Source organism: Kitasatospora sp. NPDC057692 (assembly GCF_042799475.1).
In the GTDB taxonomy this organism is placed as follows: Bacteria; Actinomycetota; Actinomycetes; order Streptomycetales; family Streptomycetaceae; genus Kitasatospora.
In genome coordinates this window covers 168,762-225,544 of sequence record NZ_JBHVIV010000001.1, presented here as the reverse complement: position 1 = coordinate 225,544, position 56,783 = coordinate 168,762, and the positions used below count along the sequence as shown (strand labels likewise).

The window sequence follows — 56,783 nt, the reverse complement described above, 5'->3', positions numbered from 1 at the left end:
CGCCGGTGCGGCCGCCGCCGGGCAGCGGGAGGCTCGGCATCTCGATCTCGTCGTTGCCGCCGTAGTAGCGGGCGATGGTCTCGCCGCCGAGGACGAAGGTCTCGGCGGGCCGCCCGGACCAGTAGGCGTGCTGCTTGCCGTCGTGGTACCAGGCGACCAGCAGCTCGCCGTCGGCGAGGCGGACGTGGGGGTGCTGGTGGCTCTCCAGCTTGTCGGGGATGCGCAGGGTGTGTTCGAGCACGATGCCCTGCGGTCCGGCCACGACGACCTGGTTGCCGCGCGTGAGGACCAGGTTCGGCCAGGCCTCCTGCAGCACCAGCCCCTTGGGGAGGCTGCGGCCGTTGCCGTAGCCGGGGGTGTCGTCGCCCTCGGCGCCGAGCTTGGCGAGCGCCTCCTCCAGGGCCGGCCAGGCGAGTTCGTCCAGGATGCCGCCCCGCAGGGCGCGGGCGAGCAGCCCGGCCACGTCGAGGTCGGCGATCCGCTGGGCGGCGGCCGGGTTCTCGTCGCGGATGCCGGTGCGGTGGGAGCTGAGCTCGCGCAGCAGCGCGTCCGCGCTCTCCAGGCCGCGGACGGCCTCCAGTTCGTCGACGCGGACGTCGGACCACTCGACGAACAGTTCGCGCAGCACCGGCCGGGCGGCCAGACCGGTGCCGTCCACGGCGTCCCAGACGGCGGGGACGGCGGCGCGCAGCGCGGGGCGGAAGCGGGGGTCCGCGGCGACGGCCGCCAGGGTGCGGCCGGTCGGGGAGGAGCCGGCGACCCAGTGCTGGAGGAGGAAGGTGTGACCGTCGTCCGGGTCGGCGACCGGGACGCCCTCCGCGAGCAGCAGGTCGAGGAGTTCGACCTGGGTGGCGCTGCGGCGCACCCCGGTGAAGAGGTCGACCGGGACGGCCTCGGCGCGCAGCCGCTCCAGCATGCGGGTGACCAGGGCGACGGTCCCGGTGCTCAGGCCCCGGTCGCGCCAGCCGCGGCCGATGTGGTTGGTCCAGCGCTGCAGCCAGGCGGCGGCCGGCTCGGGGGCCGGGGCGGCGGCCGCGTCCGCGCCCGCGGCGGACGGCTCGGTGAGCAGCCGGTCGGCGCCGCTCTCGGCGAGGAGGGCGAGCCAGGCGGCGTCCTGGACGTCGGCGTCGTTGTTGCCGGGCGGGTCGGGCATCAGCTCCAGCAGCCGGGCACGGGCGGTGTCGTCGCGCTGCCCGAGGGCGACGACCGCGCCGTGCCAGACCTTCCAGAAGGCGCCGGGGGCCCGGTTGACGGCGGGTGAGGCGAGCAGTTCGGCGAGCAGCTCGCGCTCGTGCTCCTCGCGGTCCAGGCCGGCGGCCTTGAGCAGGGCGCGGGCGTCCTCGGCGACCCCGGCGTAGGGGGCCATGCCGGCGGCGGAGCGCTCGGTGCACAGCTGGCGGAACCGCTGCCAGGCGGTCAGCGGGTCGAGCCGGACGCTCAGCTCCTTGACGTACTGGCGCAGCGCCTTGACGCTGAGCGCGCCGGCCAGGGCGAACTCCAGGAAGACGGCGCGCAGCCGCTCCTCGTCGACGGCGAGGTTGTGGGTGCGCTCGGCGTCGCGGGCCTTGCCGAAGAAGGTGCTGGCGTAGGTCTGGTTGCCCTGTTCGAGGAAGATCCGGCCGACCTGCTCGCAGTAGGTGGGCAGGAAGTGCGGGACGGCGCGGCCGAGCCGCAGGGCCAGCTCGTCGAACCCGTCCTTGGCGTGGCCGGGCTTGGACTTGGCCTGGCGGGCGAGCCGCTCCATCTCCTTGACCAGGGCGAGCGCGTGGTGGCCGTTGGCCGGGTCGTTGACGAGCGCCCAGGCGGGGAAGCCCAGCGCCTCCTGCCGGACCTGGCCGACCTCCACGGGCCCGCCGGCGGGGGTGAGTCCGAGGAAGTCGACGGCGGCGTCCTCGGCGGGGCCGAGCGAACCGGGCACCAGGCGCACGATCCGGCGCCCGTCGAGGACGGGGTGCGCGTAGGTGCGGGCGGTGAGGACGTCGGCGGCGCTGTCGGGGGTACCGACGCCGGTCAGGGTGCCGGGGGCGAGGATCGCCCCGGACTCCAGCAGCCGCTCGTGGCGGGCGTGGTCGCCGGGCGCACCGGGGGTGCGGTCGGGTCCGGTGGTGGTGCTCATGCGGCTTCCTCGCCTTCGATCGCGCGGCCGGCGTACAGTGCGGCGGCCATCCGCATCCCCTCGGACCAGGCGACCGGTCCGACCTCGGCCAGCGGCAGGACCTTGCCGTCCGGGCCGGTCCAGCTGAGCGCGCCGGTCTCGCACTCGTCGTACTCGTAGTAGTCGCCGACCCAGACCCGGGCCTCCAGGGCCAGGCCGTCCTCGACGACGGGCAGCACGGCGTGTCCGCCGCGGACCCGGTAGCCGAGCCGGGCGCAGCGGCCGAGCAGGTCGCGCAGCTGGCCGTAGTGCCCGCCGGCGTAGGTGGAGACCTCGGTGCCGGCGGTGGTGCCGGGCCGGTGCCAGACCTCCCGGTACAGCTGCTGGACCTGCTGGGAGACGCCGAGTTCGACGGCGAACTCGCGCAGCTCGTCGAGGTCCTCCAGCAGGACCGGGTGGGGTATGCGCAGTTCGCCGCCGGTGAGCCGGACGGTGTCCCCGTCGAGGTCGACCAGGCCGAGGCCGCGCTCGGCGTCGGCGCCGCGCAGGAAGCCGGCGACGGCGCCGTCCGGCCCGGTGACGACCAGGTCGCGCAGGACCTCCTGCCAGGCCTCGTCCGCCCAGACGGCGGTGACGACGGCGGCGGGCACGGGCAGCGAGCGGACCATCCACCGCTCGACGGTCTCCAGGCAGCCGCGCCGGTGCGCCTCCAGCCACTCGGTGAGCTGCTTGAGGCCGACGACCACCGGGTCGTCGTTCAGCTTCGGCGGGACGGCCTTCAGCAGGCGGCCGGCCGCGTTGCGGCAGACCACCCTGCCCTCCTCGTCGAAGGCGACTTGGTAGCCGCCCGTTCCCGTTTCCACCCACGCCACGGCCGCTCTCCTCCCAGCTGGTCAGTGATGGAAGGAACGTAACGGGACACACTGACAACGCGGCCCGCGGGGAGGGGTACTGGCCGGTAGGAACGCCGGGTGCCAGGACGGGGCCGGGTTCAAACCGCTCGAACGGGTGATCCAATACCGGTCGGGATCAGCCCTGGTCGACGGTCAGCCGCAGGATCCGGTCGTCGCCGGGACGCGGCTCGCCGCGGCCGTCGGTGTTGTCGGTGAGCAGCAGCAGGGTGCCGTCCCGGTCGGCCACCACGGCGCGCAGGCGGCCGTACGCTCCGGAGAGGAACTCCTGCGGCTCGGCGACGGGTTGGGCTCCGTCCAGCGGGATCCGCCAGAGCCTGGCGCCGCGCAGGGCGGCCATCCAGACGCTCCCGGCGGCGTAGGCGATGCCGCTCGGCGAGGCGTCCGCGGGGTGCCACCGGGCGACCGGGTCGGTGAACCCCGGGCGGCCGGCGGTGCCCTCGACGGTCGGCCAGCCGTAGTTGCCGCCGGGGGTGATCAGGTTCAGCTCGTCCCAGGTGTCCTGCCCCAACTCCGAGGCCCAGAGCCGCCCTTGCGGATCCCAGGCCAGGCCCTGGACGTTGCGGTGGCCGAGCGACCAGACCGGCGAGCCCGGGAACGGGTTGCCGGGGGCGGGGGTGCCGTCCGGGGCGAGCCGCAGGATCTTGCCGGCGAGCGAGTCGCGGTCCTGGGCGAGCGGGCGCTCGTCGGCGTCGCCGGTGCCCGCGTACAGGAAGCCGTCGGGGCCGAAGGCGAGCCGGCCGCCGTTGTGCCGGGAGCCGTGCGGGATGCCCGACAACAGGACGACGGGCTCGCCGAGTTGGGCGCCGGAGGGGCGGGACGGGTCGTAGTCGAGGCGCACGATCCGGTTGTCGGAGGCGGTGGAGAGGTAGGCGTAGACCCGGTGGTCGGCGGCGAAGCCGGGCGAGAGGGCGAGGCCGAGCAGGCCGCCCTCTCCCCCGGCGGTCACACCGGGGACCGTTCCGACCTCGGTCCGGCCGCCGCCCTGCGCCGCGACGCGCAGGATCCGGGCCTCGTCGCGCTCGGAGACCAGCAGGTCGCCGTCGGGCAGGACGGCCGGGCCCCAGGGGGAGGACAGGCCCTCGGCGAGGGTGCCCGACACGCCCACCGACACCGGGCCGCCGGGCGCCGGCGAGGGCGTCGCGGAGGGGGCCGGGCCCGGCGGCACGGTCGGCACCGTCGCGGCGGGAGGCGGGGGCGAGGCGGCCGGGGAGGGCGAGGCGGAAGCGGCGGGCGAGGCGGCCGCGGAGGCCTGCGCGGACGGCGGACCGGCGGACCCGGGGGCGGCGGCGGAGCAGCCGACGGTGGCGGCCGGGCCGAGGACGAGGGCGGCGAACAGGGCGGCGGAACGACGGGACATCGGTGACCTCTCCCGGGCGACGGCGGCGGGCGCGGCGGCCGCACGGACGTCCGGGGACGCCCACCCGGCGGACCACACCCAGCAGACCACACCGGGCGCGGCAGCGGCCGCAACCCGCCGCGCCCGCCGAGCCGCTCGGGGGACGCGGGCGGGACGTCGGCGGGACACCGCCGACAGGTCCGCGGGACACCGGCGACAGGTCGGCCGGCGGGCCGTCAGCCGGCCGGGGAGACCGCCGACCGGCTCCCCGCACGCGGGACGATCACCGGCGCGCCGTCCCCGGGGGCCGCCAGAACATCGCTGTCGACGTCGTACAGCGCCCGCACCAGCGGCGCGTCCACCACCTCCCGCGGCGGACCGCAGGCGATCACCTCGCCGCCGCGCATCGCCACCACGAGATCGGCGTAGCGGGCCGCCGCCGCCAGGTCGTGCAGCACCATCACCACGGTGCGCCCGCCCGCCGCGACCTCGCGCACCAGCTCCAGCACCTCGACGGCGTGGCCGAGGTCGAGGGCGCTGGTCGGCTCGTCGAGCAGCACCACCGGGGCGTCCTGGGCCAGCACCATGGCGAGCCAGCAGCGCTGCCGCTGCCCGCCGGAGAGCCGGTCGAGCCGTCGGTCGGCGAACTCCTCGACGCCGGTGGCCCGCAGCGCCTCGGCGGTGAGCCGCTCGTCGTCGGCGGACCACTGCCGGAACAGGCCCTGGTGCGGGTGGCGGCCGTAGCGGACCAGCCCGGCGACGGTGACCGCCTCCGGCGCCTGCGGGCTCTGCGGCAGCAGCGCCACCCGGTGGGCGGCCTGGCGGGGCCGCAGCTTCCAGACGTCCTCGCCGCCGACCAGCACCCGGCCGGAGTCCGGCCGGTGGAGGCGGGCGATCGAGCGCAGCAGGGTGGACTTGCCGCAGCCGTTGGGGCCGACGATCGCCACCACCTGCCCGCCGGGCACGGTGAGGTCCACGCCGCCCAGCACCGGGCGCCCGGGACCGTACCCGGCCGTCAGGCCCTCGACCGTCAACTCCATGGCGGCTTCCTTCGGTTGGGAGGGGGGGAACGAACCGGGCGGCGGGCGCCCGGTGAGGGGGGCGCCCGCCGCCGGCGGTCACTTGGCGCCGAGCGCCTTGCTGATGTCGCCGATCACCGCGTCGGCCGCGAGCGGGCCGCCGCGGGTCGACCAGACCGAGCCGTCGACGGTCACGGTGTGGTTGTTCTTCACCGCGTTCAGCTCCTGGTAGGCGGGCTTGGACTGGACGTCCTTCAGCGCGGCCTTGCCGTCGTCGGTGAGGGTGGAGAGGAACAGCCAGTCGCCGTCGATCTCGTTGATCTTCTCCAGGCTCAGCGCCGGGGTGTGGGCGTTGCCGTCCTTGTCCTGGGCCTGCGGGCGGGTCAGGCCCATGTCGAGGGCGACGCCGCTGGCGAACTGCTTCTTCTCCATCCAGCTGGGGCCGGTCGGGTTCCAGCGGACGATGGAGACGGCCTTGCCCTTGTTCTCGCCGAGCTCGCCGCCGGCCTTGGCGGCCTTGGCGTCGTAGTCGGCGATGACCTTGTTGGCCTGGTCGAGCTTGTTGACGGCGTTTCCGATGCCGCGGAAGGAGAGCTTCCAGTCGTCGGTCGGGGCCATCGTGACCACGGTGGCCGGGGTGATCTCGCGCAGCTGCTTGAGCACCTGCTGGTCCTGCATGTCGCCGGCCAGGATCAGGTCGGGCTTGGCGGCGATGACCTTGTCCATCACGGGCTGGAGCAGGTTGCCCACCACCGGGATGCCCTGCACCTTGTCCTTCAGGTACGCCGGCGGCTCGTTGAGGCCCTGTCCGTTGGTGATGCCGGCCGGCTTGAGGCCGAGGGCGAGCACCGCGTCGAGGTCCTCCTGGGTGAGGGTGACGATGCGCTTCGGGTCGGCGGGGATCTCGACGGCCGTGCCGGTGGCGTCCTTGACGGTCCGCTTGCCGCCGGCCGCGTCGGCCGCCGGGGCCCCCGCGGCGGAGGTGGCGGCGCCGGCGGACGGCGAACCCTGCTCCGAGGAGGAGCCCTTGTCGGAGGAGCCCGACGAGCCGCAGCCGACGAGCAGGAGCGCGGCCGCCCCGGTGGCGGCCAGCGCCTGGACCGCGCGGCGGCGGGCGGGGCTGAGCGGACTCTGGGGGGTCGACATGGAGGCCTCCGGGCAGGGGTGTTGCAGACGGGCGGTGCGGACGGTGGTGCGGTGGAACGGTGGTGCGGTGCCGTACACCTGGACGATCCGGACGGATCCGGCGCAGGGCCGGACACCTGTCCGACCGCGATGACCATTAGGTTAGCCTTACCTTATGACATTGTCGCAAGTGGGTACCGCCGAGGCGGCCGACGCGGATCCCCCCGTCCCCGCCCCGCCGGCGGCCGAACGGTCGCGCCGCACCTCCTGGGCCGCCGTCGGCGGCATCCTCGCCGCCCTGCTCGCGCTCACCGCCCTCTCGCTGTCCGTCGGCGCCGGCGAGGTCGGCCCCGGCCGGGTGCTCGACTACCTCCTCGACACCGACGGCGCCCGCGCCGACAGCCGGCTCGCCCTGGTCGTGGGCGACCTGCGCCTGCCCCGCACCCTGACCGCGCTGCTGGTCGGCGCCGCCCTCGGCGTGGCCGGCGCCCAACTCCAGTCCGTCACCCGCAATCCGCTCGCCGAGACCGGCCTGCTCGGGGTCAACGCCGGCGCCTCGCTCGGCGTCGTGCTCGGCGTCGCGGTGCTCGGCGTCCAGACCTCCTACGGCTACCTCGCCTTCGCCTTCGGCGGCGCCGTGCTCGCCAGCGGGCTGGTCCTGGCGATCGCCGGCAGCCGGGGCGGCGGCTCCCCGATGCGGCTCGTCCTCGGCGGCTCCGCGGTCGGCGCCACCTTCGGCGGCCTGACCGGCGTGCTGATCGTCAACTCCCCCGAGGCGTACGACCGCTACCGGGTCTGGGTGCTCGGCTCACTGGCCGGTGTGGAGGGCTGGACGACGCTGCGCCAGCTCGCCCCGGTGCTCGGCGCCGGCTTCGTGGTCGCTCTGCTCACCACCCGGCCGCTGTCCGCGCTCGCGCTCGGCGACGACCTCGCCCGCGGCCTCGGCCACCGCCCCGGCGCCACCCGCGCCGCCGTCGCCCTCGCCGTCACCCTGCTCACCGCCTCCGCCGTCGCGCTGGCCGGACCGATCTCCTTCCTCGGCCTGCTCGCCGGCTTCCTGGCCCGCGCCGCCGCCGGGCCCCGGGTCGGGCGGCTCACCCTGCTCGCCGGACTCGTCGGCGCGGCCGTGCTGACCGGCGCCGACGTGCTCGCCCGGGTGGTGGCCCGCCCGTTCGAGGCCCCGGTCTCGGTGATCGTCGCGCTGATCGGCGCGCCCACCCTGATCGCCATCGTCCGCTCCCGGCGGATGACCGCGCTCGGCATGACCGACACCGCGCCCGCCGAGTCCTCCGGCCGCCACGGCCACCCGGAGGAGAAGGCGCCCCGGCCCGACCTGGTGATCCGGCGCGGCGCGCTGTCCGTCCTGCTCCCCCGCCGCTCAGCGCTGGCCGCGCTCGGCCTCGCCGCCGCGCTGCTGGCCGCCGTGGTGGTCTCCGCGCACGCCGGCCAGAGCGAACTCGGCCTGGGCCGCACCTTCCAGGCCGTCTTCGGCTACGGCGAACGCCTCGACGTGCTGCTGGTCCAGAAGTTCCGGCTCGGCCGGATCGTCGCCGGCCTCGCCGCCGGTGCCGCCCTCGGCCTGGCCGGCTGCCTCACCCAGACGCTGGCCCGCAACCGGCTCGCCACCCCAGAACTGCTCGGCGTTAACGACGGCGCCACCGCCGCCGTGCTGATCTCGGTCACCGCCTCCGGCGCGTTCGGCGCCTGGTGGGCCGGGCCGATCGGCGCGCTGGTCGCCGTCGCCGTGGTCACCCTCGTCTCCGGCGGCCTCGGCGCGCGCGGCTACCGGGTGCTGGTGGTGGGCCTGGCCATGTCGGCGCTCGCCTCCGCCGTGATCCAGGTGGCGATGGCCCGGCGTTCGCTCAGCTCGGCGTCCTCGCTGTACGTCTGGACCTCCGGCAGCCTCAACGGGCGCGACTACGAGGTGGCCACGCCGGTGCTGATCGGCCTGGCCGTGCTGGTGCCGCTCGCCCTGGTGGTGGCCCGCCGGCTGGCCGTGCTGCGGTTCGACGACAACGTCGCGTCCTCGCTCGGCGTCGACCCCGGCCGGGTCCGGCTCGTCTGCCTGCTGCTCGCCGTGGCGCTGGCCGGACTCGCCGTCGGGATCTGCGGGCCGGTCGGCTTCGTCGCGCTGGCCGCGCCGGTGGTCGCCGGACGGCTGGCCGGACCGGCCCGCGTCCCGGTGCTCGGCTCGGCGCTGGTCGGCGCGGTGCTGATCGTGCTGGCCGACACCCTCGGCCGGGTGCTCATCGCCGGCGTCGAGATCCCGGTGGGCATCGTCACCACGGTGCTCGGCGGCCCCTTCCTGCTCTGGGTGTTGCTCGGCCGCAAGGGCAACACCGTCTGACCACCGAGGAGTTCACCCCGTGCACATCGAACTTCAGCCCTCCGACGAGGCGTTCTGGACCCGGGTGGCCGCCGAGGGCGCGCCGCTGGTCGACCCCGACCCCGAGGACCCGGCCTACCGGCAGGTGACCTTCGTGCTGCGCGACGAGCCGGGCGAGGAGCCGTACGACGGCGTGCTCGCGCTCGTCCACACCGTCACCGACAAGGACCGGCACGCCGGCGACCTCACCCCGCACCTGATGGAGCGCCGGGCCGGCGGCTGGTCGCGCACCTACCGGCTGCGCGCCGACCACCGGGCCTCCTACCAGCTGTACCCGGTGCGCGGCGCAGTCCCCGGCACCCGGCGGGCCGACTGGCTGCGGGTCCTGGACGGCGCCCGGCCCGACCCGCACTGCGCCGGCGAGCGGCTGCCCGCCCGGGACGGCCGCCACCCCTCCTCGGTGCTCGCGCTGCCCGAGGCGCCCGCCCAGCCGTACGCGGCGCGGCGCGCGGACGTGCCCCGCGGCCGCACCGTGCGCGCCGAGGTGGCCGGACGGCGGGTCGACGTACACCTGCCCGCCGGGCACCGCGCCGACGCCGGCCCCTACCCCGTGCTGGTCCTGCTGGACGGCGAGATGTGGGGCGAGGTGCTGTCCCTCGGCGACACCCTGGACAACCTGACGGCCGAGGGCCTCCTCCCGCCGACCGTCGCCCTGTTCGTGCACACCATGGGCCCCGGCCGGCCGGACGACCTCAGCTGCAATCCGGACTTCGTCGACCTGCTCGCCGACCGGATCCTGCCCTGGGCCGCCGCCGAGCACCGGGCCACCGCCGACCCGTCCCGCACCGTGATCGCCGGGCAGAGCGCGGGCGGCCTCACCGCCGCGTTCGCCGCCTTCCGCCGACCCGCGCGGTTCGGCAACGCGCTGTCGCAGTCCGGTTCGTTCTGGTGGCCGGACGGCACCGAGTTCGACGGCGGGAGCGAGTGGCTGACCCGCCGGTTCGCCGCCAGCGAGCGCGGCACCGCCCGGTTCTGGGTGGAGGTCGGCCTCCAGGAGTGGATGCTGCTCACCCAGAACCGCCACCTGCGCGACGTCCTGACCGCCCGTGGCTACGACCTCGCCTACCGCGAGTTCAACGGCGGCCACGACTACGCCTGCTGGCGCGGCGGGTTGGCCGACGGCCTGGTGCACCTGCTGGGCCGGCAGAGGTCGCAGGGGTCGTCGCAGGGGTCGCAGGGGCACTGACCGCGGGCCGGCGGCCGGGCAACCGCCGACCCGCGGCCCTCGGTCAGAGCACGACCTCCTTGAGGAGCCCGGTCGCGACGTCGAAGACGAAGCCGCGCACCTCGCCGGTGTGCGGGACGAACGGGCTGGTGCGGATCCGGGCGGCCGACTGGCGCACGTCCGCCTCCACGTCCGCGAAGGCCTCGGCGGCCCACGGCGGCTTGACGCCGGTCTCCTCCCGGATCGACTCGCGGAAGGCGTCGTCGCCGAAGGTGAGCATGCCGCAGTCGGTGTGGTGGACGAGGATGATCTCCCGTGTGCCGAGCAGCCGCTGGCTGATCGCCAGCGACCGGATGGCGTCCTCGGTCGCCACCCCGCCGGCGTTGCGGATCACGTGCGAGTCGCCCTCGGCGAGGCCGAGCGCGCCGTAGACGTTGAGCCGGGCGTCCATGCAGGCCAGGACGGCCGTGCGGCGGGCCGGCGGGAGCGGGAGCGGCCCGTCGAAGGCCGCGGCGTAGTCGGCGTTGTTGCGCAGGTAGTGGTCGGTGGCGGTGTCGGTCATGGCGGACGGCTGTCCCTTCGGGGGATCGGATCGTGGTCGGCCGGGGCGCGTGTGGGCACCCGGGCGCGCGGCGGCCGGTCCTGCTGGATGCGCGCGCCTCGACGGTGTTCCCCGGCGAGGTGGACGGCGGCCGTGGCGGCACTGCCCCGTGGGGCGGCGCGGCCGGTCGGGCCGGGCGATCGAACGAACGATCAGACGATGACCGGACAGCCGGTGGAGTGAATGCGGCCGAAGTCGATGTGACGACGGCGGACGAGCACGGTCATGCGGGCACCGTACTGCCCGCCGCGACCGCCCGCCCGGGAATCCGGCATTCTCCAACCCATCGGGTGAGCGCGTCGGCGGCCGGGCTACGGTCGCACGGGACGGACGGCGGCCGCTTCGGGAAATGCCGGACGGGCCCGACTTGGAATCAGTACAGTGTCACATGTGACCGACTCTCTTCTCCGCGGCGGCCACGGGTGATCCGCCCGTTCCGGCCCGAGGTCGACTACCCCGCGCTGGCCGAGCTGCTGTCCGACGACGGGGCCGCGCCCGTGACGGCGGCCGAACTCCGGGACCGGGACGCGGCACTGCCGGCCGCGGACGACCTCTCCACCGACCACCGGGGGCGGCTCACCGGGCACGGCCGGGTCCGCCTGGTCCAGCCCGGCCCCTCCGGCGACCTACTGGCCTACGCCACCGCCTGGCGGGCGCCCTGGACGCCGCCCGGCGATCTCGCCTCGCTCGTCGTCAGCGCGCCCGGACGCGCCCCGGCCTGGCTGCTGCCGCTCTACGACGGGCTGGAGCACTGGGCGCGCGGCGCCGGCGCCTCCCGGCTGCTCGGCGAACTCCCGGACGGGGACGAGGAGTCGGGCCACGCCCACGGGACGTCCCCGTCCGACCTGACCGGCCTGCTGCTCGGCCGGGGCTACCGGGTGGACGCCCACGTCCGGTCGGCGGTCGCCGCCGTGGGGCCGCACCTGCCCGCCCCGCAGGCGCCACCCGGGTTCCACCTGAGCTCCCTCGCCACCACCACCGCGCCCGAGCCCGAACGGCAGCTCCACCACCTCTACCGGGAGACCCTGCGCGACAACCCGGGATTCGCCGACACCCTCCCGGAGTTCGAGCAGTGGCGCGCCGAGACGCTGGGCGGCCCCGCCGGGCGGGCGGACTGGGTGTTCACCGCCGAGTGCACGGGCCGCATCGTCGGCGCCACCGTCGTGCACGCCACCCCCGACCCGCACGCCTGCCACGTCCACTACACCGGGGTGCTGCGCCCCTGGCGCGGCCGCGACCTGGCCCGGACCCTCAAACTGCACGCCGCCCGCCACCTCACCGGGCACGGAGTGCGGAAGGCTCACACCGAGGTCGAGACCGGCAACGTGCCGATGGTCGCCGTGAACGCCGCGCTCGGCTACCGGTGGGGCCCGGGCCACCGCCGGCTGGTCAGGGAGCTCTGAGCGGCGCCGCCCGCCGGGGACGACGGCGTGTTGGAGGCCCGGTTCGTGGGCGACCCTCGACTACCCTGCGCAACGAGTGATCAATTCCTGACACTCAGCGACGAAAGGGGTCACCATGACGGAGGACTTCGGTCAGCGACCGGGGCCGGAATCAGTGCGGCTGATCGACTTCGACGCGGCCAAGGCGGTGCCCGGGATCGTCCCGGGCACCTTCATCCTCGTCGTCAGCGGGGAGAAGCCCTACGAGAACATGACGGTCCGCCTGGTCCCGCTGGTCTACTTCAAACAACCGGAGTACTGGGGCATCGAGGTGACCGGCTCGCTGCCCTCCGGCATCCAGCTGCCCGTCACCGCCCCGTACACCGAGGCGCTGCCGCTGGACGGCATCCGGGGGACCAAGGGCGTCGAGGTGATCGGTGCCTACAAGCGGGAGAGGATCGATCTGCCGCGACCCGAGTGAGCCCGGCACGGGGAACCCGCTACGGGGGTACCCGGCACAACGGCCCGCCACCCCGGGCAGGGCGGCGGGCCGTCGGTCGTCCGGCACGGTCAGTCCATCGGCGGCGGGCCCGGGGGCTCCTTCGGGAGGCGGGCCGCGACCAGGGCGCCGAGCGCGACGGCGGCCGCCGTGGCCAGCAGGGCGACCCGGTAGGGGCCGGGGTCGGTGGCGTGGGTGCCGTCCTCGGAGAGGGCGCCGATGAGGGCCGCCGCTCCGGCGATGCCGAAGGCGCCGCCGAGGGTGCGGACGATGGTGAACAGACCCATCGCGCGGCCCATCGCGGGCGGCGGCACGTCCGCGAAGCCGGCGATCTGCACGGTCAGCACGGCGGTGCCCAGGATCAGGCCGACGCCGAACATCAGCACCCGCACGGCCCAGGCGTTCTCCCCGACACCGGGCACGGCCAGCGCGGCCAGCACCACGGCCGCCAGCAGCAGGGCGGGCAGCGCCAGCAGGCGCGGGCCGAGCCTGGGCAGCAGCCGGTCGACCACCTGCGAGGCGGCCATCAGGCCGATCGCCTCGGGGAAGACGCTCAGGCCCGCGTCCAGCGCCGAGGCGCCGAGCGCCGCCTGGTACAGCAGCGGGAAGGCGAACAGCGCGCCCATCAGGCCGGCGGCGGTGAGCAGGGCCAGCCAGCTCGCCGCGCCGAAGGTCCGGTCGGCGAGCAGCCGCAGGTCCACCAGCGGGTCCTCGGCGCGCAGTTGGTGGCGGACGGCGAGGCCGAGCAGCAGCACGCCGAGCGCGCCGGAGGCCGCCACCGCCGGGGAGCCCCAGCCGTGCGCGGGGCCGAAGCCGAGCGCGTAGGTGAGCAGGCCGAGGCCGGGGGTGGCGAGCAGGAAGCCGGTGGTGTCGAAGCGGCCGGCCGGCGGCTCGTCCTGGTCGCGCAGCCCGAACAGGCCGAGCAGCACGGCCGCGACCCCGATCGGCACGTTGACCAGGAACAGCCAGTGCCAGGAGAGGTGCTCGGTGAGGAAGCCGCCGAGCGGCGGGCCGAGCGCGGGCATCAGCGCGGTCGGCACGATCAGCACCTTGCCGAGGCCGGCCCGCTCGTGCGGCTCGAAGGCCCGGAACAGCAGGGTCATGCCGACCGGTGTGAGGAGGCCGCCCGCCACGCCCTGGACCGCGCGGGCGGCGGTGAGCGCGCCGAGGCCGGGCGCGGCCGCGCACAGCGCGCTGGCCAGGGTGAAGACGGCGAGCGAGCCGAGGAAGACCCGGCGCACGCCGAACCGGTCGCCGAGCCAGCCGGCCACCGGGAGACCGACGGCGAGGCCGACCAGGAAGGCGGTCTCCACGGCGTTGGCGGCGGAGACCGGGCGGCCGAAGTCCCCGGCGATGGTGAACAGGGCCGGGTTGACGATCGTCGAGTCCAGGCCGTTCATGCACATCGCGGCCGTGTAGACGAGCACCACGGCGAGGCGCCCGGCGAACAGCGGGCGCGCCGGGGCGGCGGGGTCGGGGCCGGGGCCGGGGCCGGGGCCGGGGCCGGGGCCGGTCGGGGTGCCGGGGCCGGGCTGGGTGTCCGCCTGGCTCATCGGGCCGGGTCGAGGTCGGTCCAGTGGGCGGTGATCCAGTCGAGGGCGGCGGCGCGCTCGCACGGCCCGTGGGCGACGGTCCAGCCGGCCGGGACGGCGGCGAAGGCCGGCCAGAGCGAGTGCTGGCCCTCGTCGTTGACGAGCGCGAGGAACTCGCCGTCGCCGTCGAAGGGGTTGGCGGGGGCGTCACTCATGGGTTGGGTTCTCCAGACGGGGCGGGGTGGGGCGGGGTGGAGTGGGCGGTCGGCGGTGGGGCTGACGGATGACAGCTGACAGAATCTGTCAGCTGTCATCCGTCAGCTGCTATCTGTCATCCGTCAGCTGTCAGGCGTGGGAGTCGAGGACGGACAGGTGCTCCGCGACGACGCCCGCGATGTGCGCGATCGGCTCGGGCAGCGTCATGTCCTTGTGCGAGCAGGCGACGTTCGTGTTGTCGATCCGCCCGGCCACGTACGGCGTCCACAGCTCCGGCACCAGGGTGTCGTCGATGGTGTCGACGGTGGCGCGGAAGAACAGCACGTCGCCCTCGAAGCGGCGGTGGTCGTAGCCGCGCACCAGGTGGTTGATGTGGAGGTAGATCCGGTTCAGCGCCTCGACGGTGGCGTCGTCCAGGCCGGCCAGCGGGCTGCCCTCGCGGCGCAGCAGTTCGGTGACGTGGGCGAGTTCGAGCGGTCGGCCGTCGAGGTCCTCCGGTCCGTAGCCGCCCATGGTGAGCAGCGCCTCCAGGGCCTCGGCCTGGTCCGGGACGGGCAGGTCGCGGAAGCCCTCGGCCGGGTAGGCGTCGAGCACCGCCAGCAGTTCGACGCCCTGGCCGAGCTCCTGCAGCCGGGCGGCCATCGCGTGGGCGATGATGCCGCCGGTGGACCAGCCGAGCAGCCGGTACGGGCCCGCGGGCTGGACCTCGCGCAGCCGGTCGACGTAGTGCGCGGCCAGCTCCTCCATCGTGGCGGGCAGCGGCTCGCCGGCGGTGGCGGCGCCGACGCCCTGCGCCTGGAGGCCGTAGATCGGCACGTCGGCCGGGAGGTTGCGGATCAGACCGGTGTAGCACCAGCTGAGCCCGCCGGCCGGGTGGACGGCGAACAGCGGGTTGCGCCGGCCGGGGGCGGTGGGCCGCAGCGGCAGCAGGACGTCCAGCGCGTCGGCGCCGGGGGTGTCGGCGGCGAGCGCGGCGTCCAGCGCGGCGACGGTGGGCGCCTGGAACAGCGTGCCGATGCCGACCTCCAGGCCGAGCACGGCGCGGATCCGCCCGGCGAGCCGGACGACCAGCAGGGAGTGGCCGCCGAGGGCGAAGAAGTCGTCCTCGACGCCGACCGCGGGCACGCCCAGGACCTCCGCGAACAGCTCGCAGAGCTGCTGCTCGCGGGGGTTGCGCGGGGGCCGCCCGGCACCGGTCTCGGGGGCGTCGGGGGCGGGCAGGGCGCGCCGGTCGAGCTTGCCGTTGGCGGTGAGCGGGAGTCGGTCCAGCAGCACGACGGCGGAGGGGACCATGTGGACGGGCAGGTCGGCGGCGGCGCGGGCGCGCAGTTCCTCGGCGCCCGCCTGCTCCGCGCCGGGGGCGAGGACCGCGTAGCCGACCAGGCGCTTGTCGCCGGGCGCGTCCTCGCGGACGATCACGGCGGCGTCGGCGACGGCCGGGTGGGCGGCCAGGACGGCCTCGATCTCGCCGAGTTCGATCCGGAAACCGCGGATCTTGACCTGCTGGTCGGCGCGGCCGAAGTACTCCAGGACGCCGTCGGCGCGGCGGCGGGCGAGGTCGCCGGAGCGGTACATCCGGGTGCCGCGCTCGCCGAAGAGCTCGGCGTACGGGTCGGCGACGAAGCGCTCGGAGCTGAGCGCGGGACGGCCGAGGTAGCCGCGGGCGAGGCCGGCGCCGGCGACGTACATCTCGCCGGTGACGCCGGGCGGGACCGGCCGCAGGTACGGGTCGAGGACGTAGACGCGCAGGTCGGGGATGTTGACGCCGATGGTGCTGCTGGTGCCGGCGGCGGCGCTCGCCCGGTCGAGGGCGATGTAGGAGACGTGCACGGTGGTCTCGGTGATGCCGTACATGTTGACCAGGGTCGGTGCGTCGTCGGCGTGCCGCTCGTACCAGTCGTCGAGGCGGCCGAGTTCGAGCGCCTCGCCGCCGAACACCACGTAGCGCAGGGCGAGTTCGCTGCCGGGGTGCTCCCGGTCGGCGGCGCTGAGCTGGTAGAAGGCGGAGGGCGTCTGGTTGAGGACGGTCACCCGCTCGCGGGCGAGCAGGCCGAGGAAGGCCGCCGGGTCGCGGCTGACCAGGTGCGGGACGACGACGAGCCGGCCGCCGTGCAGCAGGGCGCCCCACAGCTCCCAGACCGAGAAGTCGAAGGCGTAGGAGTGGAACAGCGTCCAGACGTCCTCGGCGCCGAAGCCGAACCAGTGGTCGGTGGCGGAGAACAGCCGGACCACGTTGTGGTGGGTGACCGGAACGCCCTTGGGGCGGCCGGTGGAGCCGGAGGTGTAGATGACGTAGGCGGTGTCCTCAGCGCGCAGCGGGCGGGTGCGCTCGTGCTGGGCCAGCGGGACCGCCGGGAATCCGTCAGACTCGCTGCCGTCGACCAGGAGTTGCGGCACCCGGTGGTCGGGCATCCGGGGTGCGGTGGCGCGGTCGGTGATCAGCGCGGCGGGGGCGGCGTCGGCGAGCATGTAGGCGAGCCGGTCGGCCGGGTACTCGGGGTCGAGCGGCAGGTAGGCGGCGCCGGACTTGGCGACCGCGAGCAGGCCGACGACCAGGTCCAGGGACCGTGGCAGGGCGAGTGCGACGATGGTGCCGGGGCCGATGCCGCGGGCGGCCAGCAGCCGGGCCAGCCGGTCGGCGCGGGAGCCGAGTTCGGCGTAGCTGAGCGAGTCGCCGTCGCACGTGGCGGCGACCGAGCCGGGGTCGGCGAGGGCGGCGGCCTCGAAGAGCTCGGGCAGGGTGGTGCCCGGGACGGAGCCGACGGGGGTGCCGTTCCACTCGACCAGGGCGCGGTGGTGCTCCTCCGTGCTGATCAGCGGGAGTCGGCCGACGGCGGTGTCGGGCGAGGTGGCGGCGGCGGTGAGCAGCCGGGCCAGGCGCTCGGCGAGGGCCTGGACGGTGGCCTCGTCGAAGAGGTCGGTGCGGTACTCCAGGAAGCCCGCGATGCCGCCCTCGCGCAGTTCGCCCGCGTTGAGGGTGAGGTCGAACTTGGCGGTGCCGGAGGGGATCGCGGCGATGGCGGCGGTGAGTCCGCCGCCGAGCTCGAACTCCCGGTCGGGGACGGACTGCCAGGCGAGCATGACCTGGAACAGCGGGTGCCGGGCGAGCGAGCGGGGCGGGTTCAGTTCCTCGACCAGGCGGTCGAAGGGCAGGTCGGCGTGGTCGTGGGCGCCGAGCACGGCGGTGCGGGCACGGCCGAGCAGCTCGCGGAAGGTCGGCTCGCCGGAGAGGTCGGTGCGCAGGACCACGGAGTTGACGAAGTAGCCGACCAGGGCGGCGGTTTCGTCGGAGTCGCGGCCGGCGACGGGTGTGCCGATCGGGATGTCGGTGCCGCAGCCGTGCCGGGCGAGCAGCGCGGCGAGGCCGGCCTGGACGGCGGTGAACACGCTGGTGCCGGTGGTGCGGGCGAGCGCGGCCAGGGCGGCGTGGGCGGCGGCGTCGAGGTGGAACGGCACGGTGGCGCCGCGGTGGGCGGCGACGGCGGGCCGGGGGCGGTCGGTGGGCAGGTCGAGCTGGTCGGGCAGGCCGGCCAGGGTCTTGCGCCAGTGGTCGAGTTGGCGGACGGCGAGCGGGCTGGGGGCGTCGGCGGCGCCGAGCAGCTTCGCCTGCCAGGCCACGTGGTCGGCGAACTGGACGTCAAGCGCCGGGAGTTCGGGGGCGTTTCCGGCGAGGCGGGCGGCGTAGGCGGTGGCGAGGTCGCGGGCCAGCGGAGTGGTGGAGGCACCGTCGCCGGCGATGTGGTGGAGCAGCAGGAGGAGGGTGCTCCGGCCGTCGCCCTCGTCGAACAGGGTGGCCCGCAGCGGGGGTTCGGCACCGAGGTCGAAGGCGTACCGGACGGCGTCGGCGAGCGCTCCGGTGCCGCTGTGCAGCTCGATCGGGGCGGGCGGCAGGATCCGCTGGTAGGGCTCGCCGTCTGCGGACTCGCCGTAGACGGTGCGCAGGGTCTCGTGCCGGGCCGCGAGGTCGGTGACGGCGAGCGCGAGGGCGTCGCGGTCGAGCGGGCCGGTGAGGGTGAGCGCGAGCGGGATGTTGTAGGTGGGGCTGGGGCCTTCGAGCCGGTAGTGGAACCAGAGGCCGCGCTGGGCCGGGGAGAGCGGCAGGTTCCCGCCGCGCTCGACGGGGACCAGGGCGGGGCGGGGCTCGGGGGCGGAGCGCTCGCGCAGCAGGGCGGCGAGGGCGGCCGGCGTGGGGTTGCGGAAGACGTCGGCGAAGCCGACGGCGGCCCCGAGGGTCTCGCGCAGCCGGGCGGCGAGCCGGCCGGCCAGCAGGGAGTGGCCGCCGAGGTCGAAGAAGTCGGCTTCGCGGGAGGGAAGTTCGCTCCGGTCCAGCAGGTCGGCGAAGAGCCCGCAGATGATCTCCTCCTGCGGGGTGGCGGGCGCGGCGCCGTCGTCGGTGCCGGTGGACTCCGGCTCGGGCAGGGCGCGGTGGTCGAGCTTGTCGTTGCCGGTGCGCGGCAGGTCGTCGAGGACGAGGACGGCGGCGGGCACCAGGTGCTCGGGCAGCCGGGCGGCGAGGGCGGAGCGCAGCGCGGCCCCGTCGAGGACGGCGCCGGCGGCGGGGACGGCGTAGCCGAGCAGGCGCTTGCCCTGCGGGCCGGGGCGGGCGATGACCACGGCCCGGTCGACGCCGGGGAGTTCGCCGAGGACGGCGGCGATCTCGCCGGGCTCGATCCGGAAGCCGCGGATCTTCACCTGGTCGTCGGCGCGGCCGAGGAACTCCAGGGTGCCGTCGGGGCGGCGGCGGGCGAGGTCGCCGGTGCGGTACATCCGGCTGCCGGGCGGGCCGTAGGGGTCGGCGAGGAAGCGCTCGGCGGTGAGGTCGGGGCGGCCGAGGTAGCCGCGGGCCAGGCAGGCGCCGGCCACGTACAGCTCGCCGGTCGCGCCGTCGGGGGCGGGGCGCAGCGAGCCGTCGAGGACGTAGGCGCGCGAGCCGCGCACGACGCGGCCGACGGGGGTGCCGTCCGGGCCGGGGGTCCAGGAGTAGGCGTCGACGGTGGTCTCGGTGGGGCCGTAGAGGTTGACGGGGGCGAGGCCGTCGACGGCGGCGAGGCGGCGCCAGAGCGGGTCGGGGGTGGCCTCGCCGCCGACCGCGATCACGGCGGGGCGGTGCCGGTCCTCGGCCAGCAGGCCTTCGGCGAGCAGGACGTCGAGGTAGGAGGGGGTGACGTCGAGGTAGTCGATCCGCTCGCGGTGGACGTGGGCGGTGAGGGCGGCCGGGTCGCGGTAGGTGTCGTCGTCGAGCAGGTGGAGCTCGTGGCCGTGGAGCATCCAGAGCACCGGGTCCCAGGAGGCGTCGAAGGCGAAGGAGGCGCTGTGGGCGATGCGCAGGCGGTCGCGGCCGGTGCGGGCGACGGCGGGGGCGATGTGGTCCTCGCCGTGGCCGGCGTGCAGGTTGGCGAGCGAGGCGTGGGTGACGACGACGCCCTTGGGGCGGCCGGTGGAGCCGGAGGTGTGCAGCAGGTAGGCGGTGTCCGCCGGGTCGGGGGCGGGCGGCGCGGCGGTGGGGAGGGTGGCGAGTTCGGCGCGCACGGCCGGGTCGTCGAGGGCGACGGAGGGCCGGTCGGCGGCGCCCGGGAGGGCGGCGAGGGCCTCGGCGGTGCCGACGGCGCAGACCGGGCGGGTGTCGTCGAGGATGTCGGCGATCCGCTGCCGGGGGTGGGCGAGGTCCAGGGAGAGGCAGGCGCCGCCGGCCTTGAGGACGGCGAACATGGCGACCAGGGTGTCGGCGCCGCGCGGCATGGCGAGGGCGACCGGGGTGCCGGGGCCGGCGCCGAGGGCGGCGAGGCGGTGGGCCAGGCGGGTCGCGGCGGCGTCGAGTTCGGCGAAGGTGAGGGCGGTGGCGCCGCTGCGCAGGGCGATCGCGTCCGGGGTGCGGGCGGCCTGTTCGGCGAGCAGTTCGGGCACGGTGCGGGTGGCGGCGGGCTCGCTGCGGCCGGCGGTGGCGCGGCGCAGCGCGTCCTCGTCGAGCAGGTCGATCCGGGCGATCGGGGTGTGCGGGTCGTCGAGCAGCAGGGCGGCGAGGCCGTCGAGATAGCGCAGCAGGCCGTCGCGGTGGGCGGCGAGCGCGTCGGCGCCGTAGTGGTCGGGGTGGGCTTCGAGGCCGATCCGCAGGGCGCCGTCGGGGCCGGGCGAGACGGCGAGGGCGAGATCGTCGACGGGGCCGGCGGCGAGGTTGCGGACGGTGGCGGGCAGGCCGGCGAGGTCGAGGTCGCCCTCGAAGGCCTTGATGTTGACCATGGGCCCGAACAGGGCGCGGCGGGTGCCGGTCTGGGCGAGGTCGCGGCGCAGGTCCTCCAGCGGGTAGCGCTGGTGGCGGCGGACGTCGCGGACCTCCAGGACGACGCGGCGCAGCAGTTCGGCGGCGGTGTCGCGGGGGTGCACGGCGAGGCGCAGCGGCAGGACGTTGGCGGTGGCGATCGGGGTGCGCAGGGCGGCGGGGCCGCGGCGGTTGGCGAGCGGCAGGCCGAGCACGACGTCCTCGGTGCCGGCGAGGCGGTGCAGGTAGCCGGCGGTGGCGGCGATGACGAGCTCGGCCCAGGTGGCGCGGGCGGCCTTGGCGGCGGCCTCCAGGCGGGGCAGGGTGCCGGTGGGCAGTTCGGCGGCGAGGCGCGGCAGTCCGGCGGGGCCGGCGGGGGTGCCGCCGGGGAGGGTGGCGGGGGCGTCGGCGCCTTCCAGCCGGGCGCGCCAGAACTCCCGGTCGGCGGCGTGGTCCTGGCCCGCCCGGTAGGCGGCCTCCTCGGCGGCGACCTCGGCGGGGGTGGCGAAGGTGCGGTCGGTGGGGCGGGCGCCGGTGGTGAGCGCGGTGTAGAGCTCGGCGACCCGGCCGGTGAGGAGGGTGAGCGCGTAGGCGTCGACGGCGAGGTGGTGGACGCGCTGGTACCACCAGTGGCGCTCGTCGGTGAGGCGGATGAGGGCCTGGGTGAACAGCGGGCCCTCGGCGAGGTCGACGGGCCGGGCGAGGTCGGCGCGCATCCAGGCCTCGGCGGTGGCCTCGGGGTCGGCGTCGGTGCGCAGGTCGAGGTGGTGCAGGGGCCAGGGGCGGTCGGGGGTGAGGCGCTGGCGCGGGGCGTCGGCACCGTCGCCGCCTGCGTCGGGGACGACGACGGCGCCGAGCGCGTCGGCCTCGCCGACGGCCCGGCGCAGGGCGGTCTCGAAGAGCTCGGCGTCCAGCGGGCCGGTGATCTCGACGGCGTCGCCGGTGTTGTAGACCGGGCTGTCGGGGTCGAGCGCCTGGGCGTACCAGATCGCCGCCTGGGTGGCGAGCAGCGGCACGTCGGCTGCGGCGGGGACGGCGACGGGGTCGGACGCGGCCTGGTGGCGACGCATGGTTCTGAGAGCTCCTCGGGTCCGGCGCAACGGAACGCCTACTGCCTACTTAGGTTAGCCTAAGCTATCTGCATATCGTCTGGTCAACAGCCCGCCGGGAGGCGGGCCCTGACGCCCCCGGAGGCGCCGATGTCCCCCCTGAACGCGAGCGAGCCGGCCATGGCCGACCCCGGGCTGAAGGAGGCGGTGCGCGAACGCGTCCTCGCCCACCGGGACGAACTGCTCGCGCTCAGCCGCCGCATCCACGCCCACCCGGAGACCGCGTTCGAGGAGCACCAGGCCGCCGAGTGGTGCGCCGACCTGCTGCGCGCCCACGGCTACGCCGTCACGCCGGGCGCGCACGGCCTGCCCACCGCCTTCGACGCGCGCCTGGGCGACGGGCCGGCCACCGTCGCCGTGGTCTGCGAGTACGACGCGCTGCCCGGCCTCGGCCACGCCTGCGGCCACAACCTGATCGCCGCCGCCGGCCTCGGCGCCGCGCTCGGCCTCGCCCCGTACGCGGACCGGCTCGGACTCACCGTCCGGGTGATCGGCGCCCCCGCCGAGGAGCGCGGGGCCGGCAAGGCGCTGCTGCTGGAAGCGGGCGCCTTCGAGGGCGTGGACGCCGCGATGATGGTCCACCCCTGCCCGGTGGAGGTCGCCGACTTCCACTCCTTCGCGCTCGGCACCCTCTCCGTCCGCTACACCGGCCGCGCCGCCCACCCGAGCCTCAACCCGCACGAGGGCCGCAACGCCGCCGACGCGCTCACCGTCGCCCAGGTCGCCCTCGGGCTGCTGCGTCAGCAGCTGCCGCCGCACTGGCGGGTGCACGGCATCACCACGGCGGCCGGGACGGCGCCCAACCTCATCCCCGACAGCGCCACCGCGGAGTACGAGATCCGCGCCTCGGCGGCCGAGGACCTCACGGAGCTGCGCGCCCGGGTGGAGGACTGCTTCCGGGCGGGGGCGCTGGCCACCGGGTGCGAGGTCGAGCTGACCCGGCCCGAGCCGGACTACCTGGACTTCCGCAGCGACGCCGGGCTGCTCGCCCTGTGGCGGGCCAACGCCGCGGCGGTCGGCCGTCCGGAGCCGGTCGAGAGCGGGCCGTTCGCCTGCACCGACATGGGCAACGTCTCGCACGCCCTGCCGGCCATCCACCCGGTGCTGGACATCACCGGCGGCGCCTGCGGCCCGCACGAGGCGGCGTTCGCCGAGGCCGCCGTCTCGCCGGAGGCGGACCGGGCGATCGTCGAGGGCGCCGTCGCCATGGCCTGGACGGCGGCGGACTTCGCGGCGGACTTCGCCGCGGCACGGCGGTGACGGCCGGGGGCTGACGGCTGACAGCCGACGACCGACGGATAACAGATGACAGATTTCAGAATCTGTCATCTGTTATCCGTCATCTGAAATCTGTCAGCTGTCAGTTGTCAGCCGGCCGGCCGTCAGCCCCGCTCCGGGACCAGGTGCACCGGTCCCGGCTCGGGCAGCAGCTCGCCGAGCACCGCCGGCGCGGCGCGCAGGGCGGTCACCCCGGCGTCGCGGACCAGCTCCCCGACCTCCCCCGGCCGGTCCGGATCGGCCAGCACCAGCGCCGCCCCGGTCCGCAGCGGCCAGAGGAACTCCCACAGCGGCAGGCCCAGCTGGAGCACCCGGTCACCCGGACCCAGCCCGTACGAGGCCTGCAGCTCGCGCACCCGGCGGTCCACCTCGGCATGCGTCGTCCACACCCCCGTCGGCCGCCCGCCCGGGCCGTACGCCCGGCAGAGCGGGTGCTGCGGGGTGAGCGCCCGCGGCGGGTCGGTGACCGCCCGGCCCACCAGTTCGGCGGCGGCCGGCCGCTCGGCGGCCGGCACCCCCTCCCCCAGCACGCAGACCGGCGCCGCGTCCGCCAGCAGCCAGGACAGCCGCCCCGGCGCGTCGTCCGGATCCAGCGCCAGGTACGCCGCCCCCGACTTGGCCACCGCCAGCAGCGCCGGCACGAGGTCGGCCGGGCGGGTGAGCGAGAGGCCGACGACCGTACCGGGGCGGGCGCCGCGGTCCGCCAGGCAGCGCGCCATCCGGTTGGCCTCGGCGTTCAGCTCGCCGTAGCTCACCAGCGCCGCGCCGGCCGGCAGCAGCGCCGGGGCGTGCGGCGTCCGGGCGGCCTGCGCCTCGATCGGGCCGATCGCCGTGGTCGCCGGCCACCGCTGCGCCCGCACGGGCCGCTCCGGCCCCGTACCGGGCTCCATCAGGACGCGCCGAGCAGCTCGGCCCAGGCCTCGACGGCCGGGCGCTCCGCCAGCTGCAGAAAGGCCACCTCGGCGCCCTCGGCGCGCCAGCGCTCGGCCAGCGCCATCAACCGCACCGAGTCCAGGCCCCAGTCGGCCAGGTTCTCGTCCAGCGGGATGTCCGCCGGGTCCTCGCCGAGCAGGTCGGCGACCTCGGCCCGGATCCGATCCACGGTGAAGGCCATGCCCGTCACTTCCCTTCCAGTACGGCGTCGGTGGAGGTGACCACGCCGCAGCGCCCGGCCACCCAGGTGAGCGCGGCGCGGTGCTCGTCCGCGCCGAAGTCGGCGACCGCGTCGGCCACCACGAAGGCCCGCACGTCGCGCATCCAGGCGTCGCAGGCGGTGGCCTGCACGCCGATGTGCGCGTAGACGCCGGTGATCACCAGCTCGTCGCGGCCCTGCTCGCGCAGCAGCTCGTCCAGGTCGGTGCGGACGAAGGCGCTGTACTTCCACTTGGTGAGCAGGCGGTCGCCCTCGGCCGGGGCGACGGCGTCGGCGATAGCCGCGGCGTGCGGGTCGTCCGGGATGCCCGGGCCCCAGAAGTCCTGCTGGAGGCCGCGCTGTCCGGGGGTCTGGCCGCCCGGCTGCGCCGAGTAGACGACCGGCACGCCGTGCTCGGCGGCCCAGGCGCGCAGCCGGTTGATGTTGGCGAACAGCTCGGTGACCGGCGCGGCCGCCGTGTCGAAGGCGGTCAGGAAGTGGTTCTGCAGGTCGTGCACCAGCAGCACGGCCCGGGACGGGTCGACCGTCCAGTCGACCCGGTTGGCCGGCAGGTCGGTGGCGGCGGGCATCAGATAGGAGGGGATGCGGGGCAGGCCCACGGCGGTGCGTCCTTAGCTGTGTCAGGAGGTTCGGGAAACGTGGTGAGGGGAGCCCGGAGACTCAGAGGTCCAGAGGCCCAGAGGCCCGGAGGCCCGGAGGCTGAGGGACTCAGGGGCTCAGGGACTCGGGGACTCAGGGGGTGGCGAGGCTGGCGGCGATGGCGGCGCGCAGGTCCTTCTTGCTGACCTTGCCGATGCCGGTGGCCGGGAAGGCGTCCACGAACTCGACGCGGTCCGGCACCTTGAAGTCGGCCAGCCCGCGCTGCCGCACGAAGCGCTTCAGCTCGACGGACTTCGGCGGCTTCGCGCGGTGCTCCTCGCGCAGCACGACGTAGGCGCAGGTGCGCTCGCCGAGGTAGGGGTCGGGCATCGAGACCACGGCCGCGTCGTGCACGGCCGGGTGGGCCAGCAGGTGGTTCTCGATCTCCTCGGCGGCGACCTTCTCGCCGCCCCGGTTGATCTGGTCCTTGGCCCGGCCCTCGACCACCAGGTGGCCGGTCTCCGTGCGGCGGACCAGGTCGCCGGTGCGGTAGAAGCCGTCCGCGGTGAAGGAGCCGGCGTTGTGCTCGGGCGCGTTCCAGTAGCCGCGGATGGTGTACGGGCCGCGGGTGAGCAGGTGGCCGGTCGCGCCGTCGGGCAGGTCGCCGTCCTGGTCGTCGACCACCCGCACCTCGTCGTCCGGGGAGATCGGCCGCCCCTGGGTGGTGACGATCACCTCCTCCGGGTCGTCCAGCCGGGTGTAGTTGACCAGGCCCTCGGCCATCCCGAACACCTGCTGGAGGGTGCAGCCCAGCACCGGGCGCACCCGCCGGGCCGCCTCCTCGCTGAACTTGGCGCCGCCGACCAGCAGTACTTCCAGGCTCTCCAGCCCGGTCGGTCCGCCGGCCTCCCGGCGCCGCTCGGCGGCCTCCAGCCAGAGCAGCGCCAGCGGCGGCACCAGGCCGGTGATGGTCACGCCCTCGCGCTCGATCAGCGGGAACGCCGTCTCGGGGCTGGGCTGCGGGCAGAGCACCACCTTGCCGCCCGCGTACAGCGTGCCGAGCGAACCGGGAGAGCTGAGCGGGAAGTTGTGCGCGGCGGGCAGCGCCACGAGGTAGACGCTGCGTTCGTCCTGGCCGCAGAGCTCGACCGAGCCGCGCAGCGAGTAGATGTAGTCGTCGTGGGTGCGCGGGATGAGCTTGGGCACCCCGGTGCTGCCGCCGGACAGCTGGAGGAACGCGACGTCCCCCGGCTGCGGTTCGGGCCCCTCGGCCGAGGAGGGCTCCGCGGGGACGTCGGCCAGCGGCGTGTGCTCGCCGGCGTCGCCGCCGACCACCAGGACGTGCCGCAGCGACGGCGTCTCCGCCTGGACCCGGCCGGCGAGTTCGCGGTAGTCGAAGCCGCCCTCGACGGCCGGGACGACGTAGCCGACGGCCTCGGTGAAGGCACAGAAGTAGGAGATCTCGGTGTACCGGTGCGCGGGCAGCGCGAAGACCGGCAGCGCGCCGATCCGGAACAGCCCGAAGACCAGCTCGAAGAACTCGGCGGTGTTGGGGAGTTGGACCACCACCCGGTCGCCCCGGCCGATGCCGCGGGCGCGCAGCCCGGCGGCCATCCGGTCGGCCCGGCGGTCGAGTTCGGCGTACGTCCAGCGGCGGGCGGGGTCCTCGCCTGGGCCGCCGGCCGGGTCGACGACGGCGATCCGGTCGGGGTGGGCGGCGGCACGCTCGCGCAGCATCGAGCCGAAGGTCTCGCCGCGCCAGTGGCCGGCGGCCCGGTAGCGGTCGGCGAACTCCGCCGGGTACGGCGTGAATCCGGCGAGCACCTGCTCCATCGGGTCGAGGTCGAGCGGTTCGGTCACGGGGGCCCCCGGGGTGGTCAGGTCGCTCACCGCGGCACTCCCGCGGCGTCCAGGAAGGTACGGAACTTGGCGCTGGTCTCGGCGAGTTCGGCCTCCGGCCGGGACTCGGCGACGACGCCCGCGCCGGCGAACACCCGCAGGGTCCGCTCGTCGGCCTCGGCGCAGCGCAGGGTGACCACCCACTCACCGTCGCCGTCCGCGTCGCCCCAGCCGACCATGCCCGCGTACAGGCCCCGGTCGAAGGGCTCGATCGCGCGGATCGCCTCGCGGGCGAGCGGCGTGGGGCTGCCGCAGACGGCCGGGGTCGGGTGCAGCGCGACGGCCAGCTCCAGGGCGGAGACCGCCGGGTCGGCCAGTTCGGCGGTGATGGTGGTGGCCAGGTGCCACATCGCGGCGGTGCGCACCAGGGTGGGCCGCTCCGGCACGTCCAGGGTGCGGCAGTACGGCGCGAGCGCGGTGCGGATGGCGTCCACCACGAAGGCGTGCTCGTGGAGGTCCTTGGGGGACTCCAGCAGCGCGGCGGCGCGCCGGACGTCCTCGCCGAGGTCGGCGCTGCGCGGTACCGAGCCGGCCAGCGGGTTGGCGACGACGGCGGTGCCGCGGCGCGAGAGCAGCAGTTCGGGGCTGGCGCCGATGAGGGTGCGGCCGCCGCCGGCCGGGACGCCGAAGGTGTAGCCGCCGGGGTCGCGGCGGGCGAGGCGCTGGAGGATCGCGGGCAGGTCGAGCGGGCGGTCGGAGTGCAGCTCCAGGGTGCGGGCGAGCACCACCTTGCTCAACTCGCCGCCCTGGAGCCGCTCCACGGCCTCGGCGACGCCGGCTCCGTAGGCCTCGGGGGCGGGCACCGGGCGGACGTCCCAGTCGATCCGGTCGGCGGCCGGGGCGGGCAGCGCGATCAGCGGGTCGTCGCGCAGCGCGCCGCAGGTGCGCAGTCGGGCGGGGACGGCGAGTTCGGCCCGGCTGTCGTGGTCGAACGCCACCGCGCCCACCACCAGCGGGTGCTCGACGCCGTCCCGGCGGGCCTGGGCGAGGGTGTCGGCGACCCGGTCGGCCAGCGGGCGCCCGTCCTGGGGCACCCGGGCGTGCACGCCCTCGGCGAGCAGCGTGCGGGTCGGGGAGGCGAAGAACGCCTCGTCGGGCGCGGCCCGATACTGGCCCAGCAGCCCGCTGGCCGCGCCGATGACGGTGTGGTCCGTCCCGGCGGGGGCGTGGTGCACCGTGGTCACCTGGATTCTCCCAGTCTGCGAGTGGTCGCCGGGCGTCGCTCGTCGCGGTGGCCGGCGGGTGGCGGGGTTCGGGCGGCGCGCTCCCCGGTGGGGGTGCGCGGCCCGGGTGGGGCGGCGGTCCGGGCGCTGCTCGTCCCGGGTCGCGGCCCGCGCGGTCGTCCGGGTGACCGGACTGCCGGGGTGTCAGGCGCGCAGGGTGGCGCCGCCGTCCACGTAGAGGTCGTGCATGGTGATGTGGCGGGCGCGGTCGGAGACCAGGAAGGCCACCGCCTCGGCGATGTCGGCGGGTTGGGCGATCCGGCCGAGCGGGATGCCGACCCGGTAGCTGGCGGGGTCGCCGTCGATGACGCGCTGCTCGGCGGCCGCCGCGTCGTCGTGCCAGAGCGCGCGCTGCATCTCGGTGTCGGTGGAGCCGGGCGAGACGATGTTGCAGCGCACTCCGGAGCGGCCGAGTTCCAGGCCGAGGCAGCGGGTGAACATGGTGGCCGCCGCCTTGGAGGCCGCGTAGGCGGCCATGCCGGTGCGCGGCACTCCCGCGGCGTTGGAGCCGACGGTGACGATGACGCCGCCGCCGCGTGCGGCCATCCGCCGGCCGACGGCGCGGGAGGTGTGGAAGACGCCGGTGGTGTTGACGGCGAAGGTGTCGGCCCAGTCCTGGTCGCTCAGCTCGATCGCCGGGGCGGCGCGCAGGATTCCGGCGACGTTCACCAGGATGCCGACCGGGCCCAGTTGACCTTCGATCAGGTCGACGGTGGACTCGACGGCGGCGGCGTCGGAGACGTCCAGCAGGTAGGGGTGGACGGGGCCGTGCGCGTCCGGACGGCCCGACAGTTCGTCCGCGAGCGCGGTCAGCGGACCGGGGTTGCGGTCGGCCGCGGCGACGACGGCGCCGGCGGCGACGAGCGCGCGCGTCACCGCCGCGCCGATGCCCTGCCCGGCGCCGGTGACCATCGCCACGGCGCCGGCGAGTTCGGACTGCTGCACTGAAAATCCCCTCCGACCAGCAACATTAGGCAAGGCTAACCTAACACAGTTGTTCGGGTCCGCCGAGGGGTCGTGCGAGGTCGGACGACTCCTGCGGGGGCGTCAACTCCGCCCATGCGGGCCGAACTGGACCGCCGGGACCTCGGGGCGGCGACAGTAGACGCAACGTTGCGTCCAGTGTTACCGTCTCATCGAGACGCAACGTTGCGTCCACTTTCGCGCCCCGCGGCTTCCGACCGCCCTTTCGCAGCGCGCTCCCCCTTTCCTCCGCATTCCCAGAGGAGCAACCGTGCCCTCAGCCCCGCCCCGCCTCCCCGGCAGCCGGTTCGCCCCGGCCGCCGTGGCCCTCGCATTCTGGGTCACCATGGCCGGCACCACCGTCCCGACCCCGCTCTACCCGCTCTACCAGCACGCCTTCGGCTTCTCCACGTTCACCGTCACGGTGATCTTCGCCGTCTACGCGCTCGGCGTCGTCGCCGGACTGCTCGTCCTCGGCCGACTCTCCGACCAGATCGGACGACGGCCCGTGATGGTCACCGCCCTGCTGCTCGCCGCGGCCGCGGCCGGGCTGTTCGAGGCCGCCGACTCGCTGCCCTGGCTGCTCGCCGCGCGCGTCCTGTCCGGCTTCGGCGCCGCCCTGGTCACCGGCTCCGCCACCGCCGCCCTGCTCGACCTCGCCCCGCCGGAGCACCGCCTGCGCGCCCAGACCGTGGCGCTCGGCGCCAACATGGGCGGCCTGGCCGGCGGCACCCTGTTCGCCGGAATCCTCGCCGAGTGGGCCGGCTCGCCGCTGCGGCTGCCCTGGACGGTGACGCTGGTCCTCACCGGCCTCGCCCTGCTCGGCCTGCTCGCCGTCCCCGAGACCGTGCCCGCCGAGGTCCGCTCCGCCTCCCGGTTCCGGCTGCGCCTCCAGCCGCTGCACGTGCCGCCCGCGATCCGGCCCGCCTTCCTGCGCGCCGCGCTCGCCGGGGGCGCCGGGTTCGCCGTCACCGGCGTGCTGACGGCGGTCAGCGGGCTCTTCCTCGCCACCGTGCTCGACCTTCGCCACCACGCGCTGACCGGACTCGTGGTCGCCCTCGCGTTCCTCTCCATCGCCGTCGGACAGCTCCTGGTCCGCGTCCTGCCGCCGCCCCGGGCGCTCCCGCTAGCCTGCGCCGGACTGGTGCTGGCCGCCGCGCTCGTCGCCGGTGCGCTGCTCAGCGCGACGCTGCCGCCACTGCTGCTCGGCGCGTGCGTCAACGGCCTCGCCACCGGCACCGCCATCGGCACCGGGCTTGGGACCATCAACGGCGGGGTGGCGCCGCAGCAGCGCGGCGAGACCGTCTCCGCCTTCTTCGCGGTGCTGTTCACCATGCTCTCGCTGCCGGTGATCGGCGTGGGCGTGCTCGTCCGGGAGACCGGCCTGCGGACCGGCGGGGTCGTCTTCAGCGGCGTGGTCGCCCTGCTGGCCCTGGTGATCGCGGCCGGGCTGGTCCGCCGGCCGGGCGGGGCCGGACGGGTGTCGTCCGCGCGCCCCGAGGAGGCGTGAGAGGATGGCCGCGACCATCGCCACCGGCCCGCAGCCGCCCCCGGACAAGGACCAGCACGCCATCGCCGCCCAGCCCCGCCCCGCCACCGGAAGCCGCGCCGTCGGCGGCCGTGCGTCCGCCGCCTCCGGCGGCAGCGGACGGCGCAGCGAGGCCGCGCGCCTGGCGGTGCTGAACGCCGCCGACGACCTCCTGGTGGAGCAGGGCTTCGAGGGCCTCACCATCGAGGGCATCGCGGCCGCCGCCGGGGTGGCCAAGCAGACCATCTACCGGTGGTGGAAGTCCAAGGTCGACATCCTCTTCGACAACCTCGTCCTGGACGCCGGCACCGCTCTCGCCTGGCCGTCCGAGACCCCGTGCGACCCGGCCGACCTGCGCGCCTACGTGCACCGGTTCGCGGCCTTCCTCGGCAACGAGCCGGCCGGCCAGGTCCTCCAGGCACTCCTCGGCCACGCCCAACTGGACGCCCGGACAGCGGAGTTGCTGCACGACGGCTTCCTGGACGAGCTGCGGGCCCGGGATGTCGCGCGCACCGTCGCCTGCCTCGGGCTCACCGCGGACGACCGAGGCATCGACGAGGCCGCCGTGCTTCTGGACGCCCTGCTCGCCCCGCTCTACCACCGCGCCCTGGTGCTGCGCCGCCCGCTGGACGCGGCGTTCGTCGACGCGCTGCTCGACCAGCACCTGCCGCGCTGACGCGCCGGCGCGCCGGCGCGCCGGCGCGCCGCTCCCCCTATTCCGCTTGCCCATTCCGCTCACCCCATTCCGCTTTCCCACCCCATGTCCGCATCCCGCGCCGACCCCGGCCCGTGTCCGTCTCCGGGCCCGTCGTCGGCGCCACCGGATCCCCGCCAGGAGTCACCGTGTTCCGTCGCCCCCGGCCGACCTACGACGTGCGGGTCACCGCCGTCACCCCGCTCACCCCCGCCCTGGTCCGGCTCACCTTCGCCGGCCCCACCCTGGACGCGCTCCTCATCGAACACCCCACCCAGTGGGTCAAGTTGGACCTCCCCGAGGGCCCCTCCCGGGCGTACACCATCCGCTACCACCGCCCCGACGAGCGCGAGGTGGACATCGACGTCGTCCTGCACGGCAACGGTCCGCTCTCCCGCTGGGCCGAGATCGCCCGGCCCGGCGACGCGGCCCGGCTGGCCGGACCGCGCGGCCGCCGGCCCTCCTTCGACGGCGCCGCGCACGCGCTGCTCGCCGCCGACGAGAGCGCCCTGCCCGCCGCGCTCACCATCCTCGACGACCTCCCGCCGGCCGTGCCGGTCTCGCTGTTCGTCGAGGTCGGCGACGCCACCGGGTCCGCCCTGCCGCTGCCCGAGCGGGCCGGTCTGACCACCCACTGGCTGCCCCGCGACCCGGACCTGCCGAAGGGCCGTACGCTCTCCGACACCCTGCTCGCCACCGACCTGCCGCCCGGTACCACGGCCTGGCTGGCGGGCGAGGCCCACTCGGTAGCGACCGTCCGCCGCCATCTGCTCACCGACTGGGAGCTGCCGCGCGAGCGCGTCCACAGCAAGGGCTACTGGAAGCACGGCGAGGCCGACCACAAGGGCTGACGCACCCTCACTTCCCGGTCGGGCGACGCCGGGCGGCCGCAACGGCCTCGGTGTAGAGCTCGGCGGTCAGGTCGCCCTCCGCCACCCCGAGCCCGGCCAGCACCGCCCGGACGGCGGCGAGCGCGGCAGGCAGCTCGCGCTCGTCCGCCGCGGCCGTCTCGACCTCCAGGAACACCCCGTCGAGCTCCGCCACCCGCACCAGCGCGGCGAGCATCCGGCGGCCCTGGTGCTCGAACGCGTAGGTGCGGCAGTGCTTTTCGAAGACCAGGCCGGGCCGGTGGCCGAGGCCGCGCACGATCGCGTGCGCGGCCTCGGCGTCGGCCACCCGGGTCTCGTGCTCCGGTTTGGAGCCGGACGCCTCGTCCACCCGGGCGTCCTTGTACGTCAGCAGCACCGCCCGGTCGCCGTCCGCCCCGGTCACCTCGCGGATGCGCAATTCGCGGTCACCAGCGGTGAGTTGACCGTCCGGCGTGTCGTAGTAGGTGTCCCGGTACCGCTCGACCCGCCCCGGGCCGTACGCGGCCTCCAGCCGGCGCAGCACCGCGTCGGGTTCGCGTAGGAGCGCCTTCAGCTCCGCCTCGATCACGCTCGGCCTCCCGTGCGGGCCGCCAGCCGGTGCGGGCCCAGGAAGTACGACAGGGCCGCGAGCGAGGCGCCCTCGGCCACCTCGCCCGCTGTCAGCAGCCGAACCACCTCGGCCTCGGACAGCCACTCCACCCGGCTCGCCTCCGCCCGGTCCACCGGCTCGCCGATCCGGGTCGCGCGGGTGGCGTGGAAGCAGTGGAAGTGCATCGTGGAGATCCCCGACATGGCGTCCAGCCGCGTCAGCGGCACGACCTCGCCCGGCCGCCAACCGGTCTCCTCCTCGACCTCGCGGGCGGCCGCCTCCGCCGGGTCCTCCCCCGGCTCCACCCAGCCGGAGGGCAGCTCCCACCCCCAGCGGCCGGTGATGAACCGGTGCCGGTACAGCATCAGGTAGCGCCCGTCCCCGTCCGTCACCACGGCGTTGGCGCACTCCTTCGGCATCCGCACCACGTGGTGGTCGACCCGGCCGACGCCGGGGATGTCCACGTCGTCCAGCCAGAGTTCCACCCACGGCGACCCGTACACCTGCCGCCGCCCGCGCACCGCCCACTCCGTCACTGCCCGCACCCTCCGTACGCCGATCGTCCCCCGACCCTCTCACGCCTTCCGGCGCGCGCTCAGCGCGAAGCGGTGGGGGTGCGGCCGGGCGTGGACGCCGGGGTCCGCGCGGCGCCCGCGGCCGATGCCGCGCCGGAAACGGGCGCGGAGGCGGGAGCGGAAACGGGTGCGGAGGCGGCGCCCGAAGCGGACGCCCCGCCCTGGGCCGCGGCCGCGCCCGGGACGGGGGCGAGGCCGGTGCAGCCGCGCAGCCCGTCACGGCGCTTGAGCGCGGCCGCGGCGGCGGCACCGGACTGCGGCACCGGCACCCCCGTGTCGTCGATCGTCGCCGGGGCGAAGTCCTCGCCGAGCACCTTGCCCGCCGGGCTGACGGTCAGCGTGGTGACGCCGGTCTCGTTGGAGTTGGCGTAGTTGGAGGTGCCGTACCAGAGGAAGTTGCCGAAGCCGTACCCGATGTAGGTGTCCCCGATCATTCCCGCGCCGAGCATGGTGTGCGCGTGCGTGCCGACCACGGCGGTCGCGCCCGCGGCGGCGAGCTTCTTGGCGATCGCGGTCTGCGCGCCGGTCGGGCAGGCCTTGCCCTCGTCGCCCCAGTGCAGGTAGACGAGCACCACCGGAGCCTGGCGCTTCGCCTCCCCGACCGCCTTGAGCAGGGTCGCGGTGTCCAGCGCCGAGGCGATGCCGGGCTTGTTCGCGCCAGCCCGCCACTTCTGGTTGGTGAGGTCCTCGACCTGGCTGGCCGCGACCACCGCGACCTTCACCCCGCGCACGGTGGTGACGTACGGGGCGTACGCCTCCTGGGCGTTGCGGCCGAAGCCGACGATCGGGACGGGCGAGGAGGCCTTCGCGGCGAGGGTGTCGGCGAGGCCGTCGGCGCCGAAGTCGACGGCGTGGTTGTTGGCGAGCGAGACGACGTCGACGCCGGAGTCCTTGAGCGCGGTGAGCGCCTTGGGCGAGGTGCGGAAGGTGTACGTCTTCGGCTCGGGGGCGCCGCGGTCGGTGATCGCGGTCTCCAGGTTGAGCACGGCCAGGTCGGCGGCGGAGAGGGTCTTGGCGATCGGGCCGAGCGCCGGCTCGGGCGGCGGCACGGCGAGCCGGGTCTCGGTGCGGCCCTCGAAGTGGACGTCCCCGGCGAACGCCACCGTGATGCTGCCGTCGGGGCGGGGCGCCGCGCCGTCGCCGGACGCCTGGTCGCCGGGGGTGTCGGAGGCGCCGGGCGAGGCCTTTCCGGCGGCTGCGGCGGCCGCGTCGGCCGCCGCCTTGGCCGACTTGGAGGCCTTGACGGTGGCCGGATCGGGATCGTCCGGCCCGCAGGCGGCCACGGGTATCAACCCCAGCAGCAGGGCGACGGCGGCCGCGGCACGGCGCATGTGTGTTCCCCCAAGGTCGGTCCGGAAGCGGTCAGCCTACGCCACTCCCCCGCGCCCCCTTCGCCCCGTCTCCACAACCGGGACCGCCTCCTCGCCCGGCCCCGGACCGCCCGGCCGGGCCCGGGTTCGCAGGCCCGACGGGCCCCGGGAGCGGACCTCCGAGCGGGCTCCCGGACGGCCCCGGAAACCCTTCGGGCCCGCCCGTCCCAACCCGCCGACAGGTCTTGGCCGTCCCGTCCCTGGCGCGGCGCCCGGGTGGCGCGCAGCGTGGAAGGGTGGAGGCCCCGCGAGGGTGCGGGGGCGGCGGAAGCAGGCGGGTGGTGCGGGTCATGACCGGCAACGGGACTACAGGGGCCGGGCGGCGGATCGTGGTCGGGATCGACGGCTCCGACCCCTCGAAGGCGGCGCTGCGCTGGGCGGCGGGGCAGGCGGCGCTGACCGGGGCGGCGGTGCACGCGGTGGCCGCGTGGGAGTACCCGTCGCTGTACGGGTGGTTCGCGCCGATGGTGGACGCCGGCTTCGAGCAGTCGGCGCTCCGGAGGCTGACCGCCGAGGTGGACGAGGTGATCGGCCGGCAGCGGCCGGTGCCGGTGAAGGAGAGCCTGGTGTTGGGGCACGCGGCCGAGGTGCTGCTGGAGGCGGCCGCGGGCGCCGACCTGCTGGTGCTCGGCAGCCGGGGGCGCGGGACCTTCGCCCGGACACTGCTGGGGTCGGTGAGCGCGCGCTGCGCCGTGCACGGGTCGTGCCCGGTGGTGATCGTCCGGTCGGACGGGACCGCCACCGCGCCCACGCCGCTGGCGGCGGCCGACGCGGTCGGGGAAACCGCGGGCGTGGTGGGAGGGGCGGCGGGCGGCACGGCGGGCGGCGCGGAGCCGGCTGTCCGCACCAAGGACTGGCGGTTGAGCCTGCACCTGGTCGAGGACCGCGACACCACCCGGGTGCACGCGGTGCTCGACGCCGACGGCACCGTCCTGCACAGCGACGCGCTCGCCCGCCGCAATCCGCAGGACGCCCCGGCGCCGGCGGTGGGCGACGACTTCGCGGTCGGCCGGGCCCTGGTCGACCTCGGCCACCAGCTGCTCCGCGCGGGCACCCACGGCGCTACGGGTCCCGCCGAGGAGTGACATGCTGACGGCCGAAGGACAAGATGACGATCGACGATCGACGGCCGACGCCTGACAGCTGACAGTTGACAGCTGACAGATTTCAGATGACGGATAACAGATGACAGATTCTGTCAGCCCAACTCCGGGCGACCACCCCGCCCCGTCACCCGACTTCACCCCCGCCCAGCGCGCCCGCGGCCGCGCACTGCGCCGGGCCCGGCTGCCGTGGGCGCTCGGCGGGCGGCTCACCGGTCTGGCGCTGACCCTGGCGCTGGGGCTGACGCCCGCGGGCGCCGGGCTGGTGTCGGCGGTCGGCGGCTGGTTCGGCGGCTCGCGGACGGCGGAGGTGCTCGGCGGGGCCGCCGCGCTGGTGCTGCTCGGACAGCTGGCGCAGCTGCCGTTCGGGGCGGGCGTCCGGTCGGTGCGGGCCCGGTTCGGCCTGGTCACCCAGGGCTGGGCCGGCTGGGCGGTGGACGCCCTGCGCGGGCTGGCGCTGACCCTGGCCCTCGCCCTGCCGGTGGCCTTCGGCCTCTACGCGCTCACCGACCGCTCGCCGGAGCGCTGGTGGCTGCCGGCGGCGGGCGCGGCCGCGCTGCTGACCGCCGCCCTGTCCTTCCTCTACCCCCTCCTGGTCGAGCCGGTGTTCAACCGCTTCACGCCGATGGAGCCGGGCCCCCAGCGCGAGGCGCTGCTGGGCCTGGCCGAGCGGGACGGCGTCCGGGTGCGGGACGTTCTGGTGGCGGACGCCTCGCGCCGCACGACGGCGCTGAACGCGTACGTGTCGGGCCTGGGTGCGACGCGGCGGATCGTCGCGTACGACACGCTGCTGTCCACGGCCGATCCGCGCGAGGTGGAGCTGGTGGTGGCGCACGAGCTGGGGCACGTCAAGCACCGGGATGTGCTGACCGGCACGGTGCTGGGCGCGGTGGGCGCGGCCGCCGTGGTGGCGCTACTGGGCCTGCTCTCGGGCTGGGACCGGCTGCTGTCGGCGGCGGGCGCGACGAGCGCGGCCGATCCGCGCTCGCTGCCGCTGCTGGCGGCGTGCTCCGCGCTGCTGGGCGCACTGTCCGGCCCGGTGCAGTGCGCCGTGAGCCGCCGGGTGGAGTCCCGCGCGGACCGGCACGCCCTCGAACTGACCGGGGACGCCGAGCAGTTCATCGCGATGCAGCGCAGACTGGCGCTGACCAACGTCTCCGACGTCGACCCGCCCCGGGTGCTTGAGCTACTGTTCGCCACTCATCCGAGCGCCACCCGGCGGATCGCGGCCGCGCGCGCCTGGCGGGCGCGGCACTCTCCCGCACCCGAGGTCGTTGTATAGTGCAACAAAAGTCCGACACCCCGAGGAGGTAGGCCACCGTGCCCGACCGCGAGACGTCGATCGCCGCCATCCAGCGCGAGCTGACCGCCTTCGCCCGCCGCGCCCGCCACAAGGCCTCCCAGCTGCACCCGGACCTCTCCCTGGTCACCTACAGCATCCTGGACCTCATCACCGAGCGCGGCGGCTGCCGGGCCGCGGACGTCGCGGCGCACTTCATGCTCGACAAGTCCACCGTCAGCCGCCAGGTCACCGCCCTGGAGAAGCTCGGCCTGCTGCGCCGCGAGACCGACCCGGAGGACCAGCGCGGGCAGATCCTGCTCGCCACCGACGCCGGGCTGACCCTGCTGCGCGAGGCCAACGAGCAGCGCCGGCTCTCCTTCGCCGCCCGCTTCACCGGCTGGGCGGACGAGGACGTCGCCCGGTTCGCCGCCTACCTGACCCGCTACGGCGCCGAGGGCTGACCCCCGGGTCCGCCGTCGGCAACGGGCAACGGGCAACGCGGGCACCGGAGCCGGCCCCGGCCGGCGCCCCGGGGTGCGGCGGACCGCCCGGACGGTGTACAGAGGAGAGGTGCCACTTCGGCAGCCTCCCCGCGAGCGGCACCCCCGCGCGGGGCCCCCCGACGAGCGGCGTTCCCGTGACCGCCGCGGTTCCTGGCGGCCCGACCGCCGGGCGCTGACGGCGCTGCCGCTCGCACTGATCGTGCTGATCACGGTGGTGGACGTGCTCACCCCGCCGCAGATCCACCTGGGCCCGCTGCTGATCGTCGCCCCCGCCCTCACCGCCTCCTTCGCCGGCGCCCGCGCCACCGCCGCCGTCGCCGTGCTGGCGATCGCCGCGCTGACCGTCATCGGCATCCTGCGCAACGGCGTCACCACCGCCAACCACGAGACCCAGCTCGGCGCCCTGCTCGCCGTCTCGGCCCTCATCGTCGGCCTGCGCGTGCTGCGCGACCGCCACGAGCGCCAGCTCGCCCAGGTCCGCTCCGTCTCCGAGGCGGCCCAGCGCGTCCTGCTGCGCCCGCTGCCCGACCGGATCGGCCCGCTGCGCCTGGCCTCCGTCTACCTGGCCGCCGAGGCCGAGGCCCAGGTCGGCGGCGACCTCTACGCGGCCTCCCGCACCGCCTCCGGCACCCGGCTGCTGGTCGGCGACGTCCGCGGCAAGGGCCTGTCCTCGCTCGGCGACGCCGCGCTGCTGCTGGGCGCCTTCCGGGCCGCCGCACACCTGCACGCCGACCTGCCCGGGCTGGTCGGCTACCTCGACGGCAGCATCGCCTGGGACCTCGCCCAGCTCGCCGAGCAGCAGCGCGCCCAGGCACGGCGGGCCCAGGAGCAGTCCCGACCGCCCCTCCCGACCGTGCTCCGACAGGGCCCGCGCCCGCCGCCGCCGGACGACACCGGCACCGCCGCCGACGCGGCCGCCGACGCCGCTGACGACAGCGGCGAGTCGTTCATCACCGCCCTCGTCCTGGACATCCCGGACGACGAGGCGGTGGTCCGGCTGGTCGACTGCGGCCACCCGCCGCCGCTGCTCCTGCACGGCGGCCGGGTCACCGCCCTGGAGCCCGCCCGCACCGCGCCCCCGCTCGGCCTCGGCGAACTCGCCCCCGCGGCCTACGCGGTGGAGGAGTTCCCGTTCCGGCCCGGCGACCGGCTGCTGATCTACACCGACGGCGTGATCGAGGCCCGCGACGCCGCCCGGCGGTTCTATCCGCTGCCCGACCGGGTCGCCGCCCGGACCGCCGACCGTGCCGCCGAGCCCCCGGACGCCCTGCTGCACCACCTGCGCGCGGACCTGCTCGGACACGTCGGCGGACGGCTGGACGACGACGCGGCCATGGTCGTGGTGGAACGCCTGGACTGAACCGCCGGACACCCGGGAGCCGCGCGCCTCACGGCTGGTAGGGCAGCTGCGGCACGTCGAAGCAGGTGGTGGTCATGGACTCCACCTGGGTGACCCAGCCGCCCCGCCCGCCCTGGGCGGAGTCCTGCCAGCGGGCCGCGTTGAGGCAGGCCCGGGTGAGCCCGGTCGGCGGGGGCTGCGGGACGAACGAGGCGGGCAGGAGCAGCCCGTGGGCGTCATAGGGCTCGGGGCGGTTCATGAACCGTTCGACGCAGGCCCGGGTGAGCTCCGCACCGCACGGGTCCATCGCGTCGGCGAGCCACTGCGCGCCCGCCCAGCCCTCCAGCTCCCACGCGGAGAGCAGCGGCTCGCGGTCCGGGTGGTAGCGGGCCATCGCCGCGCGGAAGGCGGCCACCGCCGGGTGGCCGACGTCCTCGTAGTTGAGCGAGGAGGAGGTGGCCCAGAGCGCGTTGCGGCAGGCGGGCGAGGCCCGGTAGTCGGTGCGCACCGTCTCCGACCAGTTCTGCACGTTGGTCACCTTGGCGGTGACCCGCACCCCGGCCTCGTCCAGGGAGCGGCACAGCGCCGCGTTGCCCCGGGTGTCCATGGCGTCGAACAGCAGCTGCGAGCCGTCCGCCCGGACGGCCGCGGCCACCGCCTGGAAGTTCGGCAGCGCGAAGTCCACCGTCTGGGTGAGCACCCGGTAGCCCTCGGCCTCCAGGCCGGCCCGCAGCTGGGCGGCGTAGCGGGCGGAGTCGGCCTGGTTGTAGGCGACCACGGCGGCGCTGGTCGCGCCCAGCCGTTCCTTGAAGAAGCGGAACACCTCGGTGGACTGGTAGAGCGTGCCGTTCCAGCCGACGGCGTGCCCGTCGCGCGGCGCGCTGCTGCCGTAGATGCCGTACAGGTGCGGCCAGCGGTCGTACGCGGTGCCGATCGGCTGGCCGCCGACGTCCGGGACGGCCTTGCCGCTGACGTAGGGGGCGCCGGCGTAGTCGAGGACGCTGCCGGAGACGAGGGCGAAGACGTGCGACTGGTCGATCAGCCGGTGCACGCAGTCCTGGTTGCCGATGCCGCTGCCGCCGTCGTCGCAGGTGACGAGCTTGACGGTGCGGCCGTGCAGGCCGCCGCGGTCGTTGAGGTCCTGGAAGAAGGCCTGGGCGCCGTAGCGCGGGCCGCTGAACACCTCGCTGCCGACCGGGCTGGTCAGCGAGGTGACGACGCCGATCCGGATCTCGGTCGGGGTGACGCCGGTGTCGGAGGCCGGGTTGCCGCTGCCGGTCGCAGTGGCGCCCGCCGTGGTGGGGTGGGCGCCGAAGGCGTCCGGCGGCAGGCGCGTCCCGCAGCCGGCCGCCCCGGCGAGCACCAGCGCCAGGACGAGGGCGAGCACGCGGGCGAGCGCCCGGACGGGAGGGGCGGGGGTCAGCTGCATCCGGGGATCGGGGTGCCGGTGGCACCGGCGGCCTGGACCAGCAGACCGCAGAGGGTCGCGCGGGAGACCTTCCACGTGCCGTTGTCCAGCACGGCCTGGCCGGTCGCGGCCGGCTCGATCACGGTGCCCTGGAGGGACAGCTCGTAGGTGACGGTGGCCTCGGTCGGGGAGGTGAACGCCACGTCGGTCACCGCGGCCTTCACCTGGCCGACCCGCGGGTCCTGGGCGAAGCCCTCCAGGACGGGCAGCAGCATGTCGCCGTTCTGGAGCAGCGAGGCCTTCTCGGGGATCGGGGTGGTCGGGTCGAAGAACTTCTGCCAGTTGGTGGTGATCGCGGTGGTGGCGGTGGCGGGATCGGCGGGCGCGGTGGCCCCGGGGCTCGGGGTCCCGGTCACCGTGGCCGTCGCGGTGGCGGTCGCGGTCGTCGTCGCCGTCGTCGTGGCGGTGGTGGTCGCGGTGGTCGTCGCGGCCGGCGGCGACGGGCTCGCCGTCGAGGACTCGGACTTGCCGCTGCCGCAGGCCGCCGCCGTGCCCGCCAGCAGCAGCGCGAGCAGGGCGCCCGCCGCCCGCGGGACCGGGCCGCCGAGCCGACGGGTGCCGCTCTGGCTCACGTGCATGGTGTTCCTCGCTCCGGATGCTGTTCCAGGCCGATCCTGGAAACGTCGCAAGTGACACCATCAAGGCGGATCCATGGACGAATCGCAATCCGGGCGACAGAGCGCCGCGCACCGTGCGAAGGGCGCGGCGGCCCGCGCGGTGCGCTCGGCGCGGGAGGGCGGCGGCTGGGCCGGATGGGCGCTGGTCGCCGCGGGCGCGGTGCTGTGCGTGCTGGGCTGGTACGGGGTGTCCGGCGAGCGGTTCGTCGAGCAGCAGGTCCCGTATCTGGCCTCGGCGACCGTCCCGGGCGCGGCGCTGATCGTGGCGGGCGCCGTCCTGGTCGCGCTGCGCCCGCCCGGGCGGGCGCCGTCCGCACCGGCGCCGCCACCTGCGGGGCCGCCGACGGCCACGGACCGGCGGATCGAGCACCTGTACGCCCTGCTCGTCGACCCTGCGGACACCGAGGGCGGCGGCGACCCCGGCGGGCCCGCCGGTGCTGCCGGGATCGGTGCTGTCGGGATCGGTGCTGTCGGGATCGGTGCTGCCGGCACCGGAGCGGCCGGCCCCCCGCTGGCCGTTCCCGGCGGCACGCTCTACCACCGCCCGGAGTGCCCGCTGGTGGCGGGCAAGGCCTCCGCCGCCGACGCCGACGCCTCCGCCGTCCGGGACCGCGGACTCACGCCCTGCCGGCTCTGCGACCCGGAACCGCCCGACGGGGATCCCGACCCGGATCCCGGCGGCGCCACCACCCGTCCGGGCGATCCGCGCCCGCCGACCGGCTGAGGCGGCGCGATGACCGCCCCCGACCCGGCCGTCCTCGGCGCGGCCGGCCTCGACTCGGCCGGCCTCACCGTCGACCTCGCCCTCGCCGGACTGACCGTCGGCAGCGCGGCCGCGCTCAGCGGCATCGGCCTGGTCGTCTGCCACCGTGCCACCGGCGTGCTCAACCTCGCCCAGGGCGCGCAGGCGATGCTCGTCGCCTACCTGCTGCGCGATCTGGTCGTCGAGCGGGACTGGCCGCTCTGGCCGGCCGTGGCGTGCTGCCTGCTGCTGGTGGCGCCCGCCCTCGGTGTGCTGCTGGACGTGCTGGTGTACCGGCCGCTGCAACGGCGCGGGGCCGGACCGGCCGAGACGACGGTGGCCGGGGTCGGTGTGTTCGTCCTGCTCATCGGGGTGGTGGTGCTGGTGTGGGGCGCCGCGCCGGTGGGCGGCGCGCCGGTGGGCGGCGCGCCGTCGCCGCTCGGCGGGGCGCCGGTCGCCCTGCCCGGCGGGCACACGCTGCGCCCGGACACGGTGGCGCAGCTGGCCGCGATCCTCGTACTCGCCCTGGCGGTCGGGGTGACCACCCGGTTCACGCCGTTCGGCCTGCGGGTGCGGGCGGTGGTGGACGACCGGCGGCTCGCCGAGCTGGCAGGGGTGGACGCCGACCGGGTGTCGGCGGCCGGGTGGGCGTTCGGCTCGTTCACCGCCGGGCTGGTCGGGATCGCGCTCGCACCGTACCTGCTGCTGGACCCGTACGGGCTGCCGCTGCTGGTCATGGAGACGATGGCGGTCGCGGTGGCGGCCCGGCTGCGGAGCATCCCGGTCGCGGTGGTGACCGGGCTCGGGCTGGGCGTTCTGCAGGCGGAGCTGACCCGGTTCCGGCCGGCCGGGCAGCTGCTGCCGCTGGTGCAGGCGGTGCAGGCGAACCTGTTCGTGGTGGCGCTGCTGGCCGCCGCGCTGCTGGCCGGTCCCCGGCTGGCCGACGGGCCGGAGCGGGCGGAGGTCCGGCCCGTCGCCCCGTGGGCGCGGGTCCGCGGTGGCGGCGGCCGGGCGGCACGGGCGGTCTGCCTGGTGCTGCTCCTGTTGCCGCTCGGCTTCCGCGGCAACGACCTGCGCGGCGCGCTGCTGGTGCCGGCGCTGGCGTTGGTGCTGCTGTCGATCGTGGTGGTGACCGGCTACGGCGGGCAGATCTCGCTGGGCCAGGCCGGGTACGCGGGGCTGGGGGCGCTCGGGACGGCGCTGCTGATGTCCGGGCGGATCCCCGGTCTGCCCGCCCTGCCGGCCGCGCCCGCGCTGCTGTTCGCCGTGCTCGCCACCGCGCCGCTCGGCCTGCTCACCGGCTGGCCGGCGATCCGGCGGCGCGGTCTCGCCCTGGCGCTGGTGACCTTCGCGGTCGGGACGACGCTGAGCCGCTTCGTCTTCCAACAGCCGTACGCCACCACCGGGTTGGTCCTGGAGCGGCCCGCGTTCCTGGCCGGGGACCGCGCGTTCTACCTCGCCGAGCTGGTGCTGCTCGGCCTGGGTGCGGCCGCCGTGCGGGCCCTGCGCGGGGGGCGCACCGGCCGGGCGCTGCGGGCGATGCGCGACCACGAGCCGGGGGCGGCCGCGGCGGGGGTGAACGTGCCGGGGCTCAAGCTGTTCGCCTTCGTGGCGGGCGCGGCGCTGGCGGCGCTCGGCGGCGGGCTGATGGGCATGGCCGGGCGCGCCTTCGACGCGGCCGCGTTCGATCCCGTGCAGGGGCTGGTCTGGTTCGCGGCCGTGGTGGTCGCGGGCGCCGACAGTGCTCTGGCGGCGGTCCTGGCGGCGGCCCTGCTCATCGGGCTGGACACGGGCACGGTGGCGGGGGTGTCGGCGGTCGCGGTCGGTGCGCTGGCGGCCGCCATCGGCCGGCTCCCGGGCGGTCTGGCCGGGCTCGCCGCGAGCCGGACGGCGCGAGCGGCACCGGCGGAGCGGGCCGCCGCGCCGGCGTCCGTTCCCCCCGCGCCTGCCGGGCGGCTGACGCCGGCGGGTCGGCGGGTACGGGCGCTGATCACCGCCCGCCGGACGGCCGGTGGCGGGGCGTCCGGGGAGGCCGCAGGGGCCGCGGAGGCCGGGCCGTGACCGGGCGCCGCCACTCCGCCGCGCCGACCGGCCCGCGCACCGGCCCGCGCACCGGCCGGCTGACGGCGCGCGGGGTGGTGCGGCGATACGGCGGGATCGAGGCGGTGGCGGGGGTGGACCTGGTCGCGGCGCCGGGGCGGGTGACCGCGCTGATCGGGCCGAACGGGGCGGGCAAGAGCACGCTGTTCGACTGCCTGGCCGGGACCGTCCGCCCGGACGCGGGCCGGGTACTGCTCGGCGGCCGGGACGTCACCCGGCTCCCGGTGCACGAGCGGGTGCGGCTCGGACTGGCCCGCACGTTCCAGCAGATCGCCGTGTTCCCGACGCTGTCGGTGGCGGACAACGTGCGGGTCGGCGCCGAGCAGCGGTCCGGCCCGGCGGACGGCCGGACGGCGCGCGCGCTCGCCGTGTTCGGGCTGGGGGCGGTGGCGGCGGAGCCGGCCGGCGGGCAGCCGACGGGCGTGCTGCGGCTGGTGGAGCTGGCGCGGGCGCTGGCGGGCGAGCCGCGCGTGCTGCTGCTCGACGAGCCGGCGGCGGGCCTGGACACCGCGCAGACCGCCCGGCTGCTCACCGTCCTGCGCGGTCTGGCCGACGACGGCATGGCCCTGCTGCTGGTCGAGCACGACCCGGACCTGGTGTCCGAACTCGCGGACACCGTCTACGCGATGGCCGACGGCCGGATGGTCGCCGCCGGCCCGGCTGCGGCGGTACTGGCCGATCCCCGGGTGGTCCGCGCCTGGGGCCGGTGAGGGGGCGGCTGACAAATGACAACTGACAGATTTCAGATGACAGATAACAGATGACAGATATCAGCTGACAGATTTCCAACTCCCAACCCTCAACCCGCCCTCGACCCTTCCGGGAGGTCCGGTGCCCGTCGAAGTCGCCCTGTCGGGCGTGCGGGTGCGCTACGGCCCGCTGGAGGCGCTGCACGGCGTGGACTTGGCCGCGCCCTCCGGGCGGGTCACGGTGCTGCTCGGCCGGAACGGGTCCGGCCGCACCAGCGCGCTGCACGCGCTCGCCGGGCTGGTGCGCCCGGCCGCCGGGCGGGTGGTGTGGCGTGGGCGGGATGTCACCGCGCTCGGCGTGCACCAGCGGGTGCGGCTCGGGCTCGCGCTGGTGCCGGCGGAGCGGGCCGTGTTCCCCTCGCTCACCGTCGCCGAGCACCTCGCCCTCGGCGCCCGCCCCCGGGGCGGCCCCGCCCGCGAGGCGCTGGAGCTGTTCCCCGAACTCGCCGCGCTGCTCCCCCGGCGGGCCGGGACCCTCTCCGGCGGCCAGCGGCAACTCGTCGCCGTGGCAAGGGCGCTGACCGCCGCGCCGAGGCTGCTCCTGCTCGACGAACCGGACCGGGGACTGGCCCCGGCCACCGCCGCCCGGCTGCACGCGCACCTGCTGTCCTCGGCCGCCGCCACCGGACGGACGGTGGTGCTGACCGCGCAGGCCCTCCCGGCGACGCTCGCCGGGGCGGCCGCCGTGCACGTCCTGCACCGGGGCGAGGTCAGCTTCTCCGGCGAGCCCGGCGAGCCGAGAACGGTTCCGGACGCGGAGCGGTGATCACCTCGCCCCGCGCCGCGGCGGCCGCGATCCCACCCAGCAGGCTGCGCACCTCGGCGAGTTCACGGACCACCCCGGCGATCCCGGCGCGCTCGCGGGCCGGGCCGCCGCGGAGTGCGGGGCCGGTCCCGGCACGGGCGGTGTCTCCGCCCGCACCGGGAGGGTCACGGCGCCCGGAGCGCGGACCACGCCGCCGCCGGTCCGCCGACCGTCACTGGGCGAGGTAGCCGCCGTCCACCGGGAGGACGGCACCGGTGATGAACGACGCCTCGTCGGACGCCAGGAAGAGGACGGCGGCGGCCACCTCCTCGGGGGCGCCGAGGCGGCGCATGGGGTGGAGTTGTTCGATGGCGGCGAGGTACTCGGGCCCGCCGGGCTCGTCCCGCAGGCGGGCGACCCGTTCGGTGGTGATGGTGCCGGGGGCGACGGCGTTGACCCGGATGCCCCGGTCGGCCCACTCCACCGCGAGGTGCTTGGCGAGGCCGGAGGCGACGAACTTGGCGGGACCGTAGACGGCCTGGCCGCGCTGCCCGGCGACGCCGGAGATGGACGAGACGCAGACGATCGCGCCGCCGGCCCCGTCCCGGCCCCCGCCGGCGCCGTCGCCCCCGGACGGAGCCATCGCCTCGATGGCGTACTTGCAGGTGAGGAACATCCCCCGCCCGTCGACGGCCATCACCTGGTCCCAGTCGTCGGCGCCCGCCTCGGTGATCTCCATCAGCGGGATCACCCCCGCGTTGGCCACCAACACGTCCAGCCGGCCGTGCCGCTCGACGGCGGCGGCGACCATCCGGCGGGCGTCCTCGTCCCGCGAGACGTCGCCGACCACCGTGCTGACGGCCTGCGGCAGCTGCTTCTCCAGCCGCCGCAGGCCGTCGACGTCGAGGTCGGTGGCCACCACCGACGCCCCCTCGCGGGCGAAGAGTTCGGCGACGGCGCGGCCGATCCCGTTCGCGGCACCCGTCACCACACAGGACTTCCCGGCCAGCCGCCCGCCGCTCCCCCGGACCGCCGCAGTCTTCAGATCCTCCATGGGACCGAACTGTAACGGCTCGGTTTCACCCGGTGAAGACCAGTGACCGAAGACCGAAGACCGGTGACCGAGGAGCGACGACCGGTGACCGAGGAGCGACGACCGGCAGCCGGAGCCCGCGCCGGCCGACCCCGGCCGGCTACGCCGCCGCGCGGGCGTCCGTGGCCAGGGCCTCGGCGGCGGGGAGGTTGGGCTGCGGGTGGGTGAGCAGGTGCACACCGGCCGCCAGCGCGCCGCCGACCAGCGGCGCGAGGAGGAACAGCCACAGCTGCGAGAGCGCCGGACCACCCGCGAACAGGGCCGGGCCGAGGCTGCGCGCCGGGTTCACCGAGGTGCCGGTGAGCGGGATGCCGACCAGGTGCACGACCACCAGGGCCATGCCGATCGGCAGCCCGTCGAAGCCGGTGGCGGCGAGCCGGTGGGTGACGGCGAGGACCACGTAGACCAGCAGGAAGGTCAGCACGACCTCGGTCAGGAAGGCGCCGCCGGCGTTGATGTGGACCGCGGAGCGGTCGCCCCAGCCGTTGGTGCCGAGCTTGCCATGGGTCTCCAGACCCGGGACCTGCTTGGCGAGCAGCAGCACCAGCGCCGCGCCCGCGATGCCACCGAGCACCTGCGCGACCCAGTACGAGACCGCCGTGCGGCCGTCGACCCGACGCGCCAGCAGGAACCCGAGCGTCACCGCCGGGTTCACGTGGCAGCCGGAGATCGGCCCGATCGCGTACGCGAGGGCGAGCAGCACCAGGCCGAACGCGAGCGCGATGCCCACCGAGCCGATGGCCTCCCCGGCCAGCACCGCCGCGCCCACCGCCAGCAGCACCAACAACAGCGTTCCGAGGAATTCGCCGACCATCGCTCGCCTGTCCATCCGGGTCCTCCTGACCTCGTTCGCGCGGGCGGCCCGTGCCGCCCGTCGCTCCCGGCCAACCCTCTGCACTCGAATGGGCGAGCGCATGTCGGCCGACCGGCCGATCCCCGTGATCACGGGGATTCCGAGCGTCGGATTATTCCAAACGAGTGAAAATCAGACCAATCCGGACTTAGCTCACCATCAGGACGATCTTCCCCCGCACGTGGCCGCGCTCGCTCTCGGCCTGCGCCTCGACCGCCTCCGACAGCGGCCACACCCGGTGCAGCGGCAGGGTCAGGGCGCCCGCCTCGAACAGTTCGAGCGCACCGTTCAGCGCCGGGCGGTCGAAGGTGGCGGTCGCCTCGCCGCCGGTGAAACGCACCCCGTGCTGCTCGGCGCCCTGCCAGTCGGCGATGGTCAGCACGCGCTCCGCGCCGCCCGCCAGCTCGACCGACAGCGGCAGCACACCCGTCCCGGCCGCGTCCAGCACCCGGTCCACACCCCCGGGCGCGACGGCGCGGACCCGCTCGGCCAGCCCCTCGCCGTACGCCACCGGGACGGCGCCCAGCTCGCGCAGGTACGCGTGGTTGGCCTCGCTCGCGGTGCCGATCACCCGGATCCCCCGGGCCCGGGCGAACTGCAGCAGCACCGTGCCGACGCCGCCGGCCGCGCCGTGCACCAGCAGGGTGTGGCCGGACTCCGCGCCCAGCAGGGCGAGCGCGCGCCAGGAGGTCTCGGCCGCCGCCGGGACCGCCGCGGCCTGCGCCCAGCCGAGCGCCGCCGGCTTGCGCACCAGCCGGTCCGCCTCCGCGAGCACGTACTCCGCGTAGCCGCCGCCGTGCACCGCGCCGAGCACCTCGTCGCCGGTCCGCCACTCGGTGACGCCCTCGCCGACCGACTCCACCACCCCCGCCACCTCGTACCCGACCACGGCGGGGAGGGTGACCGGGAACAGCGCCTTCAGCGCGCCGGAGCGCACCTTGTGGTCGAGCGGGTTGACGCCGACGGCGCGCACGGTGATCCGCACCTGGCCGGGGCCGGGGGCGGGCAGCTCGACCTCGATCGGCCGCAGGACGTCCACGCCGCCGTGCTCGGCGAAGCCGATCGCCTTGGTCGGGAGGGTGCCGGCGCCGGAAGGGTTGCTCATGGGAAGGCCCACCGTTCTTTCGCTGCGGGGGACTTGCGGGCCCGGATGGCCCCCGTCGTCCCGCTGACGTCTCCAGCCTGGTACGGGCGCCGGGCCCGCCCGCCCCTCCGATCGGACGGTTCGACCCGTCCCTTCGGCCAGGCCTGCCGGGGCGGGCGCGAACTACGCTGGTCGGCATGGTGGAGCAGCCGCGCGGCGACGACGGACACGGACACGGGCAGGGGCAGGGGCGCGGGCAGGGGCAAGGGCGTGGGCAGGACGGTGGATTCGGCGGCGACGGATCCGGCGAGGACGGGGCGGCGGGTCCCGGCGGGTGGTCCTGGGACGACCCCGAGGGCGCGCTGGCCCTCACCGCCGAGGTGTTGCGCGCACCCCGGCCGAGGCTGATGCCGAGCATCTCCGAGGCGCTCGCCGGGCTCGTCCCGCACATCGCGCTGGCCCAGCTGAGCGGGATCTGCACGCACTCCCCGGCGAGCGTCACCGGCCCCCAGGAGCTGTCGGCGCGGATCACCGGCGCCGAACTGGCCGGGCTCCGCGAGCTGGTGGTCCCCGGCCGCCCCTGGCAGGGCGAGGCGGTGCTCGGCGGGCGCCCCCGCCCGGCGGTCGCCGTGGCGGCGGCACCGGCCGGCAGCAACGGCGCGCTGCTGGTCCTGGTCCGGGCGGCGTCCGGACCCGGGACCGGCCTTCCTCCGGCGCCGCTGCCCGAGCGGCCGCTGCGAGTGCTTCAGCAGTTATGGGAGCTGCTGACCACGCACTCCCACCACCGGGCCGTCGACGCCGCACCCGCGTACGCCGCCGTCTCCCGTGCCTCGGCGAGCGCGCGGGCGCGCACCATCGCCGAACTCGGCGGCGCCCACGCCTCCGCCCTCTCCGCGATCCTCGCGCCGCTGCGCTCGGCCGCCCTGGACGACGCCACCGCCCGGCGCAACGCCACCGATCTGGCCGTCACCGCACTGCTGGACCTGCGCGGCGCCGCCGATCTCGACCGCGAGCTGAGCGAAGAGCCGGCCGCCACCGCGTTCGCCCGACTCGCCGACGGACTACGGCCGTTGCTGCGGCACAGCCCGGTCCGCCTTGACCTGCTGGCCCCGGCCGAGGGGGACCGCTCGGTCCCCGCCGACACCGCGCACGCCGCCCGCGCCGCCGTCCGCTCCACCGTGCTCGCCATGCTGGAGCAGGACGGCCCGAGCCGGCTGCACGTGCGGTGGCAGTTCGTCGACAACGGCCTGCGCGCGGTCGTCCGGGACGACGGCCCCGGCCTGCTGACTGCCGACGCCCTGGCCGTCCACCGCACCGCCGACCGGATCGCCGCCCTGGCGGGCCGCGTGACCGTCGACGCCGTCCCCGGCTGGGGCACCACGGTGACCGTCGACCTCCCCCTGAACGCCCCGGAGTCGGGAGCGGCGACCTCGGCCGATCCCCTGGAGGGCCTGCACCCGAGGGAGCTGGAGGTTCTGGACCAGCTCGCCCGCGGCCGCCGCAACCGCGAGATCGCCCACGCCCTCCACATCAGCGAGTCCACGGTGAAGTTCCACGTCGCCAACATCCTCGCCAAACTCGCCGTCGCGTCCCGAGGCGAAGCCGCCGCACTGGCCCACCGCGCCGGCCTCCCGACCCCCCTCCGCGCCGCCTCCTGACACCGGGCATCCCGTCGGCTCCCCCGCCGGAGCTGGAAGTCGGCCCCGCCGACTTTCCACTCCCGCCGACAGCGACGCAGAAGCCTCCGCGTCAGGGGAAGGCGGCCCGGTCGGCTGGCCGTCCTGGGACGTGGTCAGCAGTAGTGGCGCAGGTGCGGCCACAGGGTGGACCAGGGGCGGTGGGGGCCGGAGCAGAGGAGGACGCTGTTCCTCGTTGGGGACGGCGTGGCCGTTGTCGACGCGGCCGGGGCGGCGGCCGGCACCTGCGGCGAACGGCTTCGGCGCGGACGTCCCCGTGGGTCCACCGGGCGGGTGTGGCGGTCCTCCCGGGGAGCGGGAAGGTGGTGCGCACGGTCGGGCGCGCGCCGGGCGGCACCCGGTCGGTCACGCCTGCCCGGTCTCCTTGCGGCGCGTGCGGGCGCGCAGGTGGAGGCGTTCGCCCTGTTTGCCGAAGAGGCTGAGGACCTCGACGTCGCCCGCGCCGGTGGAGCCGAACCAGTGCGGGTTCTGGCAGTCGAACTCGGCGGCCTCGCCGGGGGCGAGGACGACGTCGTGCTCGCCGAGCAGCAGCCGCAGTCGGCCGGAGAGCACGTAGAGCCACTCGTGGCCGGTGTGGGTGGCGAGCGAGGGGGTGTGGTGGGCCGCCGGGATAGTGATCTTGAAGGCCCGGGGCTCGGTGCGGTGGCGGGAGAGCGGGACGAAGGTGCGGCCGTCGGCCCGGCCCGGGTGCTGGTGGACGCGCGGGTCCTCGACGCGCGGGGCGGCGACGATCTCGTCCAGCGGGACGGCGAGGGCGGCGGCGATCGGCAGCAGGAGTTCCAGGCTCGGCTTGCGCTGCTCGGACTCCAGCCGGGACAGCGTGCTCTTGGAGATGCCGGTGGCCTGGCCGAGGTCGGTCAGCGACATGCCCTTGCGCTCGCGCAGCCGGCGCAGCCGGGGGCCGATCTGGCGCAGGGTGGCGGCGATCTCGGGGTTGGCGTCCTGGTCCATACCGCCGATCGAACCAGGCCGTCCCGGTTGCGGCAACGCGGCTTCCCACTACCTGCCACCCGCCACCAGTTTCCCGCCACCCGCCACCCGCTACCCGAGCGGGCGGCGCGGCAGCGGCAGCAGGTGGTGCAGCGGCCGCCCGGCGGCGGCCCAGCTCTCCAGGCGGGCGCGGTCGACCCAGTGGACCCCGTACTGGTCGCCCCAGTCCATCGCGTCACGGGTGAGGCCCCCGTTGGTGACGACCACGGCGACGTCGGCGCCGTGCACCGGGCCGGCGGTCCCCTTGACCTGGTACATCACCTGAACGCCGACCTTGGCGCCGACGGTGGTGTGCTTGGCCTGGAGGACGATCCGGCCGTGCCGGGGGTGGTGGCCGATCACATCGGCGGCCTGGTCGCCCTGCCGACCGACCTGGTCCGCCGTCCAGCCGTCGCGGACCAGCAGATCGCGCAGCGCGTACTCGAAGTCCTGGTCGCCCATCGCGTCCACCTCGGCGAGGCTGAGGCGCAGGCCGGCCAGCCGCTCGGTGCGGGTGCGCTCCAGCATCGGGCCGCACACGGCGCCCGCGAGCGTGAGCAGCGCGACCGCCACCAGGAACACCCAGGACCGCAGCAGCGCCTGGGTGATGCCGAGCACCGCGACCGCGACCGCCGCGGCGACGAGCGCCGCCGCGAGCCGTTCCACCGGGCCGCGCGGCTTGCGGAAGCGGGCCGCCATCAGGGCGCCTCCGTGGCGGCGGGCACGGCCGGTGCGGCGGGCGGCGGCGCGGCAGCATCGTCGCGGTAGCCGACGAAGTGCCCGTACAGGTAGAAGACCGCGACCGCCCCGGCGATCACCCACCCGCTGGTCCGCCGCCCCGCACCGCCAGCGCCGCCACCGCCACTGCCCGAACCGGGTTTGCGCCGGAGGTGGGCACGTACCCGGACCCACTCACCGCCACCTGCCATGACCGCCTCCTCCGACTCCTCCGCTGCACCAGCCTTCGGTGTAGCAGCGACGGCCGACAGCGGCGGGCCGTTATTCGGTACGCGCACCGCCGGAGGGCCGGAAACCGGCCACCTCGGCCCCACCCGTCCCGTGCCGTCCGCCCCGCACCGCCACCCCCACATCCCCGCCGACCTGCGGGAACACCACCGCGCCGACTCGACGGGAACCCGCCCGGCGCCCATCCGCCGATCGCGCGCCGCCCCGGGCGCTCCCGTACGCGTTCTGCGCCTCTCCCGCGCCCCGCGCGACGGGCTGTCACATCCGGGCGCTCCGCGTCGTCTCCCTCCCGACAGCGGCCGCGACCGGGGACCGACCCGGGCCGGCCGGACACGGACGACCAGCGGAGGACGGCTCATGGCGCGGCGGCGGATCACCATCATCGGCGGAGGCTTCGGCGGTCTGACGGCCGCCATTTCGGCGGCCGAGGCCGGCGCCGACGTGACGCTGCACGAAGCGCACCGCCGGCTCGGCGGCCGGGCCCGCACCGCGCAGGCGCCGTACCGGGCCAACGAGGGGCCGCACGCCTTCTACCGGCGCGGCCCGCACTGGGCGTGGCTGCGGCAGCGCGGGCTGGTCGGCCCGCTCGCCCGGGTCCCGCTCGGCGCGCTGGTGCGCACCCGCTACCTCCTCGACGACCGGCTGCGCTCGGTTCCGCCGCTGGCGGTCTCCCGGCTGGCGGCCCGGCGGGACGCGCCCGTCGGCCGGACCTTCCTGGGCTGGGCGAGCGAGGTGGCGGGTGAGCGGACGGCCCTGGCGGCGGCCAACTTCGCGGCCGTCGCGACCTTCCACCACGCCCCGGGGCTGCTGTCGGCGGCGTTCACCCAGGAGCGGCTGCGCCGCGCCGCGAGCCTCCCGCCGGAGGCGGTGTACCCGGTCGGCGGCTGGCAGTCGGTGATCGACCGGATGACGGCACGCGCCCGGGAGCTGGGTGTGCGGATCGAGACCGGCTCCCGGCTGGAGGCGCTGCCGCCGACCAACAACCCGGTCGTCGTGGCGACCTCCCTGGAGTCGGCGCGCCGCCTGCTCGGCGACCAGGGCCTGTCCGGGGAGAGCGGCCGGACGCTGCTGCTCGACCTGGCGCTGCGCTCCCGGCGCGGCGACGCCTTCTTCGTCTCGGACCTCGACCGCACCGGCTGGGTGGAGCGCTTCACCACCCAGGACGCGAGTCTCGCCCCGGTCGGCGAGCAGCTGGTCCAGGCCCAACTCCCGCTGGCCCCGGCCGAGTCGAGGGAGTCCGGCCTGGCCAGGGCCGAGCACCTGCTGGACCTGGGCTTCCCGGGCTGGTCCGAGCGCCTGCTCTGGCGCCGGTCCGCCGTCGCCGCCGGGCGCACCGGTGCGGTGGACCGGCCGGGCACCACGTGGCGCGACCGCCCCGCGATCGACCGCGGCGACGGCGTCTACCTCGTCGGCGACCAGGTCGCCGCCCCGGGCGTCCTGAGCGAGGTGTCCTTCACCAGCGCCCTCGAAGCCGTCTCGCTGGCCCTCGCGCAGCACCCCGCCCGCCCTGCCCGTCGCCTCGCCCAGCGCCCGGCCGGTCGGGCCGCCCGCTGAACCCCGCGGCCGGGGACCGGCCCTACCCGGGGGCGGCGGCGGTGCGCAGCACGGCCTGGTCGCCGTGCGGGCCGTAGAGGTGGAGGATCTCCACCGCCTCGGCGCCGACCGGGCCGAACCAGTGGGGTTCGGCGGTGTCGAACTCGGCGGCCTCGCCCGGGTGGAGGGTGTACGCGCGGTCGCCGACGAGGAGCCGCAGGTCCCCGGCGAGCACGTAGAGCCACTCGTAGCCGGCGTGGCTGACGAGTCGGGGTTCACGCGGGGCGAGGACCTGTTTGAAGACCTGCACCCGGCCCGGGTACTGGGTGAGCGGGACGAGGACGCTGCCGGAGTCGCGGTGGCGGGGCCGGAGGTGGACGCGGGGGTCGCCGGTGGCGGGGGCCGCGATCAGGTGGTCCAGGGCGACGCGGTGGGCGCGGGCGAGCGGGATGAGCAGGTCGAGGGCGGGGCGGCGGTGGCCGGACTCCAGGCGGGAGAGGGTGCTCACGGAGATGCCGGTGGCGGTGGCGAGGGCGTCCAGGGTGAGGCCGCGGCCGAGGCGCAGGGCGCGCAGCCTGGGCCCGATGGCGGCAATGGTCCGCGTGACGTCGTCGGTCGCACTGTCGTCGGCCGCAGCGACGACAGGCGCAACGTCGTCGGTCGCGGCGGCAGCGGTCGCGACGTCGTCGGTCGCGGTGGGGTCGGCGTCCATGGGAGCGATTCTGCCCGGGTCCGACTCTTTGCGGTTTCCGCAAAAACGCTGCGCCGCGCCCCTCCCCCGGCCTGAGCATGGGCGCGCCGTTACGACGATCCGACCGGAAGGCGCGCCCACCCCATGACCACCACCGCGGCCACCGCACCGCCCCCTCCCCTTCTCTCCGCCCGCCGGCGCTGGACGGTGCTCGCCGTCTGCGCGCTGAGCCTGTTCCTGGTCGGCCTGGACACCACGATCGTCAACGTCGGCCTGCCCGCGATCGGCCGGGGTCTGGGGGTGGGCACCCGCGACCTGGAGTGGATCGTGGACGCCTACACCGTCGTCCTCGCCAGCCTGCTGATCACGGCCGGCGCGCTCGCCGACCGTTTCGGGCGCCGCCGGGTCTTCCAGTGCGGCCTGCTGCTCTTCGGCCTGGCCTCCCTCGGCTGCGCGCTGGCGCCCTCGACGGGCGCGCTGGTCGCGGCGCGCGCCCTGCAGGGGGTGGGCGCCTCGATGCTCAGCCCGGTGGCGCTGGCGATCGTGGTGAACGCGATGCCCGACCCCCGGGAGCGGGCCCGGGCGATCGGCGTCTGGGCGTCGGTGTTCGGGCTGAGCATGGCGGCCGGGCCGGTGACCGGCGGGGCGCTGGTCGCGGCGTTCGGCTGGCGGTCGGTGTTCTGGGTGAACGTGCCGGTGGTGGTCGCGGCCGTGGTGCTGAGCGTGCTGTTCGTGCCCGAGTCCCGCGCGCCGCGCGCCCGCCGGCTCGACCTGCCGGGCCAGCTCCTGCTCACCGCGGCCGTGTCCGCGACGGTGGCCGTGCTGATCGAGGGGCCGCGGCTGGGCTGGGCCTCGCCGTGGGCGCTCGCCGGGTTCGCGGTGGCGGCGGCGGCCACCGCCGGGTTCGTGCGCGCCGAGCGCCACCGGGCCGAACCGCTGATGGACCTCGCCCTGTTCCGGCGGCCGGTGTTCAGCACGGCCGCCCTGGGCGCGGTGGCGGTGTTCGTCGCGCTGACGGTGAGCCTGCTGCTCACCACCTTCGAGCTGCAGCACGCGCGGGGGTGGACGCCGGCGGCGGCCGGGCTGGCCACGCTGCCGATGGCGCTGGGGGCGACGGTGTGCGCGCCGCTCTCCGGCGTGCTGGTGGGCCGGGCGGGACCGCGCCCGCCGCTTCTGCTGGCCGCCTGGTTCACGGCGGCGGGCGGGGCGCTCCTGCTGCTGCGCAGCTTCGCGGCCGACGGCGGCGCGGCGGACGTGCCGCTACTACTGGCCGCCAACCTCCTGCTCGGCACCGGCTTCGGCTTCGCCAACGCGCCGATCACCAACACCGCCGCGGGCGGCCTGCCGGCGGACCGCGCCGGGGTGGCCGGGGCGATCACCTCGACGGCCCGCCAGCTCGGCTCGGCCGTCGGCATCGCCCTGGCCGGCGGCCTGGTGGCGGGAGCCGGGGTCGGTGCCGCCACCGGGGCCGGGGCCGGGGCCGACGCGCTCACCACCGCCTCCCGCCCGGGCTGGCTGGCGGTGACGGCCTGCGGCCTGTTCCTCCTCGTGGTCGCCCGCGCCGCACGCCGTCGCCCCTGAGCCGCCCCGCCGACGGTGACCGCCCGGTGGCCGTCCGGCGCCCGGACCACCGCCGGACGACCGCCGGACAGCCACCGGACAGCCACCGGAAGGGCCCTCCCCCGCCGCTACTCCTGCGGCGGCGCCGTCACCGCCGACGGCGTGCCGCCGGTCAGCTTCAGCAGCTCCTCGTACGTCATCGGCACGACGGTGTGCGGGTGCCCGGCGGCGGCCCACAGCAGGTCGTATCCGGCGAGGTCGGTGTCGACGACGGTGCGCAGCGGGGCCGGGTGGCCGACGGGGGCGACGCCGCCGATGGCCTGACCGGTGGCCTCGCGGACCTGGGCGGCGCTCGCCCGGGTGATCGGGCCGGTGCCCAGGACGCGGGCGAGGTACGCGGTGTCGACGCGGTGGGCGCCGCTGGTCATGACGAGCAGGGGCGCGTCGTCGCAGACGAAGACCAGGCTGTTGGCGATGGCGCCGACCTCGCAGCCGAGGGCGGCGGCCGCTTCGGCGGCGGTGCGGGCGGAGTCGGGCAGGACGCGGATCTCCCCGGGCAGGCCGGCCCCGGCGAGGGCGTCGGCCACCGCGCGGCTGCGGCTGGGCAGGGACGTGTCGTCGGTCATCGCCCCATCCTGCCGCACGCCCTCCTGCCGCACGCCGTCCGGACGCTCCTGCGACCCGGCACCCGTCGGTACCGCGCCCGCCCGACCGCCCGCACGACTTCCCGCCAGGCCGCCCGTCGGACCGCCCGCCCTGCCGACCGCGCTGAGCACGGCCCGCACCCCGGCCGCCAGCACCGAGGAGTCGCGCCCGGCGCCCCAGACCGCCCTCCCGTCGACCCGCGCCTCGACGTAGGCGACGGCGTCGCTGTCGGGCCCGGTGCGCACGGCGTGCTCGGTGAACCCCAGGATGTCCACGGCGTGCCCGGCCGCGCCGAGCGCCGCCGCCACGGCGTCCAGCGGGCCGTTGCCCTCGCCCCGGTGCTCGGCGGCGCCGTCGAGCGAGACCGCCGCCCAGTGCCGCCCGTCCCCGGTCCGGCCCCCGGCTTCCCCCGCCCGGCCCCCGGCCTCCCCCGTCGGAACGTCGGCCTCCCCCGTCCGCCAGCGCGCCGACGGGGGCGCCGCGTCCAGGTAGGTGGCGCGGAACAGCGCGTACAGCTCGTCGGCGGTGATCTCGCGCCCGCTGTCGTCCGTCGCCTCCTGGACGACCCGGGAGAACTCGATCTGCAGCCGCCGCGGCAGTTCCAGCCCGTGCCCGGTCTGCAGCAGGTAGGCGATGCCGCCCTTGCCGGACTGGCTGTTGACCCGGATCACCGCCTCGTAGTCGCGCCC

Annotated in this window: 45 protein-coding genes and 2 pseudogenes (2 of these 47 cut by a window edge); 19 read left to right on the top strand and 28 right to left on the bottom strand. The window is 76.2% G+C overall.

The features are described from left to right. The 5 genes from ACFVFS_RS00940 to ACFVFS_RS00920 form a co-directional block, all read right to left on the bottom strand. Positions 1-2,116, bottom strand: the 5' end (the start) of a protein-coding gene (locus tag ACFVFS_RS00940; protein WP_380618643.1) for a hypothetical protein. The gene continues 3,041 nt to the left of window position 1, outside the view; 2,116 of the gene's 5,157 nt are visible here — the first part of the coding sequence; it begins with the start codon at positions 2,114-2,116; the stop codon falls past the left edge of the window. Then, the gene (locus ACFVFS_RS00935; RefSeq protein ID WP_380618641.1) at positions 2,113-2,967 is read right to left on the bottom strand and encodes a DUF4132 domain-containing protein; all 855 of its coding nucleotides are present in this window, start codon (positions 2,965-2,967) and stop codon (positions 2,113-2,115) included. Before ACFVFS_RS00935 ends, ACFVFS_RS00940 begins: the two co-directional genes overlap by 4 nt. 157 nt (positions 2,968-3,124) lie before the next feature. Then, positions 3,125-4,366, bottom strand: a complete 1,242-nt coding sequence (locus ACFVFS_RS00930) for a PQQ-dependent sugar dehydrogenase (protein ID WP_380618639.1) — start codon at positions 4,364-4,366, stop codon at positions 3,125-3,127. A gap of 215 nt (positions 4,367-4,581) precedes the next feature. Further along, positions 4,582-5,385 carry an ABC transporter ATP-binding protein gene (locus tag ACFVFS_RS00925; protein WP_380618637.1) on the bottom strand — a complete coding sequence of 268 codons (804 nt, stop codon included), beginning with the start codon at positions 5,383-5,385 and terminating at the stop codon, positions 4,582-4,584. Between the two features lie 78 nt (positions 5,386-5,463). Continuing rightward, on the bottom strand, positions 5,464-6,510 hold the full coding sequence (locus ACFVFS_RS00920) for an ABC transporter substrate-binding protein (RefSeq protein WP_380618635.1): 1,047 nt from the start codon (positions 6,508-6,510) through the stop codon (positions 5,464-5,466). Positions 6,511-6,664: 154 nt separating this feature from the next. Here ACFVFS_RS00920 and fhuB point away from each other — a divergent pair, with 154 nt between their 5' ends. Continuing rightward, positions 6,665-8,836 carry a Fe(3+)-hydroxamate ABC transporter permease FhuB gene (fhuB, locus tag ACFVFS_RS00915; protein WP_380618633.1) on the top strand — a complete coding sequence of 724 codons (2,172 nt, stop codon included), beginning with the start codon at positions 6,665-6,667 and terminating at the stop codon, positions 8,834-8,836. Positions 8,837-8,855: 19 nt separating this feature from the next. After that, complete coding sequence (gene fes / locus ACFVFS_RS00910; RefSeq protein ID WP_380618631.1) at positions 8,856-10,061, top strand: enterochelin esterase; 1,206 nt, start codon at positions 8,856-8,858, stop codon at positions 10,059-10,061. Positions 10,062-10,104: 43 nt separating this feature from the next. On the opposite strand, the gene ACFVFS_RS00905 is transcribed toward fes, so the two are convergent. After that, positions 10,105-10,602, bottom strand: coding sequence for a beta-class carbonic anhydrase (locus tag ACFVFS_RS00905; RefSeq protein WP_380618629.1), 498 nt, complete (start codon positions 10,600-10,602; stop codon positions 10,105-10,107). Between the two features lie 461 nt (positions 10,603-11,063). Here ACFVFS_RS00905 and ACFVFS_RS00900 point away from each other — a divergent pair, with 461 nt between their 5' ends. After that, complete coding sequence (locus ACFVFS_RS00900; protein ID WP_380618627.1) at positions 11,064-12,044, top strand: GNAT family N-acetyltransferase; 981 nt, start codon at positions 11,064-11,066, stop codon at positions 12,042-12,044. Between the two features lie 115 nt (positions 12,045-12,159). Further along, the gene (locus ACFVFS_RS00895; protein ID WP_380618625.1) at positions 12,160-12,504 is read left to right on the top strand and encodes a hypothetical protein; all 345 of its coding nucleotides are present in this window, start codon (positions 12,160-12,162) and stop codon (positions 12,502-12,504) included. 89 nt (positions 12,505-12,593) lie between these two features. Here the strand turns inward: ACFVFS_RS00895 and ACFVFS_RS00890 are convergent, their stop codons facing one another. From ACFVFS_RS00890 to ACFVFS_RS00880, 3 genes are all read right to left on the bottom strand, one after another. Next, positions 12,594-14,075 (bottom strand): DHA2 family efflux MFS transporter permease subunit, encoded by a 1,482-nt coding sequence (locus ACFVFS_RS00890; protein WP_380618623.1) that lies wholly within the window; start codon positions 14,073-14,075, stop codon positions 12,594-12,596. Next, complete coding sequence (locus ACFVFS_RS00885) at positions 14,072-14,269, bottom strand: MbtH family protein (protein WP_380618621.1); 198 nt, start codon at positions 14,267-14,269, stop codon at positions 14,072-14,074. The genes ACFVFS_RS00890 and ACFVFS_RS00885 overlap by 4 nt, the downstream gene beginning before the upstream one ends. Positions 14,270-14,399: 130 nt before the next feature. Beyond that, positions 14,400-21,596 carry an amino acid adenylation domain-containing protein gene (locus tag ACFVFS_RS00880; RefSeq protein WP_380618619.1) on the bottom strand — a complete coding sequence of 2,399 codons (7,197 nt, stop codon included), beginning with the start codon at positions 21,594-21,596 and terminating at the stop codon, positions 14,400-14,402. 129 nt (positions 21,597-21,725) lie between these two features. Here ACFVFS_RS00880 and ACFVFS_RS00875 point away from each other — a divergent pair, with 129 nt between their 5' ends. After that, positions 21,726-22,895, top strand: a complete 1,170-nt coding sequence (locus ACFVFS_RS00875) for a M20 family metallopeptidase (protein ID WP_380618617.1) — start codon at positions 21,726-21,728, stop codon at positions 22,893-22,895. Positions 22,896-23,017: 122 nt separating this feature from the next. Here ACFVFS_RS00875 and ACFVFS_RS00870 read toward each other — a convergent pair whose 3' ends face one another. From ACFVFS_RS00870 to ACFVFS_RS00845, 6 genes are all read right to left on the bottom strand, one after another. Beyond that, positions 23,018-23,773, bottom strand: coding sequence for an AMP-binding protein (locus ACFVFS_RS00870; RefSeq protein WP_380618615.1), 756 nt, complete (start codon positions 23,771-23,773; stop codon positions 23,018-23,020). A 29-nt stretch (positions 23,774-23,802) separates the two neighbouring features. After that, a complete protein-coding gene (locus ACFVFS_RS00865) occupies positions 23,803-24,027 on the bottom strand; it encodes a phosphopantetheine-binding protein (protein WP_380618613.1) in 225 nt (74 codons plus the stop codon). Between the two features lie 5 nt (positions 24,028-24,032). Further along, positions 24,033-24,665, bottom strand: a complete 633-nt coding sequence (locus tag ACFVFS_RS00860) for an isochorismatase family protein (protein ID WP_380618611.1) — start codon at positions 24,663-24,665, stop codon at positions 24,033-24,035. A gap of 133 nt (positions 24,666-24,798) precedes the next feature. Next, positions 24,799-26,478, bottom strand: a complete 1,680-nt coding sequence (locus ACFVFS_RS00855; RefSeq protein ID WP_380618722.1) for a (2,3-dihydroxybenzoyl)adenylate synthase — start codon at positions 26,476-26,478, stop codon at positions 24,799-24,801. 53 nt (positions 26,479-26,531) lie between these two features. Then, entirely contained in the window at positions 26,532-27,734 is a 1,203-nt protein-coding gene (gene dhbC, locus ACFVFS_RS00850; RefSeq protein ID WP_380618720.1) for an isochorismate synthase DhbC, read from the bottom strand. A 177-nt stretch (positions 27,735-27,911) separates the two neighbouring features. After that, positions 27,912-28,745 carry a 2,3-dihydro-2,3-dihydroxybenzoate dehydrogenase gene (locus tag ACFVFS_RS00845; RefSeq protein ID WP_380618609.1) on the bottom strand — a complete coding sequence of 278 codons (834 nt, stop codon included), beginning with the start codon at positions 28,743-28,745 and terminating at the stop codon, positions 27,912-27,914. A 256-nt stretch (positions 28,746-29,001) separates the two neighbouring features. Between ACFVFS_RS00845 and ACFVFS_RS00840 the strand changes: the two genes are divergently transcribed. The 3 genes from ACFVFS_RS00840 (at position 29,002) to ACFVFS_RS00830 (ending at position 31,803) form a co-directional block, all read left to right on the top strand. Beyond that, complete coding sequence (locus ACFVFS_RS00840) at positions 29,002-30,240, top strand: MFS transporter (RefSeq protein WP_380618607.1); 1,239 nt, start codon at positions 29,002-29,004, stop codon at positions 30,238-30,240. A 4-nt stretch (positions 30,241-30,244) separates the two neighbouring features. Beyond that, positions 30,245-30,934 (top strand): TetR/AcrR family transcriptional regulator, encoded by a 690-nt coding sequence (locus tag ACFVFS_RS00835; RefSeq protein ID WP_380618605.1) that lies wholly within the window; start codon positions 30,245-30,247, stop codon positions 30,932-30,934. 167 nt (positions 30,935-31,101) lie between these two features. Beyond that, the gene (locus tag ACFVFS_RS00830) at positions 31,102-31,803 is read left to right on the top strand and encodes a siderophore-interacting protein (RefSeq protein ID WP_380618603.1); all 702 of its coding nucleotides are present in this window, start codon (positions 31,102-31,104) and stop codon (positions 31,801-31,803) included. A gap of 7 nt (positions 31,804-31,810) precedes the next feature. On the opposite strand, the gene cyaB is transcribed toward ACFVFS_RS00830, so the two are convergent. The 3 genes from cyaB to ACFVFS_RS00815 are packed head-to-tail and all read right to left on the bottom strand — an operon-like array spanning position 31,811 to position 34,316. After that, positions 31,811-32,389: a class IV adenylate cyclase gene (gene cyaB, locus ACFVFS_RS00825; protein ID WP_380618601.1), complete on the bottom strand. Its 579-nt coding sequence runs from the start codon at positions 32,387-32,389 to the stop codon at positions 31,811-31,813. Continuing rightward, complete coding sequence (locus ACFVFS_RS00820; protein ID WP_380618599.1) at positions 32,386-32,946, bottom strand: NUDIX domain-containing protein; 561 nt, start codon at positions 32,944-32,946, stop codon at positions 32,386-32,388. Before ACFVFS_RS00820 ends, cyaB begins: the two co-directional genes overlap by 4 nt. 59 nt (positions 32,947-33,005) lie before the next feature. Then, the gene (locus ACFVFS_RS00815; protein ID WP_380618597.1) at positions 33,006-34,316 is read right to left on the bottom strand and encodes a CapA family protein; all 1,311 of its coding nucleotides are present in this window, start codon (positions 34,314-34,316) and stop codon (positions 33,006-33,008) included. 329 nt (positions 34,317-34,645) lie between these two features. Here ACFVFS_RS00815 and ACFVFS_RS00810 point away from each other — a divergent pair, with 329 nt between their 5' ends. The 4 genes from ACFVFS_RS00810 (at position 34,646) to ACFVFS_RS00795 (ending at position 38,603) form a co-directional block, all read left to right on the top strand. Then, complete coding sequence (locus tag ACFVFS_RS00810; protein ID WP_380618595.1) at positions 34,646-35,440, top strand: universal stress protein; 795 nt, start codon at positions 34,646-34,648, stop codon at positions 35,438-35,440. A 100-nt stretch (positions 35,441-35,540) separates the two neighbouring features. Further along, positions 35,541-36,740: a M48 family metalloprotease gene (locus tag ACFVFS_RS00805; RefSeq protein ID WP_380618593.1), complete on the top strand. Its 1,200-nt coding sequence runs from the start codon at positions 35,541-35,543 to the stop codon at positions 36,738-36,740. Between the two features lie 38 nt (positions 36,741-36,778). Continuing rightward, positions 36,779-37,201: a MarR family winged helix-turn-helix transcriptional regulator gene (locus ACFVFS_RS00800; protein WP_380618591.1), complete on the top strand. Its 423-nt coding sequence runs from the start codon at positions 36,779-36,781 to the stop codon at positions 37,199-37,201. A gap of 214 nt (positions 37,202-37,415) precedes the next feature. Continuing rightward, positions 37,416-38,603 carry a PP2C family protein-serine/threonine phosphatase gene (locus ACFVFS_RS00795; protein WP_380618718.1) on the top strand — a complete coding sequence of 396 codons (1,188 nt, stop codon included), beginning with the start codon at positions 37,416-37,418 and terminating at the stop codon, positions 38,601-38,603. Positions 38,604-38,631: 28 nt separating this feature from the next. Here ACFVFS_RS00795 and ACFVFS_RS00790 read toward each other — a convergent pair whose 3' ends face one another. Both ACFVFS_RS00790 and ACFVFS_RS00785 read right to left on the bottom strand, forming a co-directional pair. Then, positions 38,632-40,011 (bottom strand): ABC transporter substrate-binding protein, encoded by a 1,380-nt coding sequence (locus ACFVFS_RS00790; protein ID WP_380618589.1) that lies wholly within the window; start codon positions 40,009-40,011, stop codon positions 38,632-38,634. After that, positions 40,002-40,628 (bottom strand): hypothetical protein, encoded by a 627-nt coding sequence (locus ACFVFS_RS00785; RefSeq protein WP_380618587.1) that lies wholly within the window; start codon positions 40,626-40,628, stop codon positions 40,002-40,004. The genes ACFVFS_RS00790 and ACFVFS_RS00785 overlap by 10 nt, the downstream gene beginning before the upstream one ends. Positions 40,629-40,701: 73 nt before the next feature. Here ACFVFS_RS00785 and ACFVFS_RS00780 point away from each other — a divergent pair, with 73 nt between their 5' ends. The 4 genes from ACFVFS_RS00780 (at position 40,702) to ACFVFS_RS00765 (ending at position 45,024) form a co-directional block, all read left to right on the top strand. Then, positions 40,702-41,391, top strand: coding sequence for a hypothetical protein (locus tag ACFVFS_RS00780; RefSeq protein WP_380618585.1), 690 nt, complete (start codon positions 40,702-40,704; stop codon positions 41,389-41,391). Positions 41,392-41,400: 9 nt separating this feature from the next. Then, positions 41,401-43,470: an ABC transporter permease gene (locus ACFVFS_RS00775; protein WP_380618583.1), complete on the top strand. Its 2,070-nt coding sequence runs from the start codon at positions 41,401-41,403 to the stop codon at positions 43,468-43,470. Then, complete coding sequence (locus ACFVFS_RS00770) at positions 43,467-44,219, top strand: ABC transporter ATP-binding protein (protein WP_380618581.1); 753 nt, start codon at positions 43,467-43,469, stop codon at positions 44,217-44,219. Before ACFVFS_RS00775 ends, ACFVFS_RS00770 begins: the two co-directional genes overlap by 4 nt. A 121-nt stretch (positions 44,220-44,340) precedes the next feature. Continuing rightward, positions 44,341-45,024: an ABC transporter ATP-binding protein gene (locus ACFVFS_RS00765; protein ID WP_380618579.1), complete on the top strand. Its 684-nt coding sequence runs from the start codon at positions 44,341-44,343 to the stop codon at positions 45,022-45,024. A 211-nt stretch (positions 45,025-45,235) separates the two neighbouring features. On the opposite strand, the gene ACFVFS_RS00760 is transcribed toward ACFVFS_RS00765, so the two are convergent. The 3 genes from ACFVFS_RS00760 to ACFVFS_RS00750 form a co-directional block, all read right to left on the bottom strand. Beyond that, the gene (locus ACFVFS_RS00760; protein WP_380618577.1) at positions 45,236-46,057 is read right to left on the bottom strand and encodes an SDR family NAD(P)-dependent oxidoreductase; all 822 of its coding nucleotides are present in this window, start codon (positions 46,055-46,057) and stop codon (positions 45,236-45,238) included. 139 nt (positions 46,058-46,196) lie between these two features. Then, entirely contained in the window at positions 46,197-46,925 is a 729-nt protein-coding gene (locus ACFVFS_RS00755; RefSeq protein WP_380618575.1) for an MIP family channel protein, read from the bottom strand. Between the two features lie 172 nt (positions 46,926-47,097). Then, the gene (locus tag ACFVFS_RS00750; protein ID WP_380618573.1) at positions 47,098-48,054 is read right to left on the bottom strand and encodes an NADP-dependent oxidoreductase; all 957 of its coding nucleotides are present in this window, start codon (positions 48,052-48,054) and stop codon (positions 47,098-47,100) included. Positions 48,055-48,230: 176 nt separating this feature from the next. On the opposite strand from ACFVFS_RS00750, the gene ACFVFS_RS00745 reads away from it, so the two are divergent. After that, positions 48,231-49,691: a LuxR C-terminal-related transcriptional regulator gene (locus ACFVFS_RS00745; RefSeq protein ID WP_380618571.1), complete on the top strand. Its 1,461-nt coding sequence runs from the start codon at positions 48,231-48,233 to the stop codon at positions 49,689-49,691. A 384-nt stretch (positions 49,692-50,075) separates the two neighbouring features. Here ACFVFS_RS00745 and ACFVFS_RS00740 read toward each other — a convergent pair whose 3' ends face one another. Both ACFVFS_RS00740 and ACFVFS_RS00735 read right to left on the bottom strand, forming a co-directional pair. Further along, the gene (locus ACFVFS_RS00740; protein ID WP_380618569.1) at positions 50,076-50,681 is read right to left on the bottom strand and encodes a helix-turn-helix domain-containing protein; all 606 of its coding nucleotides are present in this window, start codon (positions 50,679-50,681) and stop codon (positions 50,076-50,078) included. Between the two features lie 90 nt (positions 50,682-50,771). Further along, positions 50,772-51,398, bottom strand: coding sequence for a restriction endonuclease (locus tag ACFVFS_RS00735; protein ID WP_380618567.1), 627 nt, complete (start codon positions 51,396-51,398; stop codon positions 50,772-50,774). A gap of 624 nt (positions 51,399-52,022) precedes the next feature. On the opposite strand from ACFVFS_RS00735, the gene ACFVFS_RS00730 reads away from it, so the two are divergent. Beyond that, complete coding sequence (locus ACFVFS_RS00730) at positions 52,023-53,219, top strand: NAD(P)-binding protein (protein ID WP_380618565.1); 1,197 nt, start codon at positions 52,023-52,025, stop codon at positions 53,217-53,219. Between the two features lie 22 nt (positions 53,220-53,241). Here the strand turns inward: ACFVFS_RS00730 and ACFVFS_RS00725 are convergent, their stop codons facing one another. Further along, positions 53,242-53,910, bottom strand: a complete 669-nt coding sequence (locus tag ACFVFS_RS00725) for a helix-turn-helix domain-containing protein (RefSeq protein WP_380618563.1) — start codon at positions 53,908-53,910, stop codon at positions 53,242-53,244. Positions 53,911-54,033: 123 nt separating this feature from the next. On the opposite strand from ACFVFS_RS00725, the gene ACFVFS_RS00720 reads away from it, so the two are divergent. Then, positions 54,034-55,470 carry an MFS transporter gene (locus ACFVFS_RS00720; RefSeq protein WP_380618561.1) on the top strand — a complete coding sequence of 479 codons (1,437 nt, stop codon included), beginning with the start codon at positions 54,034-54,036 and terminating at the stop codon, positions 55,468-55,470. A gap of 107 nt (positions 55,471-55,577) precedes the next feature. On the opposite strand, the pseudogene ACFVFS_RS00715 reads toward ACFVFS_RS00720, so the two are convergent. Then, positions 55,578-55,967 (bottom strand): annotated as a pseudogene (locus ACFVFS_RS00715) (YbaK/EbsC family protein); the annotation flags it as partial. A gap of 234 nt (positions 55,968-56,201) precedes the next feature. Beyond that, positions 56,202-56,783, bottom strand: a pseudogene (locus ACFVFS_RS00710) (2-isopropylmalate synthase); its annotated part runs 1,143 nt beyond the window's last position; the annotation flags it as partial.

Bases quoted from the DNA above. Each gene is read 5' to 3' on its own strand.
- ACFVFS_RS00930 (WP_380618639.1), bottom strand. From the start codon at position 4,366: ATGTCCCGTCGTTCCGCCGCCCTGTTCGCCGCCCTCGTCCTCGGCCCG.
- ACFVFS_RS00925 (WP_380618637.1), bottom strand. From the start codon at position 5,385: ATGGAGTTGACGGTCGAGGGCCTGACGGCCGGGTACGGTCCCGGGCGC.
- ACFVFS_RS00920 (WP_380618635.1), bottom strand. From the start codon at position 6,510: ATGTCGACCCCCCAGAGTCCGCTCAGCCCCGCCCGCCGCCGCGCGGTC.
- fhuB (WP_380618633.1), top strand. From the start codon at position 6,665: ATGACATTGTCGCAAGTGGGTACCGCCGAGGCGGCCGACGCGGATCCC.
- ACFVFS_RS00905 (WP_380618629.1), bottom strand. From the start codon at position 10,602: ATGACCGACACCGCCACCGACCACTACCTGCGCAACAACGCCGACTAC.
- ACFVFS_RS00895 (WP_380618625.1), top strand. From the start codon at position 12,160: ATGACGGAGGACTTCGGTCAGCGACCGGGGCCGGAATCAGTGCGGCTG.
- ACFVFS_RS00890 (WP_380618623.1), bottom strand. From the start codon at position 14,075: ATGAGCCAGGCGGACACCCAGCCCGGCCCCGGCACCCCGACCGGCCCC.
- ACFVFS_RS00885 (WP_380618621.1), bottom strand. From the start codon at position 14,269: ATGAGTGACGCCCCCGCCAACCCCTTCGACGGCGACGGCGAGTTCCTC.
- ACFVFS_RS00880 (WP_380618619.1), bottom strand. From the start codon at position 21,596: ATGCGTCGCCACCAGGCCGCGTCCGACCCCGTCGCCGTCCCCGCCGCA.
- ACFVFS_RS00875 (WP_380618617.1), top strand. From the start codon at position 21,726: ATGTCCCCCCTGAACGCGAGCGAGCCGGCCATGGCCGACCCCGGGCTG.
- ACFVFS_RS00865 (WP_380618613.1), bottom strand. From the start codon at position 24,027: ATGGCCTTCACCGTGGATCGGATCCGGGCCGAGGTCGCCGACCTGCTC.
- ACFVFS_RS00855 (WP_380618722.1), bottom strand. From the start codon at position 26,478: ATGGAGCAGGTGCTCGCCGGATTCACGCCGTACCCGGCGGAGTTCGCC.
- ACFVFS_RS00835 (WP_380618605.1), top strand. From the start codon at position 30,245: ATGGCCGCGACCATCGCCACCGGCCCGCAGCCGCCCCCGGACAAGGAC.
- ACFVFS_RS00815 (WP_380618597.1), bottom strand. From the start codon at position 34,316: ATGCGCCGTGCCGCGGCCGCCGTCGCCCTGCTGCTGGGGTTGATACCC.
- ACFVFS_RS00810 (WP_380618595.1), top strand. From the start codon at position 34,646: ATGACCGGCAACGGGACTACAGGGGCCGGGCGGCGGATCGTGGTCGGG.
- ACFVFS_RS00805 (WP_380618593.1), top strand. From the start codon at position 35,541: ATGACAGATTCTGTCAGCCCAACTCCGGGCGACCACCCCGCCCCGTCA.
- ACFVFS_RS00790 (WP_380618589.1), bottom strand. From the start codon at position 40,011: ATGCAGCTGACCCCCGCCCCTCCCGTCCGGGCGCTCGCCCGCGTGCTC.
- ACFVFS_RS00785 (WP_380618587.1), bottom strand. From the start codon at position 40,628: ATGCACGTGAGCCAGAGCGGCACCCGTCGGCTCGGCGGCCCGGTCCCG.
- ACFVFS_RS00780 (WP_380618585.1), top strand. From the start codon at position 40,702: ATGGACGAATCGCAATCCGGGCGACAGAGCGCCGCGCACCGTGCGAAG.
- ACFVFS_RS00775 (WP_380618583.1), top strand. From the start codon at position 41,401: ATGACCGCCCCCGACCCGGCCGTCCTCGGCGCGGCCGGCCTCGACTCG.
- ACFVFS_RS00760 (WP_380618577.1), bottom strand. From the start codon at position 46,057: ATGGAGGATCTGAAGACTGCGGCGGTCCGGGGGAGCGGCGGGCGGCTG.
- ACFVFS_RS00755 (WP_380618575.1), bottom strand. From the start codon at position 46,925: ATGGACAGGCGAGCGATGGTCGGCGAATTCCTCGGAACGCTGTTGTTG.
- ACFVFS_RS00750 (WP_380618573.1), bottom strand. From the start codon at position 48,054: ATGAGCAACCCTTCCGGCGCCGGCACCCTCCCGACCAAGGCGATCGGC.
- ACFVFS_RS00745 (WP_380618571.1), top strand. From the start codon at position 48,231: ATGGTGGAGCAGCCGCGCGGCGACGACGGACACGGACACGGGCAGGGG.
- ACFVFS_RS00740 (WP_380618569.1), bottom strand. From the start codon at position 50,681: ATGGACCAGGACGCCAACCCCGAGATCGCCGCCACCCTGCGCCAGATC.
- ACFVFS_RS00735 (WP_380618567.1), bottom strand. From the start codon at position 51,398: ATGGCGGCCCGCTTCCGCAAGCCGCGCGGCCCGGTGGAACGGCTCGCG.
- ACFVFS_RS00730 (WP_380618565.1), top strand. From the start codon at position 52,023: ATGGCGCGGCGGCGGATCACCATCATCGGCGGAGGCTTCGGCGGTCTG.
- ACFVFS_RS00725 (WP_380618563.1), bottom strand. From the start codon at position 53,910: ATGGACGCCGACCCCACCGCGACCGACGACGTCGCGACCGCTGCCGCC.
- ACFVFS_RS00720 (WP_380618561.1), top strand. From the start codon at position 54,034: ATGACCACCACCGCGGCCACCGCACCGCCCCCTCCCCTTCTCTCCGCC.